We start from the raw sequence: 57,671 nt of genomic DNA, 5'->3' as shown, positions 1-57,671 counted from the left end.
CTGAGTAAATACCCGAAAGAGTTTGCCGGCAGCAAAGGCGAGGGCGCGATTGAAGGGGTCGCCGGCCCCGAAGCGGCCAACAATGCCAGCGCGACCGGTTCGTTGGTGCCGCTGCTGACCCTGGGCATCCCGACCTCCGCCACAGCGGCGATCCTGTTGGCCGCGTTCCAGAACTACAACCTGCAACCGGGCCCGATGTTGTTCCAGACCTCGGGCGACCTGGTCTGGACCCTTGTCGCCTCGCTGTACATCGGCAACGTCATCCTGCTGGTGCTGAACCTGCCGCTGGTGGGGCTATGGGTCAAGTTGCTGCAAATCCCCCGGCCCTATTTGAACGCCGGCATCCTGGTGTTTGCCACCATCGGCGTGTACGGGATGCGCCACTCTTCGTTTGATCTGTTGCTGATGCTTGGCATCGGTTGGGGCGGGGTGCTGATGCGCCGTTTCGACTTTCCCGTGGCGCCTGTGATCGTGGGCATGCTGCTGGGGCCGATGGCGGAGAAGCAGTTGCGCAACGCCTTGTCGATCAGTCAGGGCGACTGGACGACCTTCTTTACCCAACCCATCGCCGCGTCGTTCCTCGCATTGACGCTGCTGGTGCTGGTCGTTCCGCATGTGCTCCATGCCCGGGGCATCAAGCTACACGAGGACGATTGAGTCAACGCCCGCCCCCTGTAGCAGCTGCCGAAGGCTGCGTTCGGCGGCGCAGCCGTCGTAAAACCTGAATGCACGTCGTACCTGAAACACCGAGTCGTCGGGTCTGACGACGGCTGCACCGCCGAACGCAGGCTTCGCCAGCTGCTACAAAAACGTGCCAATGCTTTAGGCAGTTTTCTTCAATACGCAGGGTTGGGTGCTCGTTACCGTGGGCGCTGATTTCCCTGAATTGAAGAAGGTGTGCGATGAGTCTGATTATCTCCATGGCAACGTTTGCCCTGGTCGCGTCGATAACGCCGGGGCCGGTGAACATTGTGGCGTTGAGTTCGGGCGCGCAGTACGGCTTTCGCGCCAGTCAACGGCATGTCGCCGGGGCAACGCTGGGGTTCGTTTTGTTGCTGGTGCTGATGGGGCTGGGGTTGCATGAGGTCTTGCGGTTGTGGCCGGCGCTGACGCGGGTGGTGCAACTGGCGGGCGTGGCGTTTTTGTTGTTCATGGCCTGGAAACTGGCGGCGGACGATGGCCGGCTCGATGCCAACGTGACGGGCCGGGCGCCGTCGATGCTGTACGGCGCAGTCATGCAATGGCTCAACCCCAAGGCGTGGCTGGCGTGTGTGGCTGGGATGGGCGCCTTCGTCGCGGACGGTGAGGCGCGGTTGGTGTGGCAGTTTGCGGCGGTGTATCTGGTGATCTGTTATGTGTCGGTGGGTTGCTGGGTGTACGCCGGGACATTTCTGCGTGGCTACTTGAGCAACCCGGCGGGCATGCGCCTGTTCAATCGGACCATGGCGGTGCTGTTGGCCGTGTGTGCGGTGTATCTGTTACTGCCCTGATCAGCCGCGATACTGTCCCGGCGTCGCGGCCAGGTGCTGTTTGAATGCCCGCTGAAAATGCGCCTGATCAGCAAACCCCGCTTCCAGCGCGACATCGGCGATCAACTTGCCGTTACGCAATTGATCCCGGGCGAACTGGATACGCCGGTTGACCAGGAACGCGTGGGGCGTCATGCCGTAATGCTGTTTGAAGGCGCGGATCAAGTAGGACGGTGACAGCTGAGCCGCTTCGCAGATGTCTTCAAGCTTGAGCAGGTGCGTGCAGTTGTCGCGGATGTAGTCGGCGGCCCGTTCCAGCTTGAAATTGGGTTCGCGCAACGGGAGGTCGAGCGGTTCGAGTCGCTGTTGCACATCGGTAAAAAACTCCACCGCCGCACTGTGTTTTCGCAGCACATCCTGTTCGGGATCGACCAATATTTGGTAGAGCTTTTGCAGGCCGACAAACAGCTGTGGATCGCGGGTATGGGTGGTGGAAAACCGCCGGAACGCCGAGTCCTGGTTGAAGCCGAGCTGATGCTGCAAATCGGTCAGCCACGGCGTCTCGACATACAGCATCAGGTACGACCATGGCTGATCGTCGATTGGATTGCAGGCGTGCACGTCATGGGGATTCATCAGCACCACGGTACCGGCGCTGACCTGAAACGCTGATTGTTCATGGTGATAGGTGCTGCACCCGGCGGTAATCGCACCGATGGAAAAATGCTCGTGGGCGTGTCGGGTGTAGCAGACTTCGCGGCCGTCGGCGATCGCGCGGGCCTCGATGAAGGGCAGGGCTTCATCACGCCAGAAGCGCGGGGCTTTGTCGGCGTTTTTGGCAGCAGCGTGCTTCATCTTCGGCGTCCTCGACAGGTCAGCCCTGGAGTGTATTAGCTCTCGCCGTCAAAGGCTCGTTGCAGCTCGGCAATGTCGAGTTTTTTCATCTGCATCATGGCCTGCATGGCGCGCTGGGACTTGGTCGTGTCCGGATTATTCAGCATCTCCATGAACGGAATCGGCACGATTTGCCAGGACAGGCCGAATTTGTCCTTGAGCCAGCCACACTGCTGGGCCTGTGAGTCGCCGCCGTTGGAGAGCTCGCCCCAGTAATAGTCGATTTCCTCCTGGGTCTGGCAATTGACCTGGAAGGATACCGCTTCATTGAACTTGAAATGCGGGCCGCCATTGAGGCCGGTAAAAGGTTGCCCGTCGAGCTCGAAGCTGACCGTCAGCACCCACCCTTCGGGCATGCCGTGAACCTCCTGGCCGGCCTTGCCGTAATGGGTGGTGCCGGTGATTTTTGAATGATCGAAGATCGAACAGTAATACTTCGCCGCCTCTTCGGCCTGAGTGTCGAACCAGAGGCACGGAGTCAGTTTTTGCACGCGATGCATGGTGGCGCTCCTCTACGGGTTACTCATGCTGGACTATCAGCGTAGTCAGCCTGTCGCCAATCGGTTGGACCGTAGATCGATAATTGGGTGAAAAAATGAAGTCATATTGACTTGGGTCATGGTCATATCGACTAATTTGTGCTGTGGTCGATATGACTCGTCTATTTTCAAGTTATTGATTTTAAACGGGTCGCTGCCTGGCACGAGACTTGATAGTCCTACGTACAACTGATCTGATTCGGGAGTACGACAAAATGTTCGATTTTTTCAATAACCCGCTGAACGTTCTGCACCTGTCGAGCAAAGTGCTGGGTGCCGGCCTGACTATGCTGTTTGCCGGTATCTACGGCGCCTATCTGTACGCCGGTCCGATGTCGATTGTGCTGCTGGTGTCGATGCATGCCATGACCATCATCGGGCCTACGTTCCTCAAGATTGGCTACGTCATGCGCCTGCTGGCCCAATATCGGTTGAGTAAAGGCCTGACTCCTGCGGTGGTTTGAGGCCGGCTGGAAAGCCCGGAACTAGCGGTTGAGGAAGCGCTGGTCGGCGATCCACCGGGTGGCCAGATCGATGAAGGCGCGCAGTTTTGGCTGTGTCTGTGTACGGCTCGGAAAGTACAGGTACAAGGCCGTGCTCAGAGGGACAAACGGTTGCAGCACGCGCTCCAACTGACCCGTCGCCAATTCGTCGATGATCTCCAGATCGCAGGCATACGCCAATCCCTGGCCATTGCGGGCGGCAGAGATCAGCAGCCGGCGATCATTGACCGTCAACCCGCCCTCGACGCCTACCGTAAAATCTCGTTCGTTACGGCGAAACTCCCAGCGGTGAGCGCTGCCGGAGGTCGAGAAGCGAAAGCCGATGCATTCATGTCCGGTCAGGTCTTCGGGGCTGAGCGGTTTTCCAGCCTTGGCGAAGTAGGCCGGCGAGCCCACCACCGACCACTGCAAATCCGATGTCAGGCGCACGGCGATCATGTCTTTCTCTATGGACTCACCGAGCCGGATCCCGGCGTCGAAACCGCCGGTCATCAAGTCGACGGTGGCATCGTCCAGAGAGATATCGAGGCTGACTTGCGGATACGCCTGGCGAAACAGCGGAATCAGCGGCTCGATCAATAAAGCGCCGGACAACCGTGGCGCGGTGATGCGCAGCGTGCCCATCGGTTGATCGCGGAAACCGCCGAGCATCGCCAGCGCTTCATCGATCTCGCTGGCCGCCGGACGCAAGCGAGCAAACAGACTGGCACCGGCCTCGGTCAAGGCGACCCGGCGTGTGGTGCGCTGAAACAACAGCACACCGGTACGACGTTCCAACAGCTTGATCGCATGGCTGACTGCCGTAGGCGTCACCGCCAGGCGAGAGGCCGCGACGGTGAAGCTCTTGTGCTCGGCGACCGCCAGAAACTCGGTCAAACCGTCAAAAGGATCCTGGTTCATTGTCAGCGCCATTATGAAAGACAGTTTCATAGTGCTTGTAGCACGAGGCCATTTTTCAAACCAATCGGTCTGCGTACCTTGTGTTCACCCCCCAATGATCACGAGGATTCAACCATGACCACTTCCCACTCTTTCAAACGTGTCTGGCTTATCACGGGTGCTTCGCGCGGTATTGGCGCCAGGATCACGGCCGCCGCACTGGCCAATGGCGATGCGGTCGTTGCCACCGCCCGTGACGCGAAGACCGTCATTCAACGCTTCGGCGATCAACCCGGTTTACTGGCGGTTACCCTGGATGTCACCGATGAGGCGCAAGGCATTGCCGTCGCCAATACCGCCATTGAACACTTCGGGCGCATTGACGTGCTGGTCAACAACGCCGGTTACGGCTTGCTCGGAGCGGTCGAGGAAGCCAGTGCCGATGAAGTCCGGCGCCTGTACGAAACCAATGTGTTCGGCCTGTTGAATGTCACCCGTGCCGTTCTGCCCCACATGCGCGCCGCTCGCAACGGGCATGTGATCAATCTCTCGTCCGTGGGTGGCTACGCGTCGGGGCCGGGTTTCGGCGTGTATTGCTCGACCAAATTTGCCGTCGAAGGCTTGAGCGAGGCGTTGCATGCCGAGTTGGCGCCGCTGGGCATCAAAGTGACCGTGGTGGAGCCCGGCTACTTCCGTACTGAGTTCCTCGAAGGTAATTCATTGGTCGAATCCCCGTCCTCGATTGGCGACTACGACGGCACGGCGGGTCAGGTGCGCCAAATCGCCAAGGCTGTGACCCTCAATCAGCCGGGTGATCCAGACAAACTCGCGCAGACCATGATCACCTTGGTGGAATCACAAAATGCGCCGCTACGCCTGCCGCTGGGCAGTGATTGTGTGGCGGCGATTGAAGCCAAAAACACCTTTGTTGCTGCAGAGCTGCAGGCATGGCGTGAAGTGTCGGTGTCCACTGACTTCTAAACCCCCGTAGCAGCTGCCGAGCCCGCGAGGCTGCGTTCGGCGACGAAGTCGTCGTTAAATCAGCCGCTGCGGTGTGACAGTAAAGCCGCATTCGCGGTATTTACGACGACTGCGTCGCCGGACGCAACCTCGCGGGCTCGGCAGCTGCTACATAACCTATGGATGCAGTCTTGTTGGCGTGACCGGTGGTCGATGAACCGGTCTCGCCCGGCAATTTGCGCTTAGCTGAAGGGATAACCCAAAGGCGCGCGTAGACAGTCGACCGTCACAGCGACGCCCTTCAGGACACTGTGAGTCTGAGGAACTTCACCATGTTGACCCTCAACATCAATGGTCAGGATCAGGAACTGGATGTCCCCGCGGACATGCCGCTGCTCTGGGTCCTGCGTGATGTCGCGCACCTGACCGGCACCAAATTCGGCTGTGGAATGGCCCAGTGCGGCGCTTGTACCGTGCACGTCGATGGTGCGCCGTTGCGCTCCTGCATCACACCCGCCACCGCCGTGGCCCATGGGCAGAAAATCCTCACCATCGAAGGCCTGTCCACCGACGGTTCGCACCCGGTTCAGCAAGCGTGGGCCGAGCTTGATGTGGTCCAGTGCGGGTACTGCCAGTCCGGGCAGATCATGTCCGCCGCTGCATTGCTGGCGAAGATCCCCCAACCCACTGACAGCGACATCGATCAGGCGCTCTCCGGCAATATCTGCCGTTGCGGCACGTACCCAAGGATCCGCGCAGCAGTCAAGCGCGCCGCCGAGATAGGTTGATGCCAGGCTAGGGGAGTCCGAACAATGAACAGCATTCTGGTTAGTTCACGTCGCGGTTTTCTCAAGGGTAGTGCCCTGTTGGGCGGTGGTCTGGTGGTGGCGTTTGTCATCCCCGGTGCCCATCGTTTTGCCTTGGGTGCGGAGAATCAAGGCGATGTATTTGCGCCCAATGCCTTTTTGCGGATCGGCAACGACAACAGCGTCACGGTGCTGCTGGGTCACTCGGAAATGGGCCAGGGTATCTGGACCGGCCTGACCATGTTGATCGCCGAAGAACTGGACGCTGATTGGTCGAAAATCCGCGTCGAACACTCACCGGCCTCTGCGGCCGAGTACGGGATGCCCGCTTTCGGTGGCATGCAAATCACCGGCGGATCGACCTCGACGTGGATGGAGTTCGACCGCTATCGGCAGGCCGGCGCAGCAGCCCGCCTGATGCTGGTTGAAGCGGCGGCCAAGCGCTTCGACGTCGCGCCTCTCGCAAATCCGTACCGAGTCCGGTGTGGTCTTTGCCGGCGATCAGCAAGCAACCTACGGCGAACTGGCCGATGACGCCGGCAAGTTGCCAGTGCCGGACCCTGCCTCGATCAAGTTCAAGGAAGCCAAGGACTGGAAGGTCATCGGCAAACCCACCAAGCGCCTGGACACGCCGGAAAAAATCACCGGCCGCGCCAAGTTCGGCATGGACGTGCAGTTCGACGGCTTGATGACGGCCATGGTTGCGCGTTCGCCGTACTTCGGCGGGAGCGTCAAATCCTTTGAAGGCGCCGAAGCGCTGGCGGTGCCCGGCGTGCATAAAGTGGTGCAAGTGCCCACGGGCGTCGCGGTGATTGCCGATCACTACTGGGCTGCAAAGCTGGGGCGCGACGCACTGAAGATCGACTGGAACCCGGGGCCGAACACGGGGCTCGACAGCCAGAAGCTGCTGGAAAGCTTCCGTAAACTGGCGGCCACGCCCGGTATTTCAGCCAGCAAGGCCGGCGATGCCAACGCGGCATTGAGCAAAGCGGTCAAGTCTGTCGACGCCGAATACAGCGTGCCGTACCTGGCCCATGCGCCGATGGAACCGCTCAATTGCACGGTGAAAATAACCAAGGACAAATGCGAGATCTGGACCGGCACGCAGTTTCAGACGCTGGACCAAATGATCGCCGGCAAAATTACCGGGCTCAAACCCGAACAAGTTGAGATTCATACCGAGTTCCTCGGTGGCGGCTTCGGGCGTCGGGCCAATCCGACCTCGGATTTTGTCGCCGAAGCGGTGCAGGTCGCGAAAGCCGCAGGCGCACCGGTGAAAACCGTGTGGGCGCGCGAGGATGACATTCGCGGCGGTTACTACCGTTCGATGTTCCTGCATCAGGCAAAAATCGGGCTGGATGCCGACGGCATGCCGATCGCCTGGAAACACGCGATGGTCGGGCAATCGATCATGGCCGACACCCTGCTTGAAGCCACCATGGTCAAGGACGGCATCGACAAAACCTCGGTCGAAGGTGTCGCCGACAGCCCGTATATCGAAGACCTGGCCAATCATCAGGTTGATTTGCACTCGCCGAAAACCGGAATCAGCGTCTTGCGGCTACGGTCGGTCGGGCACACCCACACGGGGTTCGTCATGGAGTCATTGATCGATGAACTGGCCGACGCAGCGGGCAAGGACCCGGTGGAATACCGACGGACCTTGCTGAAAACCACCCGCGGCACTTGGGGGTGCTGAACCTGGCGGTCGAGAAAGCCAACTGGAAGGCGCCACTGCCGGACGGCCACGCACTGGGCGTGGCGGTGCATGAATCTTTCGGCAGTTACGTTGCACACGTCGCCGAGGTGTCTCAGGACAACCTGGCCATCCGGGTCCACCGCGTGGTGTGCGCGGTGGACTGCGGGATTGCCGTCAACCCGATGAGCATCGCGGCGCAAATGGAATCCTGCGTCACCTTCGGCCTGAGCTTCGCCTTGCACAGCAAACTCACGCTCAAGAACGGGCAAGTGGTGCAGTCCAATTTCCACGACTATCAGGTGCTGCGGCTCAACGAAATGCCGGTGGTCGAAGTGCATATCGTGCCGAGCACCTGAACGCTCTGGCGGCATCGGCGAGACCGGTGTTCCGCCCGTTGCACCGGCTGTGGCCAACGCGGTGTTTGCCCTGACCGGGCAGCGTCTGCGGGAATTGCCGTTGCAGTTGTCGGGGGTGTGAGATGAAACGACATCATTGGTTGCTTGGGACGGCGATCCTTATCTGTCTCGTAGCCTACGCATCGCACGTGTTCGCCGATGACCGCGAGGCCTTGCAGGCGTTCGATACCGTGCAAAAAGTCTTCCAGAGCCCCCGCTGCCAGAATTGTCATATCCCTGGGGATTCCCCATTGCAGTTCGATGCGGGTACGCCTCACGCGATGAATGTGGTGCGCGGGATGGATGGTAAAGGCGCTGCCGGGTTGCCCTGTGCGACCTGTCATGCCGAAACCAATGCGCCCGCCAGTTACGGGCCGCATACGCCACCGGGGGCGCCGCACTGGAGCCTGCCGCCCGCCGTGCACAAAATGGCCTGGATCGGGCTGCCGGCCGACAGGCTCTGCGCATTGATCAAGGATCGCGCGAGCAATGGCGACCGTGATTTTACGGCACTGATTAAACATGTCAGCGAAGACAAACTGGTGCTTTGGGGCTGGAATCCGGGAGTGGGGAGGCCGCCGGTGCCGGTGCCTCACGATATTTTCGTCACACAGTTCAAACTGTGGGCGGAGGCTGGAGGGCCGTGTCCGCTGGTGGGCAGTTGACCGGCGGTCCGTAACGGGGAGTCAATGCTGGTATGGCCGACTCTAAAGACCATACCCGCCAACGGAGTGAGTCATGCTAATTCCAGGCAAACCGGTCAAGCCAGGTGCTGGCGCCGTTCCCGTACGCCTCGCCGCAACAAGAACGCGAATGGCTGCGTGACCTGGCCCGCAAGGCCGAGCAAGAGCTGACGGGCGTGCAGATGGCGAGCATGGACGAGCTGACCTTGCTCCCCAATCGCCACGGGTTTACCGCGCTGGCCCAACAAGGGCTGGACGCTTGCCAACAACTGGAGAAACCGGCCACGTTGTTGCTGTTCAACCTTGATGACTTCAAACGCACCCACTACCTGTATGGCCGGGCCGCGAGCGATAAAGCGCTGAAAATCTTCGCTGATGTGCTGCGCATTGCCTTCCGCGAAAGCGATGTGATCGGTCGCCTCGGCAGCGATAAGTTTGCTGCGTTGCTCACCGGTTCAGGCGCGGTCGACAGGGAAGCGATCGAGGCCCGTCTTGAAGAAATCCTTGCCGAGCGCAATGCCGCGGCCCATCGCGCCAACGACATGCGTTTCAGTATCGGCCAGATCGAATACGACGCCCTGCGTCACGGCTCAATCGAAGGGCTGCTGGCCGAGGCGTGACGTATTCACTTGGCAAACAACTGACTCAGGTCCTTGAATGCCTTGAATTCCAGCGCATTGCCGCATGGGTCGAACAAAAACATCGTCGCTTGCTCGCCCACCAGGCCCTGAAAGCGAATGCCGGGTTCGATCACGAACTGCGTGTCCAACGCCGTCAAACGCTGCGCCAGCGCCTCCCATTCACCCATGCTCAACACCACGCCGAAATGCGGAACCGGCACGTTATGGCCGTCCACGGCGTTGGTGTGCGCCGCTTCCTGAGAGGCGTTTTTCGGCGCAAGGTGAATCACCAATTGATGGCCGAAAAAGTTGAAATCGACCCAATGATCGCTGGAGCGACCTTCTTCCAGACCAAACACTTCGCCGTAGAAAGAGCGCGCAGCGCTCAGGTCATACACTGGAATCGCCAAGTGAAAGGGGACAGTTGCATCGCACAGGCCTCAGATAGTCAGGAGTTGAGGCAGTTTAGCGCTGTGCTTTTTCATTGAAAGACGATAGTTTTTGCGTCGAGCTCAAATTATTTCGATCAATCGAGACTGCCATGCTGCGGGAATTGAAAACCTTTATTGCCGTCACGCGTTACGGCACTTTTGCGGCGGCCGGCATGCACATTGGCCTCACGCAATCAGCGGTCAGCGCGCAAATGCGCAATCTTGAGCAGGCGTTGGGTATCCGTTTGTTCGACCGTACCGGTCGTCAGGCGATTCTCAATGCCGCCGGGCAACGGGCATTGCCGATGGCTAAGGAGATGCTGGACACGTTCAACCGCATGGCGGTCAGTGATGATGTGAGCGAGTTTCGCGGTGAGTTGAAAATCGGTGCGGTGGCCACCGCCCAGACTGGATTGTTGCCCCAGGCACTGTTGCGATTGCGCCAGCAAGCGCCGCTTTTGGAGCCGAAACTGGTGCCGGGTGTGTCGTTGAATCTGTTGAGTCAGGTGGACACCGGTGAAGTGGATTTGGCCATTCTGATCAAGCCGCCGTTTGAGCTGCCCAAGGAACTGTCGGCGCAGGTCATTCGCCGGGAGCCGTTTGTGTTGATCGTGCCGACGGCGCTGGAGGGCGATGACCCGTTGCAGATCCTCGCGAACCATCCTCACGTGCGCTATGACCGTAACTCGTTCGGCGGTCGCCTGGTGACGCGGTTTTTGCGCGAACAGCAGATTGACGTGCAAGTGGCGCTGGAACTGGATGAGCTGGAAGCGATCGTGAAAATGGTCGAGTGCGGGCTGGGCGTATCGCTGCTGCCGGAGGCGGGGCTGTGGCTTGAGTATGGGGCGAAGGTCCGGATCATCCGGGTTGGGCGAACTGACGTTCTATCGGGAAATGGTGTTGTTGCAGCGTTACAGCCAGCGGATGCAGCCGATTCAGCAGTTGTTTGCCGATTGCCTCACTAACGACTAAACACATAACCCCTGTGGGAGCGGGCTTGCCCGCGATAGCAGTGTGTCAGTTGGCATCCATTTTGATCGTGAGTCCGCCTTCGCGGGCAAGCCCGCTCCCACAGGGGATTCATCAACCCTGAAATCCCAGGCATAAAAAAACCCGCCGGGGCAGGCGGGTTTTTTATCGGCTAGCCGAAGATTACTCTTCGAGGCTACCCATTGCAGTGGTGTTGAAGCCACCGTCAACGTACATGATCTCGCCGCTGATGCCGGACGCCAGGTCCGAGCACAGGAAGGCGCCGGCGTTGCCGACTTCGTCGATGGTGACGTTGCGACGCAGCGGGGTTTGCGCTTCGTTGGCGGCCAGCATCTTGCGGAAGTTCTTGATGCCGGAAGCGGCGAGGGTGCGGATCGGGCCAGCCGATACGCAGTTGACGCGGGTGCCGTCCGGGCCCAGGGAGCCGGCCAGGTAACGCACGCCAGCTTCCAGCGAAGCCTTGGCCATGCCCATTACGTTGTAGTTCGGCATGGTGCGCTCGGCGCCCAGGTACGACAGGGTCAGCAGGCTGCCATTGCGGCCCTTCATCATTTCGCGACCGGCCTTGGCCAGGGCCACGAAGCTGTAGGCACTGATGTCGTGAGCGATGCGGAAACCTTCGCGGGTGGTGGCTTCGGTGAAGTCGCCGTCCAGTTGGTCGCCCGGGGCGAAGCCAACGGAGTGCACGATGCAGTCCAGGCCGTCCCACTTCTTGCTCAGTGCTTCGAAGACCTTGGCGATTTCTTCATCGCTGGCCACGTCGCACGGGAAGCACAGTTCAGGGCTCGAGCCCCAGCCTTGTGCGAATTCTTCGACACGACCTTTCAGCTTGTCGTTCTGATAAGTGAAGGCAAGCTCAGCGCCCTCGCGATGCATGGCGGCAGCGATGCCGGATGCGATGGACAGCTTGCTGGCGACACCGACGATCAGTACGCGCTTACCGGCGAGAAAACCCATGTGTTGCTCCTCTTTCAGGTTATTGCGCAGTGGCTGGTGCCAAAAAAGCGGCTTCCAGCAACTGCTGTGTATACGGATGTTGGGGGGCGGCAAAGATACTTTGCGCGTCTCCTGTTCGACCACTTGGCCATGCTTGACCACCATCAGCTGGTGGCTCAGCGCTTTAACGACAGCCAGGTCATGGCTGATAAACAAATACGTCAGGTTGTACTTGGTTTGCAGTGAACGCAGCAGCTCCACCACTTGGCGTTGTACGGTGCGGTCGAGGGCCGAGGTCGGCTCGTCCAGCAAAATCAACGCCGGTTTTAACACTAATGCCCGGGCAATGGCGATTCTCTGCCGTTGCCCGCCGGAAAATTCGTGGGGGTAGCGGTGCCGGGTTTCCGGGTCCAGACCTACCTCCTTGAGCGCTTCAATAATCGCTTGTTCCTGTTGCGCCTCGGTGCCCATCTTGTGGATCCGCAGACCTTCGCCGACGATCTGGCTCACGCACATCCGTGGGCTCAGGCTACCAAACGGGTCCTGGAACACCACCTGCATCTCGCGGCGCAGCGGCCTGACCTGTTGCTGCGTCAGGCAGTCTAGCTGCTGGCCTTCAAAACGGATGGCGCCTTTGCTGCCGATCAGCCGCAAAATCGCCAGACCGAGCGTCGACTTGCCCGAACCGCTTTCACCGACAATCCCCAGGGTCTGCCCCTGCGGCAAGCTGAAATTGATCCCGTCCACTGCCTTGATGTGGTCGACGGTCTTTTTCAGCAAGCCTTTCTTGATCGGGAACCAGACTTTCAGGTCCTCGACTTGCAGCAATGGCGGCCCGATTATATTGGTCGCCGGCGTGCCGCTGGGCTCCGCTGCCAGCAGTAACCGAGTGTACGGATGCTGCGGCGCGCGGAACAATTCTTCGCACGATGCCTGTTCGACGATGCAACCGCGCTGCATGACACATACGCGATGCGCAATTCTTCGCACAAGGTTCAAATCATGGCTGATCAGCAGCAGCGCCATGCCCAATCGGGCCTGTAATTCCTTGAGCAATTCGAGGATTTTCAGCTGAACGGTCACGTCCAGTGCGGTGGTCGGCTCGTCGGCGATCAGCAGTTCCGGCTCGTTGGCCAGGGCCATGGCGATCATGATCCGCTGGCGCTGGCCGCCGGACAATTCGTGGGGCAGGGCCTTGAGGCGTTTATGCGGTTCGGGGATGCCGACCATCTCCAGCAGTTCCAGGGTGCGTTTGGTCGCCACTTTGCCAGTCAGGCCTTTGTGAATGCCCAGCACTTCATTGATCTGCTTTTCGATGGAGTGCAACGGGTTGAGCGAGGTCATCGGCTCCTGGAAGATCATCGCGATCCGGTTGCCACGGATATGGCGGATGGACTTTTCGCCCATGTTCAGCAGGTTTTTGCCAGCGTACTCGATGGTCCCGGATGGATGCCGGGCGAGCGGGTAGGGCAGCAGTCTCAGGATCGAGTGGGCGGTGACCGATTTACCGGAACCGCTTTCACCGACCAGCGCCAGGGTTTCGCCACGCTTGATATCAAAGCCAACGCCTTCGACCACGCGCTGTACCCGTTCGCCGATACCGAACTCGACGGCCAGGTCGCGCACTTCGATCAGATTGTCCTGATTCATTTCACTTCCTCGGGTCGAAGGCATCGCGAGCGGACTCGCCGATAAACACCAGCAAACTCAACATCAGCGCCAGCACCGCGAACGCGCTGATGCCCAGCCACGGCGCTTGCAGGTTGGATTTGCCCTGGGCCACCAGTTCGCCCAGTGACGGGCTGCCTGCCGGCAGGCCGAAACCGAGGAAATCGAGCGCCGTCAGGGTGCCGATGGCGCCGGTCAGGATGAACGGCATGAACGTCATGGTCGAGACCATGGCGTTGGGCAGGATATGGCGGAACATGATCGCACCGTTCTGCATGCCCAGCGCCCGCGCCGCGCGCACGTATTCAAGGTTGCGGCCACGCAGGAACTCGGCGCGCACCACGTCCACCAGGCTCATCCATGAAAACAGCAGCATGATCCCCAGCAGCCACCAGAAATTCGGCTGTACGAAGCTGGCGAGGATGATCAGCAGGTACAGCACCGGCAGCCCGGACCAGATCTCCAGGAAACGCTGCCCGGCCAGATCCACCCAGCCGCCGTAAAAGCCCTGCAAGGCCCCGGCGATCACGCCAATAATCGAGCTGAAAATGGTCAGGGTGAGGGCGAACAACACCGAAATCCGGAAGCCGTAAATCACCCGCGCCAGCACGTCCCGACCCTGGTCATCCGTGCCAAACAGGTTATCCGCCGACGGCGGTGCCGGGGCCGGGACCTTCAGGTCGTAGTTGATGCTTTGATAGCTGAACGGAATCGGCGCCCACAGCACCCAGGCGTCCTTGGCCTTGAGCAGTTCGCGGATGTACGGGCTCTTGTAGTTGGCTTCCAGCGGGAATTCGCCGCCGAACGTGGTTTCCGGGTAGCGCTTGAGCGCCGGGAAGTACCAACTGTTGTCGTAATGCACCGCCAGCGGTTTGTCGTTGGCAATCAGTTCGGCGCCAAGGCTCAGGCCAAACAGCAGCAGAAACAGCCACAGCGACCACCAGCCGCGCTTGTTGGCCTTGAACAGTTCGTAACGTCGTCGATTGAGCGGGGACAGGTTCATCTCAATGCTCCCGGCTTTCGAAGTCGATGCGCGGATCGACAAAGGTGTAGGTGAGGTCGCCGATGAGTTTCACCACCAGGCCCAGCAAGGTGAAGATAAACAGCGTGCCGAACACCACCGGGTAATCGCGGTTGATCGCGGCTTCAAAGCTCATCAAACCGAGGCCGTCGAGGGAGAAAATCACTTCCACCAGCAACGAGCCGGTAAAGAAGATGCCGATGAAGGCCGACGGGAACCCCGCGATCACCAGCAACATCGCATTGCGGAACACATGGCCGTAGAGCACGCGATGACGGGTCAGGCCTTTGGCTTTGGCGGTGACCACGTACTGCTTGTTGATTTCATCGAGAAAGCTGTTTTTGGTCAGCAGGGTCATGGTCGCGAAGTTGCCGATCACCAGCGCCGTGACGGGGAGCGCCAGGTGCCAGAAGTAATCGAGGACCTTGCCGCCCATGCTCAGCTCATCGAAATTGTTCGACGTCAGCCCGCGCAACGGGAACCAGTCAAAATAGCTGCCGCCGGCGAACACTACGATCAGCAGGATCGCAAACAGGAAGGCCGGGATTGCGTAGCCGACGATGATCGCCGAACTGGTCCAGACGTCGAAGTGGCTGCCATGCCGGGTGGCCTTGGCGATCCCCAGCGGGATCGACACCAGGTACATGATCAGCGTGCTCCATAAGCCGAGCGAGATCGACACCGGCATCTTTTCCTTGATCAGGTCGATGACCTTGGCGTCGCGAAAGAAGCTGTCGCCGAAATCCAGCGAGGCGTAGTTCTTGACCATGATCCACAAGCGTTCCGGCGCCGACTTGTCGAAGCCGTACATGTGCTCGATTTCCTTGACCAGCGCCGGGTCCAGGCCTTGGGCGCCGCGATAGGCGGAACCGGCCACCGACACTTCGGCACCGCCACCGGCGATGCGGCTGGTGGCGCCTTCGAAGCCTTCGAGCTTGGCGATCATCTGCTCTACCGGGCCGCCGGGCGCGGCCTGGATGATCACGAAGTTGATCAGCAAAATGCCGAACAAGGTCGGAATGATCAGCAGCAGTCGCCGAAAAATATACGCCAGCATCTGATTACTCCGTGCCCACAGGGTCGGCTTGCAGTTTGATTTCGACTTCTATTGCCGGTTTCGCATCCGGCTTGATCCACCAGGTGTTGATGCCGATGTCGTACTTGGGTGAAATTTTTGGATGACCGATGTGGTTCCAGTACGCCGCGCGCCACGTCTTGATATGCCAGTTGGGGATCACGTAATAACCCCATTGCAGGACGCGGTCCAGTGCGCGGGCATGGGCCACCAGGCTTTTGCGCGAATCGGCGTTGATCAGTTGCTCGACCAACTGGTCCACCACCGGGTCTTTGAGGCCCATCGAATTGCGACTGCCGGGTTTGTCGGCGGCGGCCGACATCCAGAATTCACGCTGTTCATTACCCGGAGAACCGGACTGCGGGAAGCTGCCGACGATCATGTCGAAGTCGCGTGAGCGCACGCGGTTGATGTATTGCGAGACGTCGACCCGGCGGATGACCAGGTCGATCCCCAGATCGCTCAAATTGCGCTTGAACGGCAGCAGCACACGCTCGAACTCGGTCTGGGCCAGCAGGAATTCGATTTTCACCGGTTTGCCCGTGGCATCGACCATTTTGTCATCGACGATCCGCCAACCGGCCTCTTGAAGCAGTTGATAGGCTTCGCGCTGGTGATCGCGAATCATGCCGCTGCCATCCGTCTTCGGGTTCTCAAAGGCTTCGTTGAACACTTTGTGCGGGGATCTGGCTGCGAAACGGATCGAGGATTGCCAGTTGGTCGGCATCCGGCAGGCCGGTGGCGGCCATTTCCGAGTTTTCGAAATAGCTGCGGGTGCGCGCATAGGCGCTGTTGAACAACTGCTTGTTGGTCCATTCAAAGTCCAGCAGCAGCGCCAGGGCCTTGCGCACGCGTACATCCTGGAACAGTGGGCGGCGCAGGTTGAACACAAAACCCTGCATGCCGGTGGGGTTGCCGTTGGGGATTTGTTCCTTGATCAGCCGGCCCTCGGTGACGGCCGGGACGTTGTAGGCGTTGGCCCAGTTCTTCGCGGTCATTTCCAGCCAGTAATCGAACTGCCCGGCCTTGAGCGCTTCGAGCGCGACGGTGTTGTCGCGGTAGTACTCGGTGAGCATCACGTCGAAGTTGTAGAACCCGCGATTGACCGGCAAGTCCTTGCCCCAGTAATCCTTGACCCGCTCATAGCGAATGGAGCGCCCGGCCTTCACCTCGCTGACTTTGTACGGGCCGCTGCCCAATGGCATTTCGAGGTTGCCCTTGTTGAAATCGCGGTCCGCCCACCAATGTTTCGGGAGCACCGGCAACTGGCCGAGAATCAAGGGCAGCTCGCGGTTGTTGGAGTGTTTGAACTTGAACAGCACAGTCAGCGGGTCTTCGGCGACCGCTTCCGCAACGTCGTTGTAGTAACCGCGATAGAGCGGCGCGCCGTCCTTGGTCAGCATCTGGAAGCTGAACACCACGTCTTCGGCGCGGATCGGGTGGCCGTCGTGGAAGCGCGCTTCGGGGCGCAGGTAGAAACGCACCCAGCTGTTATCCGGGGCTTTCTCGATCTTGCCGGCCACCAGTCCATATTCGGTGAACGGCTCGTCCAGCCCTTGTTTGGCGAGGGTGTCATAGATGATGCCGATGTCGTCGGCCGGAACGCCCTTGCTGATAAACGGGTTGAGACTGTCGAAGCCACCGAAACCGGCCTGACGGAAGATCCCGCCCTTGGGCGCATCCGGGTTCACGTAGTCGAAATATTTAAAGTCGGCCGGGTACTTCGGCGGCTCGTTGTAAAGGGTCACGGCATGTTGCGGTGCGGCGCAGGCCAGCCCGGCGAACAGCAGACCGCTGGCCTGCAACAGCAGGGCGCGTACGGGTTTCATTGATCTTTCTCCGAAGATTTCAGCCACCACGCGCTCAGGCCCAGGGTGTAGGGCGGCGTGGTCACGAAGGCCAGGCGATTACGGTAGGCCAGGCGGTGATAATTGAGGTACCAGTTGGGAATACTGTAGTGCTGCCACAGCAATACGCGGTCCAGCGCTTTGCCCACGGCCACTTGTTCGTCGCGGCTTTGAGCGGCGAGCAATTGTTCAAGCAAATGATCGACCACCGGGTTGGCGATACCGGCATAGTTTTTACTGCCCTTGATTCCGACCTGGCTGGAGTGGAAATACTGCCACTGCTCCAGACCCGGGCTGAGGGTCTGGTTGAGCGTCATCAGAATCATGTCGAAATCGAACTGATCGAGGCGCTGTTTGTACTGGGCGCGGTCGACGGTGCGAAGTCGCGCGTCGATACCCATGCTGGCGAGGTTCTCGACGTAGGGCTGGAGGATGCGCTCCAGGTTCGGGTTGACCAGCAGGATCTCGAATCGCAGCGGTTGGCCAGCGGCGTTCTGTATGCGCTGGCCATTGAGCTTCCAGCCGGCCTCAGCAAGCAGCCCAAGGGCTTTGCGCAGGGTTTCCCGGGGAATGCCGCGGCCGTCGGTGTGCGGCAGGCTGAACGGCTCGGTGAAGAGTTTGGCGGGCAACTGCTCGCGATACGGCTTGAGCATCAGCCATTCGTGACCAACGGGCAGCCCGGTCGCAGAAAACTCGCTGTTGGGGTAATAACTCAAGGCGCGCTTGTAGGCCCCGCTGAACAGCGTTCGGTTGGTCCACTCGAAGTCAAACATCAGGCCCAGCGCTTCCCGGACCTTGACTTCGGCCAAGGTCGGCCGTCGGGTATTCATGAACAGGCCTTGGCTCTGGGTCGGGATCTGATGCGGGATCTGCACCTTGATCACCTCGCCGCGACGCACCGCCGGGAAGTTGTAACCGTTGTCCCAGTTCTTCGCCTGATGCTCGATGTAAACGTCGAACTCGCCGGCCTTGAAGGCTTCGAAGGCGACATCGCTGTCACGGTAGAACTCGACCTCCATACGATCGAAATTGTACTTGCCGCGATTGACCGCCAGGTCTTTGCCCCAGTAATCCTTGACCCGCTCAAACACGATCTGCCGCCCGGGGGTTACCGAGGTGATGCGATACGGCCCGCTGCCCAGTGGCGGTTCGAAGGTAGTGGCCTTGAAGTCGCGACCTTTCCAGTAGTGCCGGGACATCACCGGCAATTCGCCCAGCCTCAGGATCAACAACGGATTGCCGGCGCGCTTGAAGACGAAACGAACGCGGTGCGGGTTGAGGATGTCGACGCGCAACACTTCCTGAAGGCTGGTGCGGTACAGCGGATGACCTTCCTTGAGCAGCATGCGGTAGGAGAACGCGACGTCGTACGCGGTGATTGGCGAACCATCGTGGAAGCGCGCTTCGGGGCGCAGGTTGAACACCACCCAACTGCGGTCCTCGGTGTATTCCAACGACTGGGCGATCAGGCCATAACTGGAAGTCGGCTCGTCGCCGGACGGTGCGTACTGGCCGGTGCCGACCATTAGCGGTTCATTCAGCTCATTGATCCCGTATTGCAGGAAATTCGGCGTGGTCACCGGGCTCGTGCCCTTGAAGGTGTAAGGATTGAGCGTATCGAAGGTGCCAAACGCCATCACCCGCAATGTACCGCCCTTGGGCGCTTGCGGGTTGACCCAGTCGAAGTGGGTAAATCGGGCCGGGTACTTGAGCGTGCCGAACTGCGCATAACCGTGGCTTTCGCTGATCGTCGCGCTTGCGGTGGAGCTCAAGGCCAGGCTGATCAGGAGCAGGAGGAGGGGACGCTTCAAGTCAGGGATCCGATCCAGGCGGCTTGGGCTTTGTGGGCCGTACAGTAACAGCTTGTATCGACAGGAAAAAGACAGAGGGTAATGCCGGGTTAATTGGACTTACGGGTCCCTTGTAACAGCTGGCGAAGCCTGCGTCCGACTGCGCAGCAATCGTAATCCGGCAATCACAGTCTTCCTGTCATACCGCGCCGTTTGAATTTACGACTGCTGCGCCCGAACGCGGACCGGCCGACGCAGGCTGCTACAAGAGATTGGTTCGTTTTTCGGGCAAAAAAAGCCCCTGATTTCAGGGGCTGTTTTTTAGCGTGGTGAAGACACCGTCAGCATCTGTCCAGGCTTCAACGCCTGGCCGACGCGCGGGTTCCAGCGCTTGAGATGCTGCATCTCGACATTGAAACGTTTGGCGACGATGTACAACGAGTCGCCTTGCTGAACCTTGTATTGGGTCTGCGGCTTCTTCTTGTCGGCTTTGCTGTTCGCGGCGATGACCGTGTTGACGCGGCCGCTATTGCGTTTGGTGGTGTCCTGCATCACCAGCGTCTGGCCTGTCTTGAGATTTTTACCGGAGAGTTTGTTCCAGCGCTGCAGGTCTTTGACGTCAACGTTGTTGGCCTTGGCAATGGAGCCCAGGCTATCGCCGCGTTTGACCCGGTAGGCGCGCTTGATGCTGGCGACTTGAGTATCGTCGGCGCCTTCGAAGACCGGTTTGAACGACTTCTTGCTGATCAACTCTTCCGGACGCATGGTCGACAGGCTGGTAGTCAGCAACTGCGCTTTGGACGTTGGCACCAGCAGATGCTGGGGGCCGTCGATCGTGGTGCGCTGCTTGAAGGCCGGGTTGAGCTGGAACAGTTCGTCTTCGTCGATGTTGGCCACCGCGGCAACCTTGGACAGGTCCATGCGCTGGTTGATTTCGACGACCTGGAAGTACGGTTCGTTGGCGATCGGGTTGAGGTTCACGCCGTAGGCTTCGGGAGCCAGCACCACTTGCGACAAGGCCAGCAGTTTTGGCACGTAGGCCTGGGTTTCCGACGGCAACGGCAGGTTCCAGTAATCGGTCGGCAGGCCGAGCCTTTCATTGCGCTCGATCGCCCGGCTGACCGTGCCTTCACCGGCATTGTAAGCGGCGAGGGCGAGCATCCAGTCACCGTTGAACATGTCGTGCAGACGGGTCAGGTAGTCCAGTGCCGCTGTGGTCGAGGCGGTGATGTCGCGACGGCCGTCGTAGAAACGGGTCTGGCGCAGGTTGTAGTAGCGCCCGGTAGACGGGATGAATTGCCAGAGACCCACTGCGTCGGACCGGGAGTAGGCCATCGGGTTGTAGGCGCTTTCAATCACCGGCAACAGCGCCAGTTCAAGCGGCATGTTGCGTTCTTCAAGGCGTTCGATGATGTAGTGAATGTAGAGACTGCCGCGTTCGCCGGCGTTTTCGAGGAAGGAAGGGTTACTGGCGAACCACAGGCGCTGTTGCTCGATGCGCGGGTTGACGCCCAGACCATCCTGCAACTGGAAGCCCTGGCGCATGCGCTCCCAGACATCCTGAGGGACTTGCGGCGAAGGTTTTTCGCTGAGCCAAATGGGTTTCTGTTTGGCTCGGGCGGCAATATTGGGGGTGTGTGACGCGTCAGTCTGCGGCACATGACTGGAACAACCCGCCAGAGTGGCGGACACAGCCACCGCTATGGCTTGAGCCAAGCGGGTCAATGCGTCTGAATTGATGGCTTTACGAATAGATGACGACATTGGCTGGAAGTAAGTTCCGGGCAAAAATGTCGAGAGATTCTAGAAAGGGTACCCCCTGCGGTCAACCATTCAGAATTTTCATTGCAATAGGATGACGGCTTAGAACGTATCCTTCCAAGCCCGCAAGGCCGCAAAAACCGCACTCGGAGCCCGGTTATTGGGGCCGATCCGTTCGTCCACTTTTTCTTTAACAGATGTTTCAGCGGACCGTAAAAAGGGTTGGTGAGCTTTTCCAGGGCCAGCGTCGAAGGCAGCGTGATGATCCCGGCTTCACGCTGTCGGGTGACTTTGGCCAGGCGTTCGGCGGTATCCGGATTGTCAGGTTCGACAGCTGCCGCAAATTTCAGGTTGCTCAGGGTGTATTCATGAGTGCAATAGACCAGCGTGTCTTCCGGCAATTCGGCCAGGCGTGACAGCGAGGCGTGCATCTGTTCGGGCGTGCCTTCGAACAACCGTCCACACCCGGCGGCAAACAGCGTATCACCGCAGAACAGCAGGCCATGATGGTAGTAGGCAATGTGCCCCAGGGTATGACCGGGCACGGCGAAAACATTGAAGTCCCAGCCCAGCACGCTGACCTTGTCGTTGTCCTTGAGCGCGACATCCCGGGCCGGGATGGATTCGCTGGCCGGACCGTAGACTGTCGCGTCTGTCGCCTTTTTCAGCGACTCGACGCCGCCGACGTGGTCATGATGGTGATGAGTGATCAGAATATCGCTCAAGACCCACCCCGGATGCGCTGCAAGCCAGGCCTGCACGGGCGCGGCATCGCCCGGATCGACCACGGCGCAGCGCTGGGTGCGGTGGTCTTGTAACAACCAGATGTAGTTGTCGGTGAAGGCGGGCAGGGCACTGATCTGTATCATCGTCGGATTCGCCAAGCGGAAAACAATGGCGCATCTTAGAACTTCCTGGCGCGTTGGAGAATGCAATGACCGATAAAGCGTTCGCTCAGGCTGATCCCGAGTGGCTGGCCTTGATCAGCGCGGCCCGTGAATGGCTGTCCGGCCCTATCGGGCAATTTTTGCTGGATGAAGAGCGGCGCATGCTCGAAGACGAGTTGGGGCGCTTCTTTGGCGGCTATCTGGTGCATTATGGTCCGTCGGCCCAGACCCCGCCGGCGGCACCCCAGGTGCAGCGCAACGTGCGGCTCGGGGCGCCGTTGCCCGGTGTCGAGATCGTGTGTGAAGAACAGGCCTGGCCCTTGAGCGAGCACGCCGCCGATGTGGTGGTGTTGCAGCATGGCCTGGATTTCTGTCTGTCACCCCACGGGTTACTGCGGGAAGCGGCGAGCAGTGTGCGGCCCGGCGGGCATTTGCTGATCATCGGGATCAATCCCTGGAGCACGTGGGGCTTGCGTCATGTGTTCGCCCATGACGCCATGCGCAAGGCGCGTTGCATCTCGCCTTCACGCGTTGCCGACTGGTTGAACCTGTTGGGTTTCGCGCTGGAGAAACGCCGCTTCGGGTGCTATCGTCCGCCGCTTGCGTCACCTGCCTGGCAGGCTCGTCTGGCCGGTTGGGAACGCAAGGCCGGTGATTGGCAACTGTCGGGTGGCGGTTTCTATTTGTTGGTGGCGCGCAAGATCGTGGTCGGCCTGCGTCCACTTCGTCAGGAGCGGCGCGAACCGATGGGCAAGCTGATTCCTTTGCCGATGGCCAAGGTCAATCGACGCCGTATCGACCCGTAATCCCCTTTTATATTCCCGGCCGGGTCAATCCCCGGCCTCGGGCATCGTCGGTCACTGATCGACGAGCCACCGCATTTTCTGGATAGATTGGCATGAGCGATAGCGTAGAACTCTTTACCGATGGCGCCTGCAAAGGCAACCCTGGTCCTGGTGGCTGGGGTGCACTGCTGGTGTGCAAAGGGGTTGAAAAGGAACTGTGGGGCGGCGAGGCCAACACCACCAACAACCGCATGGAGCTGATGGGGGCGATCCGTGGCCTTGAAGAACTCAAGCGATCCTGCGACGTGCTGCTGGTGACCGACTCCCAGTACGTGATGAAAGGCATCAACGAATGGATGGACAACTGGAAGAAACGCGGCTGGAAAACAGCAGCGAAGGAGCCGGTTAAAAACGCCGACCTGTGGAAGTTGCTGGATGAGCAGGTCAATCGCCACAACGTCACCTGGAAATGGGTGCGCGGGCACATCGGTCACCACGGTAACGAGCGGGCGGACCAGTTGGCCAACCGTGGCGTGGATGAAGTGCGCGGGTTCAAGCAGGCTTGATGATTCCATCGTTCACCTGTGGGAGCCGGGCTTGCCCGCGATGAACGATGACGCGGCTTTACTGAAAGTCCGCAGCGTCTGCATCGCGGGCAAGCCCGGCTCCCACAGGGCATCGCAGCATCAAGCTGGCGGTGCGCGCCTGATCCCGCGAGCGTGTTAATATCGCCGCTTTTGCACGATTGACCCGTTGAGAGCTGAACACTGATGGCCACCAGATCCGTTGTACTCGATACCGAAACCACCGGCATGCCGGTGACCGACGGCCACCGGATTATCGAAATCGGTTGTGTCGAGTTGATCGGTCGGCGCCTGACGGGCCGGCATTTCCACGTTTATCTGCAACCCGATCGCGAGAGTGACGAAGGCGCCATTGGCGTCCACGGCATCACCAACGAATTCCTGGTGGGCAAGCCGCGTTTCACTGAAGTGGCCGATGAGTTCTTCGAATTCATCAAGGGCGCCCAGCTGATCATCCATAACGCGGCGTTCGACGTTGGCTTCATCAACAACGAATTCGCCCTGATGGGCCAGCACGATCGCGCGGACATCACGCAACACTGCTCGATCCTGGACACCCTGATGATGGCCCGGGAACGTCACCCCGGGCAGCGCAACAGCCTCGACGCCTTGTGCAAACGTTATGGCGTCGATAACTCTGGCCGTGAACTGCACGGCGCCTTGCTCGACTCCGAGATTCTCGCTGACGTCTACCTGACCATGACCGGCGGCCAGACCAGCCTGTCACTGGCCGGTAATGCGTCCGACGGTAATGGTTCCGGTGAAGGTGCGGACAATTCCGCCACCGAAATCCGTCGCTTGCCGGCCGACCGCACCCCCGCCCGAATCATCCGCGCCAGCGAAGATGACCTGGCCCAGCATGTGGCACGACTGGAAGCCATCGCCAAAGCCGCCGGCGCGCCGTCGCTGTGGCAGCAACTGGCGGATGCCAAGGCCCAGGCCTGAGTCCGTAGCAGCTGCCGAGCACCGCGAGGCTGCGTTCGGACGGAGCCGTCGTAAAACCTGGACGCGAGGTTTTCCTGAAACAACGCACTATCCGATATCACGACGGCTCCGTCCGAACGCGGCCCGCACCGAACGCAGCCTCGCGGTGCTCGGCAGCTGCTACAGGTCGTGCATGTATCGACACTCGCCACATCCGCTTCAACCCTCTACCCTGAGGTTATTGGCAGACCATGGTCTGCCGCCTCAGGACACTGAGCCCCATGTATAAAGATTTGAAATTCCCGGTCCTGATCGTCCATCGCGACATCAAGGCCGACACCGTCGCCGGTGATCGCGTGCGGGGCATCGCCCGGGAGCTGGAGCAGGAAGGCTTCAGCATTGTTTCGGCGGTGGATTACACCGAAGGGCGGCTAGTTGCGTCGACCCATCACGGCCTCTCGTGCATGTTAATTGCCGCTGAAGACGCCAGCGCCCATTCCCATTTATTGCAGAACATGGCCGAACTGATTGGCCTGGCGCGAGTGCGTGCGCCGGATCTGCCGATCTTTGCCCTGGGTGAGCAGGTGACCCTGGAAAACGCCCCGGCTGATGCCATGGCCGAACTCAATCAGCTGCGCGGGATTCTTTACCTGTTCGAGGACACCGTGCCGTTCCTGGCCCGGCAAGTGGCGCGGGCTGCGCGCAAGTACCTGGACGGACTGTTGCCACCGTTTTTCAAGGCACTGGTGCAACACACCGCCGACTCCAATTATTCCTGGCACACGCCGGGCCACGGCGGTGGCGTGGCGTATCACAAGAGCCCCGTCGGGCAAGCGTTTCACCAGTTTTTCGGGGAAAATACCCTGCGTTCGGATTTATCCGTATCGGTTCCCGAATTGGGTTCCTTGCTCGATCACACCGGGCCGCTGGCCGAAGCAGAAGCACGAGCCGCGCGCAATTTCGGCGCCGATCACACCTTTTTCGTGATCAATGGCACCTCGACCGCCAACAAAATCGTCTGGCATTCGATGGTCGCGCGTGATGACCTGGTGCTGGTGGATCGCAACTGCCACAAGTCGGTATTGCATTCGATCATCATGACCGGCGCCATCCCGTTGTACCTGTGCCCTGAGCGCAATGAACTGGGAATCATCGGCCCGATTCCGTTGAGCGAGTTCAGCCGCGAGTCGATCCAGGCCAAGATCGACGCCAGCCCGCTGACCAAGGGGCGAGCGCCGAAGGTCAAATTGGCGGTGATCACCAACTCGACCTACGACGGCCTTTGCTACAACGCCGAATTGATCAAGCAAAACCTGGGCAACAGCGTCGAGGTGCTGCATTTCGACGAGGCTTGGTATGCCTACGCGGCGTTCCACGAGTTTTTCGCCGGGCGTTACGGCATGGGCACTTCGCGCAGCGAAGACAGCCCGCTGGTGTTTACCACGCACTCCACGCACAAGTTGCTGGCAGCGTTCAGCCAGGCGTCGATGATTCATGTCCAGGACGGTGGCGCGCGGCAACTGGATCGCGACCGGTTCAACGAAGCGTTCATGATGCACATCTCCACTTCGCCGCAGTACAGCATCATTGCATCGCTGGACGTGGCCTCGGCGATGATGGAAGGGCCGGCCGGGCGTTCGCTGTTGCAGGAAATGTTCGACGAAGCCCTGAGCTTTCGTCGCGCCCTGGCCAATCTGCGCCAACACATTGCGGCGGACGACTGGTGGTTTTCCATCTGGCAGCCGCCATCGGTGGAAGGCATTGATCGCGTGGTCACCGAGGATTGGCTGCTGCAACCCGACGCCGACTGGCATGGCTTTGGCGGTGTGACCGACGATTACGTGCTGCTCGACCCGATCAAAGTCACTCTGGTGATGCCAGGCTTGACGGCCGGTGGCGCGCTGAGTGAACGCGGGATTCCGGCGGCCGTGGTCAGTAAATTCCTCTGGGAGCGTGGGCTGGTGGTCGAGAAGACCGGGTTGTATTCGTTCCTCGTGCTGTTCTCGATGGGCATCACCAAAGGCAAGTGGAGCACGCTGTTGACCGAGTTGCTGGAGTTCAAGCGCAGCTACGATGCCAACGTCAGCCTGGCAGCCTGCCTGCCGTGCGTGGCGCAACAGAGCGGCGGGCGCTATCAAGGCATGGGTTTGCGCGACTTATGTGATCAATTGCACGCCTGTTATCGCAGCAATGCCACGGCCAAACACCTCAAGCGCATGTACACCGTGCTGCCGGAAGTCGTCATGAAGCCCGCTGACGCCTATGATCATTTAGTGAGAGGCGAGGTGGAGGCGGTGTCCATCGATGCGCTGGACGGACGAATCGCTGCGGTCATGCTGGTGCCGTATCCGCCAGGTATTCCGCTCATCATGCCTGGCGAGCGGTTCACCGAGGCGACCCGGTCAATCATTGACTACCTTTCATTTGCGCGTACTTTTGACAGTAGCTTCCCAGGATTTGTCGTCGATGTGCATGGCTTGCAACACGAAGACGAGGGCAATGGACGGCACTACACCGTCGATTGCATCAAGGAATGAGGACCTTTCCCAGCATGCAACCTGTGATCAATCCCAAGTTCCCGGGCCTGTCGGTGCGTGTCGCCGATGACGGCTTTGCGGCCTATATCTGGGGCAGTGACTTCAGTTTTGAAGTTGCCGCCTATGGTGCTGCCGAAATTGGCAAACCGGTCGAACAGTGGTCGGTGACGCCGATCATTCCGTATCGAAAGTGCTACGGCATTGACCCGGAGGAGTTCAGTAGTTTCCGTGATGCCGCTGACAGCGCGATTTTCATGGCGTATCTCGACGACGAGCCGGTCGGCCATCTGGTGGTCAGCACCAACTGGAACGGTTTTGCGCATATCGACGAGTTAGCGGTGCATGCCCCGGCGCGGCACCATGGCGTGGCCAAAGCGCTGCTGGATGTGGCCCAGTTCTGGAGCCGCAAGAAAAAACTGCCCGGCATCATGCTCGAAACCCAGAACAACAATCTGGGCGCCTGTCGGCTCTATGAGCGGTGCGGGTATGTGATTGGCGGGATCGATCATTTGCGTTATCGCGGGATCGACCCAAACACCGCCGAAGTGGCACTGTTTTGGTATCGCTTGTTCGATAACTCGCTGGAAGACTCGTTCAGTTCGCCAGCATCGCCGCGGCTTGTTCCGTAATGATGTCCAGCAGTGTCTGAACAGCGGCGTTGGGTTCGCCGTTTTTCAGGGTCAGGGCGTAGAGGCTGATCGGTACTGCCGGGGCCAGCGGACACACATCCAGTCCGCTGGATTTGGCGCCGAGGGCGGTAAACGGGTCGACAATTGCCAGACCTTCACCGGCCTCGACCATGCTGCGCATCATCTGATGCGTCTGGACCCGGATATGCACGACCGGGGCAGGGCGCAAGGCCTGCAGTTTGTTCTCCAGTGCCGGACTTAGCGGGTCATGACCTTCCAGGCCGACCATCGACTGACCTGCCAGATCTTGCAACGAAATGTATTTCTGCTTGGGTTGCAGCCAGCCGTGGGGCGCCAGAAGCTGGAGCTTGCCTTGGGCAATGACCTGGCAATGGATGTCGGCGTGATCGGGATCATGCAGGCTCAACCCCAGGTCGCTTTCGCGCAACAACAAGGTCTTGATGATCTCGCGGGTCGGTTGGCTCAGCAGGTTGCACGGCGCATCAGGCAAGCGTCGGCGCAGGGCAGCGATGCCTTGAGGCAGCAATTGTTGGGCCAGGGGCGGGGTGCAGATAATGCGAAGGGGGGCTGCCTGGTAATGCTTGAGGCTGGAGGCCAGCCGCTGGACGGGCTCAAGCGCTTCGTAAACGTGGGCAATTTCGACCTGGAGTTCCCGCGCTTCGCGGGTCGCCTGCAAGCGTCCACGCACGCTGGAAAACAGCATGAAACCCAACTGACCCTCGGCCTCACGCAAAAGGCGTTCAACCTCGGCCACCGGCAACTGCAGCCATTCGGCGGCGGTGCCCAGGTGGCCAGTCTGCACAAGCGCGTGGATCACTTCGATATGGCGTAAACGCATGCGTGAAGTCCATGTTCAGCAGGTGAGAGGATCAGTGACTGAATCCTAACTCAAGTGCGCGCATATGACTTCTGCTCATAACACGCGGTTATGAGGCGACGTTGACTTCTGGCAGGCTGCCGACATACGTGTCGGGTTCACGGACGATGGTCACGTCCGCTTGCACCAGCAGGAATTGGTTTTCATCGAGCTTCTTGACACGATCGCCAATGGCCAGTTTGTAGGTGGTGACAGGCTCCGTGCCGCCAAGGCCGTCCGCCGACAGGGTGGATTCCTGGAACTCATGCACTGAATAAACACGGCCTTCCGCATCTCTTGCATGGAACTGACCGACAAGTACTGCTGCCATCTGTTTAGAACCTCTGGAGATAAATCACTCAATTTTCGGTTCTGTAGACCGTGGTTGGGTGAAGTAAGTTTTCCTACAGGAAAAAAATAGTCAGGGGCGATGAAATTCAGGGCCCGCTGGGTAATTCGTCATCTATAACTACAAGTTCTTTCCATCGCACAGTCGAGACATCTTCCATGAGCAACGTCTACAAGATCGCCGTTGTGGTCGGCAGCTTGAGAAAGGCATCGATCAATCGCAAGGTGGCGCTGGCCCTGGCCGATCTCGCACCGGCCAATCTCAGGCTTGAAATCGTTGAAATCGGCGACCTGCCGCTCTACAACGAAGACATCGATGGTGCTTCACCGCCGGCAGCCTACAGCACTTTCCGCCAACAGGTGCGTTCATCCGACGCAGTGCTGTTCGTCACCCCGGAATATAACCGTTCGGTACCGGCGCCTTTGAAGAATGCCATCGATGTGGGTTCGCGGCCCTATGGCCAGAGCGCCTGGAGCGGCAAACCGGGTGCGGTAATCAGTGCTTCGCCGGGTGCTGTCGGCGGATTCGGCGCGAACCACCATTTGCGCCAGTCCATGGTGTTTCTGGATGTGCCATGCATGCAGCAACCGGAAGCCTACCTTGGAGGCGCCGGCGCGGCGTTCGACGAGGCGGGCAAGCTGTCCGAGTCGGTCAGGCCGTTCCTGCAGAGTTTTATCAACGCGTATGCAAAATGGGTCGAGCAACACAAAAAAGAGTGACAACACCGTCCCCCTGTAGGAGTGAGCCTGCTCGCGATAGCGGTATGTCAGTTGGCATTGATTTGCCTGACACACTGCTATCGCGAGCAGGCTCGCTCCTACAGGGTATTGGGGGTTAGGGGGTGTGCAGCAATCGGCCACGGATCATCGACTCGATCTCCGCCAGCCACGCAGCCGTTTGCGCTGCCGCCGGTTGTGCGGTAACGCAATAACGGCGGCCACCCCAGGCGGTGATCAGCCAGGCATCGATGGTTGTTTCTGATGGCTGCTCAGGTAAATCGCTACACGCCGCAAACGCTTCGCGCCACTTCTGCGACAGCTCCTGGAACACCCGCCGGTGGTGTTTGGGTTCGGCGATCTGGTGTTCATGGGTCATCAGCTCATAGTCGAACAACGGCTGATCAGCATCGGTCGGGTCGCAGGTCATACGGATCAAACGATTGATTCGCGCTTGCCAGTCCAGATGCGTGGGCCGTACCACCTGGTCATCGATGTGCTGCAACAGATTCTCCAGGCAATGGCGGACATAACCGGACAGCAGCGCTTCCTTGCTCGGGAAATAATCGTACAACGTACCGATGGCAACGCCGGCTTCCAGCGCCACCGCGCGCGTGGTCAGCCCCGACCAGCCATCACGTCGCCAAATCCGAACAAACGCCTCGTAAATCGCCTCCACGGTGAAGATCGCCCGAGACTGACTCGGCCGTTTCAGCGGTTTGGCGCGGGGATTGAGGGTGGGCGCAGTGCCCTTGGTGTTTCCGGAACCCGCTCTTCATCGGCTGCCACTACTCTGGTGCTACCCGCCACTCACTCGCAGCAGGAGTCTGAAAGATGCAAAGTCCGATCACGGTAACACGGCTGATCACCCGCAAAAACGCCCTCGACCAGAGTCGAATCGAGCAGGAGCAGCGCAGTCTGACTCCGTCCGAAGGGGAGGTGATTGTGAAAATCGACCGCTGTGCGCTGACCACCAACAACATCACTTATGCCGCGTATGGCGATTCGATGAATTACTGGGGTTTTTCCCTAGCGGGAACGCGGAAATGGGGCACATTCCGGCTTGGGGCTTCGCCGATGTGATCGCTTCGACGGTTGAAGGGGTTGCGGTGGGGGAGCGCTTCTACGGCTATTTTCCGATTGCCAGTCACCTGTGGATGCGCCCCGAGCGGGTCACCGAGCGAGGTTTCTATGATGGCGCCGAACACCGGCAGGCACTGACCTCGGCCTATAACCAGTACACCCGGTGCAGTTGGGATCCGTACTACAGCCATGACACCGAAAACCTGCAGATCTTGCTCAAACCGCTGTTTCTGACCTCATCAATGCTGGCGGATTTCCTGCAAGACAACCAATTCTTCGGTGCGACCCGGCTGGTGTTTTCCAGCGCTTCGAGCAAAACCGCCTATGGCGCCGCTGTGTGTCTGGAAAACTACCCCGACATCGAGCGGGTTGCGCTGACCTCGGCCGGTAACACGTCCTTCGTCGAAGCGCTCGGCTGTTATGAGCGAACAGTGTCTTACGAGGAGCTGCCGAGCCTGGCCAGTGACCGTCCTGTTCTGTACGTGGATTTTTCTGGCGACCTGGGTTTGCGTGATCGTGTGCATCAGCAATTCGCCGGACAACTGGTTTACAGCTGCTTCGCCGGTTCGGCACAAAGCACGGATGAAGCACAACTGAGCGCCATCGAGGGCCCGCAACCGGTGTTCTTTTGCGCCGATCCAGTTGCGCAAGCGCAATGCCGAGTGGGGGCCAGAGCGAGTCAGCCAACATATCGGCGATGGCTTGCAGCGGTTTTATGGGCAAGTGACCGCATCCGCCAACCCGCTGCTTGAGGTGGTGCAAAGCGACGGTTATGAGGCGGCGCAGACGGTGATTACGCGGTTGTTCAACGGCCAGGTCGCGCCAGTGCAAGGGCATGTCATCCGTTTGTAACCTGTGTAGCAGCTGACGAGCAGCGCGAGGCTGCGTCCGACTCGGTCCGCGCTCGGACGCAGCCTCGTGCTGCTCGACAGCTGCTACGGGATTCGTTGTGTAGAAAATGGGGGCTTTACTCTGTTCGTGTGTTGCGGCTGAATCGCGGTTTGTTTTTTGCGCACAAGGTTGCTTTGCATGCTGACTGCTTCACTGATTTTCCTGCTGACCATCACGCTGGTGATCTGGCAACCCAAAGGCCTGGGTGTCGGCTGGAGTGCGGTCTTCGGGGCGGTGCTGGCACTGATATTTGGTGTCGTGCAGCTAAGCGATATCCCCATTGTGTGGCAGATCATCTGGAACGCCACCGGCACCTTCGTCGCGCTGATCATCATCAGCCTGTTGCTGGACGAGGCGGGCTTTTTTGCCTGGGCTGCCTTGCATGTGGCCCGCTGGGGGCGGGGCAGTGGACGCAAGCTTTTTGCTTATATGGTGCTGCTTGGTGCGTTGGTGTCGGCATTGTTCGCCAATGATGGCGCGGCGTTGATTCTCACACCCATCGTGATCTCGATGCTGTTGGCATTGCGATTTTCTCCGGCGGCGACGCTGGCGTTCGTGATGGGCGCCGGTTTCATCGCCGACACGGCGAGCCTGCCGCTGGTGGTGTCGAACCTGGTGAACATTGTGTCCGCCGACTTCTTCCATATCACCTTCAATCGGTATGCGGCAGTGATGATCCCGGTCAACCTGGTGAGCGTCGCGGCAACGTTGGCGATGCTGATGTGGTTCTTTCGCAGAGACATTCCCAGGAATTACGACCCCGAGCAATTGGATCATCCCGCCACTGCGATCCATGACAAGGCGACGTTTTACGCCGGATGGGCGGTGTTGGTGATTCTGTTAGTGGGGTGTTTTGCCCTGGAACCGCTGGGCATTCCGATCAGCGCCATTTCTGCGGTGTGCGCCGCGCTGCTGCTGGCAATCGCTGCCCGTGGCCACAAAATTTCCACGCGCAAGGTGATGAAAGAAGCACCGTGGCAGATCGTGATTTTCTCGCTGGGCATGTACCTCGTGGTGTATGGCTTGCGAAATGCCGGGCTGACCGGGTATCTGGCGGGCTGGCTGGACGGGTTTGCACAGTACGGTGTCTGGGGCGCGGCCCTGGGCACGGGTGTGCTGACGGCAATTTTGTCGTCGATCATGAACAATTTGCCGACGGTACTGATCGGTTTGCTGTCGATCGATGCGAGCCAGGCCAGCGGCGTGGTGAAGGAGGCGATGATTTATGCCAACGTCATTGGTAGCGATCTGGGGCCGAAAATCACGCCGATTGGCAGTCTGGCGACGTTATTGTGGCTGCATGTGCTGGAGCGCAAGAGTATCCGGATCGGCTGGGGTTATTACTTCAAGGTCGGGATTGTTCTGACGGTGCCGGTGTTGTTGGTGACGTTGGCGGCGCTGGCGGTGCGGTTGACGATTTAAATCGAGTTGGCCTCATCGCGGGCAAGCCCTGCTCCTACAGGATCGGGTCGATCACGAATTTTGCGATTGACACACGACCCGTACGAGCAAGGCTTGCCCGCGATGGGGCCATATCTGCCACTACCAATCTCAACCACTGCCCGGCACATTCGGCCAAAGATCCGCCACCAGAAACAACCGTTCCGCTTCCTCCCAATCCCCTTCGGTATTTTCGGTCAGGCGCACCATCAACTGCGCCGGGGCCTGGGGTTGGAGGTCGCTCAGCCAGGCGCTCAGTTGTTCCGGGCTCCATGTCTGTTCTGCGGGATAATGCGCCGGCGCCAGCCAGGCATGGCGGGGCAGGGGTTGCCATCGGCCGTAAGGCCGTCGCACGACAAAGTCTGCCCAGTCTTTCTGATGCAGCCAGCTACCGCGCAAATGCTGCGGATGCGCACCGTCGGGTGGCTCGGCGTGTCCGGGCCACGGATACAACAGGTAACCGCCGAGCCACAAGTGCGCACTGAACTGCTGGATATCGAGGGCCGCGAGCACTTCGCGACTGTCTGTACGGGCAGAAATGGGCAGTTGATGCTGAGTCAGGTGTGCCAGTTTGCGGTCCAGCCGATCATGACAACCGGGGCCGAGCCACTGCGCGGTGTCTTGCCCGTTACCATTTTGCGGTCCGAGATAGAGCTTGATCGCCAGTTCCAGGTGATGCACACCGTCGCGGTCGCGCAGCAACATGTCCAGCTCGCCCAGCGTATGCCCTTCACGCCTGATCGGCAGGTTGGCGGCAATCAGCTCGATCCCCGGGGCGTGCCGCACCGCGTATTGCCATAACCGTTCGTAGTACAGGCCTAAACGCCGGGTTCGGGCCTGGGACAGCCAGTGCAACAAGTCATAACTGTCGCGGTCCAGTTGCCGCAACCAGCGCTCCAGGTGTTCCGGTTGTTGCACCCACTCGCTGCCGGCCAGCGGATGACGTTGCGGCCACGGCGTATCGAGGAGCATCGGCGGTGCGAGGATGACCCACGCCAGGTCGCGCACTTCGGGGTGGCGCAACTGATGAGGCAACGTGAGCAAATCGGGAAATAGGATCATCTTGCGAGCATAGCCCTAAACATGAGTACACCCTTGTGGCTGAAAGGATTTTGTCTATCCCGCGCTTTCGCCCATAATCGCCTTTTTCGCCGTCCTTGCAGGAACCCCATGGAGCAATTTCGTAATATCGGCATCATCGGTCGCCTGGGCAGTTCTCAGGTGCTGGATACCGTCCGCCGACTGAAACGGTTTCTGCTCGATCGTCACTTGCACGTGATCCTTGAGGACACCATCGCCGAAGTCCTTCCGGGGCATGGCCTGCAAACCTCGTCACGCAAGATGCTCGGCGAAGTCTGTGACATGGTGATTGTGGTCGGCGGTGACGGCAGCCTGCTGGGCGCCGCCCGGGCGCTGGCCAAGCACAATATCCCGGTGCTTGGCATCAACCGTGGCAGCCTCGGTTTCCTGACCGATATTCGCCCTGATGAACTGGAAGTCAAAGTCGCCGAAGTGCTCGACGGGCACTACCTGGTGGAAAACCGCTTCCTGCTGCAAGCCGAAGTCCGCCGTCACGCTGAAGCCATCGGCCAGGGTGATGCGCTGAACGACGTGGTGCTGCACCCCGGCAAATCGACGCGGATGATCGAGTTCGAGCTGTACATCGACGGCCAGTTCGTTTGCAGCCAGAAGGCCGACGGCCTGATCGTCGCGACGCCCACCGGTTCGACCGCCTACGCGCTGTCAGCGGGTGGACCGATCATGCATCCCAAGCTTGACGCTATTGTGATTGTGCCGATGTACCCCCATACCTTGTCGGGTAGGCCGATAGTGGTCGACGGCAACAGTGAGCTGAAAATCGTCGTGTCCAAAGATATGCAGATTTACCCGCAAGTCTCCTGTGACGGGCAGAACCACTTCACCTGCGCACCGGGTGACACCATCACCATCAGCAAAAAAGCGCAGAAGCTGCGGCTGATCCACCCCCTTGACCACAATTACTATGAAGTCTGCCGGACCAAGCTCGGTTGGGGCAGCCGATTGGGTGGTGGAGGCGACTGATGCTCGATCCCGCGCGTAGCTACGACCTGATCGGTGACGTGCACGGTTGCGCTCTGACCCTTGAGCACTTGCTCGACCGGCTCGGTTATCACAAACAAGGTGGCGTCTGGCGGCATCCATCGCGCATGGCCGTGTTCGTCGGCGACATCATCGACCGCGGCCCGCGCATTCGCGAGGCGCTGCACATCGTCCATGACATGGTCGAGGCCGGCCAGGCGCTGTGCATCATGGGCAACCATGAATTTAACGCGCTGGGCTGGAGCACCCCGGCGCCACCGGGCAGCGGCAAACAGTTTGTCCGTGAGCACACGCCGCGCCATGCCCGGTTACTGGGCGAAACCCTCAGCCAGTTCGAAGATCATCCCGGCGACTGGCATGACTTCCTGCAATGGTTCTACCAGTTGCCGTTGTTTATCGATGCCGGGCGCTTCCGGGTGGTGCATGCCTGCTGGGATTCGGGCCTGATCGAGCCGTTGCGCGGGCTGTTCCCCAATGGCTGCGTCGATGAGCATTTCCTTCAGGGCATCGGCCGTGCCCGGCAGTTTCGCCTGCACCGTGTTCGACCGGCTGCTGCGCGGCACCGACATGCGCTTGCCCCATGGCTTGACCATGACCAGCGGCGACGGTCTGGTGCGTTCGTTCTTTCGCACCAAGTTCTGGGAAGACGACCCGCAAACCTACGGAGACATCGTGTTCCAACCGGACGCATTGCCTGAGCCGGTGGCGCAGACGCCACTGTCTTCCACGGAAAAGAACACGTTGCTGCGCTATGGGATCGATGAGCCACTGTTGTTCGTTGGCCACTACTGGCGCAGCGGCAAACCGGCACCGATTCGCCCGAACCTGGCCTGTCTGGATTACAGCGCAGTGCTCTACGGCAAACTGGTCGCCTATCGCCTGGATCAGGAGACCCGTCTTGATCCGCACAAATTTGTCTGGGTCGATGTCGAACGGCCGGAGGTGCTGCAATGAGTGCTGTTGCCGTATTGCGTCTGCCACTGGCGGTGGACTTGAGCGGGTTCGTCAAATTGCTGCAGCGCATGCAGGTGCCGCATCGCGTCAGCGAAGAGTCGGGCGAGCAGGTGCTCTGGGTGCCGGCCAATATCAGCGAAGACGTGCGCTCGTTGTACGAACGCTTTCCGGCCGGTGATCCCGATCAGCAACTGGACATTCCGGTGGCGCAAACGACCCAACGCCCCGGTTTCGTCGAACAACTTCGCTATGCCAAGGCCACCGCGGCGGTTTTGCTGCTGAGCATCCTAGTCGGCGCGGTGACGTTGTTGGGCGAAAACCTCGACACGATGCGCTGGCTGACCTTCCTCGATTTCCGCGTGGTGGGCGAATACATCCATTTCGTCCCGTTGGCCGACAGCCTGGCGGCGGGGCAGTGGTGGCGCCTGATGACGCCGATGCTGATCCACTTCGGCATCTTGCACCTGGCCATGAACGGCATGTGGTACTGGGAACTGGGTCGGCGTATCGAATCGCGACAGGGCAGCATCAACCTGATCGGCCTGACGCTGCTGTTCAGCCTGGTGTCCAACTACGCGCAGTATTTTTTCAGCGGCCCGACCTTGTTCGGCGGCTTGTCCGGCGTACTGTACGGCCTGCTCGGGCATTGCTGGATCTTCCAGTTGTTGTCGCCGAACCCGGCTTATCGCCTGCCGCGTGGTGTGTTGGTGATGATGTTGGTGTGGCTGGTGCTGTGTATGTCCGGGCTGATCTCGATGATCGGTTTCGGTGAGATCGCCAATGCGGCCCACGTCAGCGGGTTGCTCGTCGGATGCCTGACCGGTTTGTTGGGTGGTTTGTACAACCGCCGTAAACTGGCCGTCTAAACAAGTTACGTATTCAATCGCGCGGAGACCCTGATGTCCTCTTTTAACGAAATGATCAAAAACATCACCCCCGATATCTACCAGAGCCTGAAACTGGCGGTGGAAATCGGCAAATGGTCCGACGGTGGCAAACTCACCGCCGAACAACGCGAGCTGTCGTTGCAAGCGATGATCGCCTGGGAAATCCAGAACCTGCCCGAAGAAGAGCGGACGGGCTTCATGGGGGTGCAGGAATGCGGCTCCAAATCGATTGAAATACCCAATATTCTGTTCAAATCGGATGCCGTCCATTGATCGAGATTGGCCGTGGTGCAATCAGTAAAATGTCGGCGCGTCTTGACGGGTCCGACGTGCAGTACGCATTGCGTCTGGGTGATGTCGAGGTGCCGGTCAATCCATTGATCGGCACTACCGTGCGCCTGGAATACCTGGGGGCGATTCATTGCACCCATTGCGGACGCAAGACCAAAACCAGTTTCAGCCAAGGGTATTGCTACCCGTGCATGACCAAACTGGCGCAGTGCGACCTCTGCATCATGAGCCCGGAGCGTTGCCATTACGACGCTGGTACTTGCCGTGAGCCGGCATGGGGCGAACAGTTCTGCATGACCGATCACATCGTGTACCTGTCCAATTCGTCGGGGGTGAAAGTCGGGATTACCCGCGCTACCCAACTGCCGACCCGCTGGATCGATCAGGGCGCCCGTCAGGCGTTGCCGATCATGCGCGTGTCGACCCGTCAGCAGTCGGGGTTCGTCGAAGACCTGTTCCGCAGTCAAGTGGCGGACAAAACCAACTGGCGTGCGTTGCTCAAGGGCGAGGCGGCGTCGGCGGACCTGGCCGAGGTTCGCGATCAACTGTTTGATAGCTGCGCCGAGGGCCTGAAAACATTGCAGGAACGATTTGGCCTGCAAGCGATCCAGACCATTGCCGACGTAGAAACGCTCGAGATCCGTTATCCGGTCGAGCAGTACCCGGCCAAGATCGTCAGCTTCAACCTGGACAAGAACCCGATTGCCGAAGGCACGCTGCTGGGGGTCAAGGGCCAATACCTGATCTTCGACACTGGCGTGATCAATATTCGTAAATACACGGCTTATCAGCTCGCCGTGCATCAGTAAGGACTCCAGCATGCGCACCGAACAACCGAAGATGATTTACCTGAAAGACTATCAGGCGCCCGAGTACCTGATCGACGAGACGCACCTGACCTTCGAGTTGTTCGAGGACCACAGCCTGGTCCATGCGCAACTGGTGATGCGCCGCAATCCCGAGCGCGGCCCGGGCCTGCCGCCGCTGGTACTGGACGGCCAGCAGCTGGAACTGCTGTCGGTGACCCTGGCTGATCGCGAGCTGAGCGAAAGCGACTATCAGTTGACGGAAAATCATCTGACCCTGCACCCGACCAGCACCACCTTCACGGTCGATACCAGCGTCAAGATCCACCCGGAAACCAACACCGCGCTTGAAGGTTTGTATAAATCCAGCGGCATGTTCTGCACCCAGTGCGAAGCCGAAGGTTTCCGCAAGATCACTTATTACCTCGACCGCCCGGACGTGATGAGCAAGTTCACCACCACGGTCGTCGCCGAGCAGCATAGCTATCCGGTGCTGCTGTCCAACGGCAACCCGATTGCCAGCGGTCCCGGCGAAGACGGCCGGCACTGGGCGACCTGGGAAGACCCGTTCATGAAACCGGCGTACCTGTTCGCGCTGGTCGCCGGTGATTTGTGGTGCGTCGAAGACACCTTCACCACCATGACCGAGCGTTCCGTGGCATTGCGTATCTACGTCGAGCCGGAAAACATCGACAAGTGCCAGCACGCCATGAACAGCCTGAAGAAGTCGATGCGCTGGGATGAAGAAGTGTACGGTCGCGAGTACGACCTGGACATCTTCATGATTGTCGCGGTCAACGACTTCAATATGGGCGCCATGGAGAACAAGGGCCTCAACATCTTCAACTCCAGCGCCGTGCTGGCCCGCGCCGAAACCGCAACCGACGCCGCGCACCAGCGCGTCGAAGCCATTGTCGCCCACGAATACTTCCACAACTGGTCGGGCAACCGCGTGACCTGCCGCGACTGGTTCCAGTTGTCGCTCAAAGAAGGCTTTACCGTGTTCCGCGATGCCGGGTTCTCCTCGGACATGAACTCGGCCACGGTCAAGCGCATCCAGGACGTGGCTTACCTGCGCACGCACCAGTTCGCCGAAGACGCAGGCCCCATGGCTCACGCCGTGCGCCCGGACAGCTTCATCGAAATTTCCAACTTCTACACCCTGACCGTGTACGAAAAGGGCTCGGAAGTGGTCGGCATGATCCACACCTTGCTCGGCGCCGAAGGTTTCCGTAAGGGCAGCGACCTGTATTTCGACCGCCACGACGGCCAGGCCGTGACCTGCGACGACTTCATCAAGGCGATGGAAGACGCCAACGGTGTCGACCTGACCCAGTTCAAGCGCTGGTACAGCCAGGCCGGTACCCCGCGTCTGGTCGTTAGCGAGTCGTACGATGCGGCGGCGAAAACCTACAGCCTGACGTTCCGTCAAAGCTGCCCGGCGACCCCGGACAAGGTTGAAAAACTGCCGTTCGTGATTCCTGTGGAATTGGGCCTGCTGGACGCCAAAGGTGCGGCGATTGCCTTGCGCCTGTCCGGCGAAGCCTGCGCTCAGGGCACGTCGCGGGTGATCTCGGTGATTGAAGCCGAGCAGACCTTCACCTTCGTCGACATCGCTGAACAGCCGTTGCCTTCATTGCTGCGTGGTTTCTCGGCGCCGGTCAAACTGAGCTTCCCGTACAACCGCGATCAACTGATGTTCCTGATGCAGCATGACAGCGACGGCTTCAACCGCTGGGATGCGGGCCAGCAATTGTCGGTGCAAGTGCTGCAAGAGCTGATCGCCCAACACCAGGCCGGCGAAGCCTTGGTGCTGGATCAGCGCCTGGTGTCGGCGTTGCGCACCGTGCTGTCCGACGAGACGCTGGACCAGGCCATGGTCGCGGAAATGCTTTCGTTGCCGGGTGAGGCGTACCTGACTGAAATCAGCGAAGTGGCTGATGTCGATGCGATTCACATTGCCCGTGAGTTTGCTCGCAAGCAATTGGCTGAAGGGTTGTTCGAGGCGTTGTGGCTGCGTTATCAGGCCAATCGCGAGCTGTCGAAGAAAACGCCGTACGTGGCCGAGGCCGAGCACTTCGCTCGTCGCGCGTTGCAGAACATTGCGCTGTCGTACCTGATGTTGAGCGCTAAACCGCACGTGTTGGCGGCGACGCTTGAGCAGTTCGAGGCGAGCGATAACATGACCGAGCGCCTGACGGCGTTGGCGGTGCTGGTCAATTCGTCGTTTGAAGCAGAGAAAGCCAAGGCGCTGGCGAGTTTTGCCGAGCACTTCAAGGACAATCCGCTGGTCATGGATCAGTGGTTCAGCGTTCAGGCGGGCAGTGCGTTGCCGGGTGGTCTGGAGCGGGTGCGTCAGTTGATGCAGCATCCGGCGTTCAACATGAAGAACCCGAACAAGGTGCGGGCGCTGGTCGGTGCGTTTGCCGGGCAGAACCTGATCAACTTCCATGCGGCTGATGGTTCCGGGTATCGCTTCCTGGCGGATCTGGTGATCGAGTTGAACGGGTTTAATCCGCAGATCGCTTCCCGCCAGTTGGCGCCGCTGACTCGCTGGCGCAAGTATGACGATGCGCGTCAGGCGTTGATGAAAGGTGAGCTGGAGCGCATTCGTGCTTCGGGTCAGCTGTCCAGCGATGTGTTTGAAGTGGTCAGCAAAAGCCTGGCTTGAGGCTGGCTTTGATCCCACGGGTTCACTCGGAACCTGTGGGGCTGGCTTTTCTGCCGTGGCGGCCTTTGGGCCGACCATGTTCTTGTTCGTTGTGTACATATCCGTTGCTGCGGTAACGGCCACTTAGGGTTTCGCCCTTACGGCGACTCACTTTTTTTTTCAAACGCCAAAAAAAAGTAAGCAAAAAAGGCTCGCCCCGAGCGTCCGGCCCCTCGCTGGGGCTCGGCGTTCCTTCGCTCCGGTATCCCTCCGGGGACACTGCCCTCCGGTCGGCTTCGCTTCGACCTACATGCAGCGTGTTCGACTGCGTCGAACGGCGCTACGCGCCACTCCCCGGATGAACACCTCCACTCAGCCTCCCGAAGGGGCGGGTGGATCAAGATCAAAAGCTGCAGGCGAGCTAACGCTCGGCCTGGTGAGTGGTGAGGGGCAAGAGCGGGTGTGGGGTGTTTTGCTTTTTGTGGGAGCGGGCTTGCCCGCGATGGCGGCCTGACAGCCGACCGATCTCTTGCCGGTGTACACATTCCCTGTGGGAGCCGGGCTTGCCCGCGATGGCGACCTGCCGGCAGACCAGTCTCTAACAGACGACCCCCGGTCCAATTGTAGGAGCGAGCCTGCCCGCGATGCTTTTGGCTTTTGGCTTTTGGCTTTTGGCTTTTGGCTTTTGGCTTTGGCTTTGGCTTTGGCTTTGGCTTTGGCTTTGGCTTTGGCTTTGGCTTTGGCTTTGGCTTTGGTTTTGGCTTTTGATCTTGATCTTGATCTGCTTTTGATCTTTCGCCCCTTCGGCAGGCCGAGCGTAGGTGTTCATCAGGGGGTTAGGCGCGTAGCGCCGGTGCGGCGAAGCCGCACACATCGAGAGGAGGTCGTCGCGAAGCAGACCGTAGGCGATGCCCCCTGATGGATACCGGAGCGAGGGAACACTGAGCTTTAGCGAAGTGCCGTACGCCGGGGCGAAGCCTTTGCTTACTTTTCGGCGTCTGGAAAAGTGAGTCGCTGTAAGAGCGAAACCGCCAGAAGCCGTTACCGCAGAAACGGATATGTACTCCGAGCACTAACCAAAGAAAGGCCAATCACCCCACCTAATAGCCAATCATTCAGCCAAACCACATGTATCTCAGGTTAACAAAACATAACGTGGCGTCGATTGTCAGACCTTTCCAAACCCCGATAGGATAAGCCAGCTTCCGAAGGGGCTCTAGATTGCGCGTTTCAGGACTCAACTCCAAAACAGCCAATCGCAACAAGCTCCCTTACGGCGCCCTGAAAGGTTGAATGACCTAACAATAATAATGGGGGAAGGTCTATGAGTGAGCCTGTCATGGGTGTGGGTATCTGCCGCCCGCCGGCATTACGCAAAATCGCGTTGCTGGCTACAGCGCTCTCGCTGTTGGGCTGTGCCGTGTTGTCGGCACCAGTGCTGGCCGCCGCAGCGCCAGCATCCGATACCGTATATGCCATCGAATCGGCCAAGGCTGCCAAAAGCCTGATGCTCGATGTCGTCCACGCCGGCAAGCGCCTGGTGGCGGTCGGGGATCGTGGGCATATTTTGTATTCCGATGACCAGGGCGCGACCTGGGCTCAAGCCAAGGTGCCGACCCGCGCACTGCTGACGTCGGTGTTTTTCGTCGATGACAAACACGGTTGGGCCGTCGGTCATGACGCACAGATCCTCGCCAGCGAGGACGGCGGCGTCACCTGGACCAAGCAATTCGAAGATTTGAAACGCGAAGCGCCGTTGCTCGACGTCTGGTTCAAGGACGTCAACAGCGGCTTTGCCGTGGGCGCGTATGGCGCACTGCTGGAAACCACCGACGGCGGCAAACACTGGGAAGACGCCAGTGACCGCCTGGATAACGAAGACCAGTACCACCTCAATGGCATCGCATCTGTAAAAGATGCCGGGCTGTTCATCGTAGGCGAACAGGGCAGCATGTTCCGCTCCGCCGATTGGGGCCAGACCTGGGAAAAACTTGAAGGCCCGTACCAAGGCTCGCTGTTCGGCGTGATCGGTACGGCGCAAGCCAATACGCTGCTGGCTTACGGCCTGCGCGGCAATCTCTACCGCTCCACGGATTTCGGCAGCACCTGGGAACAGGTTGAGCTGAAAGCCGCTCGCGGCGCGCTGGAGTTCGGGTTGTCCGGCGCAACGCTGCTCGACGACGGCTCCATCGTGATCGTCGGCAACGGCGGCTCGGTGATCCGCAGCAACGACAACGGCGAAACCTTCAGCGTGTTCAACCGTCCGGATCGCATTTCCGTTTCGGCAGTCACGGCGGCGGGCAACGGTAATCTGATTCTGGCAGGACAGGGCGGCGTTCGCGCTACTTCGCCAACCGGCTCAGAGCTGGGCAAATAATAAGAAGGGCGGAGCTATGACATCCATGACAAGTCATCACCAAGACAAGGCGACGTTTCTTGAGCGCCTGATTTTCAACAACCGCCCGGCAGTGATCACGATCTGCCTGTTGGTCAGCATTTTCCTGTTCTGGCAGGCGACGCTGATCCGGCCATCCACCAGTTTCGAAAAAATGATCCCGCTGGAGCATCCCTTCATTCAAAAGATGATGGAGCACCGCAACGATCTGGCGAACCTGGGCAACACGGTACGAATTTCCGTAGAAGCCACTGACGGCGATATCTTCTCCAAGGAGTACATGGAGACCCTGCGTCAGATCAACGACGAGGTGTTCTACATTTCCGGCGTCGACCGTTCCGGCCTCAAGTCGCTGTGGAGTCCGAGCGTGCGCTGGACCGAGGTGACAGAGGAGGGCTTCGCCGGTGGTGAAGTGATCCCGCAGAGCTATAACGGGTCGCAGCAAAGCCTTGATCTGCTGCGAAACAACGTCCTCAAGTCCGGACAAGTCGGGCGTCTGGTGGCCAACGACTTCAAATCGAGCATTGTCGATATCCCGCTGCTGGAGTCCTACCCGGACCCGCAGGACCAGGGCAAGTTGCTGGCACTGGACTACCGTCAGTTCTCCCACCAGCTGGAAGAAAAGATCCGCGACAAGTTTGAAAAGCAGAACCCTAACGTGCAGGTCCACATCGTCGGTTTCGCCAAGAAAGTCGGCGATCTGATCGATGGCCTGGTCATGGTGGTGATGTTCTTTGGCGTTGCCTTCATCATCACGCTGATCCTGCTCTACTGGTTCACCAACTGCATGCGCAGCACCGTGGCGGTACTCAGTACCACGCTGGTGGCGGTGGTCTGGCAGCTTGGGTTGATGCACTTCTTCGGCTTCGGGCTTGACCCGTATTCGATGTTGGTGCCGTTCCTGATCTTCGCCATCGGTATTTCCCACGGCGTACAGAAGATCAACGGTATCGCCTTGCAATCCAGCGAGGCCGACAACGCGTTGACCGCTGCACGACGTACTTTCCGTCAACTGTTCCTGCCGGGGATGATCGCGATTCTTGCGGATGCGGTGGGTTTCATCACGCTGCTGATTATCGATATTGGCGTGATTCGTGAGCTGGCCATCGGTGCGTCGATCGGCGTGGCGGTGATCGTGTTTACCAACCTGATCCTGCTGCCGGTGGCGATTTCCTATGTCGGCATCAGCAAGCGCGCCGTTGAACGTAGCAAGAAAGACGCCCACCGCGAGCATCCGTTCTGGCGCCTGCTGTCGAACTTTGCCAGCCCGAAAGTTGCGCCGGTGTCCATCGTGCTGGCCTTGCTGGCCTTTGGTGGCGGCCTCTGGTACAGCCAGAACCTGAAAATCGGTGACCTCGATCAGGGCGCACCTGAACTGCGTCCGGATTCGCGCTACAACAAGGACAACAACTTCATCATCAGCAACTACTCCACCAGTTCCGACGTGTTGGTGGTGATGGTCAAGACCAAGGCTGAAGGCTGCTCACGCTACGAAGCCATGAGGCCCATCGACGAGCTGATGTGGAAGATGCAGAACACCGAGGGCGTGCAGTCGGCGATCTCTCTGGTGACCGTGTCCAAGCAGATGATCAAGGGCATGAACGAGGGCAACCTGAAATGGGAAACCCTGTCGCGTAACCCGGACGTGTTGAACAACTCCATCGCCCGTGCCGATGGTCTGTACAACAACAGCTGCTCCCTGGCACCGGTGCTGGTGTTCCTCAACGATCACAAGGCGGCCACCCTTGATCGCGCCGTCCATGCAGTGCAGGACTTCGCCAAGGAGAACAACAAGGACGGCCTGGAATTCATCCTCGCCGCCGGTAACGCAGGGATCGAAGCGGCCACCAACGAGGTGATCAAGGAGTCCGAGCTGACCATCCTGATCCTCGTCTACATCTGCGTTGCGACCATGTGCATGATCACCTTCCGCTCGTGGGCGGCGACCTTGTGCATCGTCTTGCCTCTGGTGTTGACGTCGGTACTCGGCAACGCCCTGATGGCCTTCATGGGCATCGGCGTGAAAGTCGCGACCCTGCCGGTGGTGGCGCTGGGTGTGGGGATTGGCGTGGACTACGGCATCTACATCTACAGCCGCCTGGAAAGTTTCCTGCGTGCTGGCCTGCCGTTGCAGGAAGCCTATTACCAGACGCTCAAGTCCACCGGTAAAGCTGTGCTGTTCACCGGTTTGTGCCTGGCCATCGGTGTGTGCACCTGGATCTTCTCGGCCATCAAGTTCCAGGCTGACATGGGCCTGATGCTGACCTTCATGCTGCTCTGGAACATGTTCGGTGCGCTGTGGCTGCTACCTGCGCTGGCCCGTTTCCTGATCAAACCGGAGAAACTGGCCGGGCAGAAGGGCAACTCGCTGTTCGCTCACTGATCCTTGCCTGAAATAAAAAAGCCGCAACCTTGGTTGCGGCTTTTTTCATCCCGAATTCAACACTAAACCCTGTAGGAGCAGAGCTTGCTCGCGATGGCGGTAGAACATTCAACATCTATGTTGACTGACACTCCGACATCGCGAGCAAGCTCTGCTCCTACAGGGATTTCTCCAACAGTTGGAATGTGTTGGGTCAGTTGGGATCGCTACCCAAGACCACATTCAACGCACTACGCGCATCATCGAGCTGCACCAGCGTCGCGTGCCGTGCGCCGAGCGCATCGCGATTCTCGATGGCGGTGAGGATTGCCTTGTGCCGGGGCAGCGCCAGTTCATGCAGGTTCGGCCGCTGGTTGGAATGCTTCAACGCTTCGGCAATCGCCACTGACAGCATGTTGCACAGGTTGGCCAACAGATCGTTGTGGGTGGCGTCGGCGATTCGGCTGTGGAAATCCAGATCGGGTTGCAGCAGTGCTTCCGGAGTCGGGGCGGCTTCCATGCGTTGGTAGGCTTCACCGATGGAGGCGATGTCCGCATCGGTCGCGAACTGCGCGGCGAGGGCAGCTGCAGCGGGTTCGATGATGGCGCGAACACTGGTCAGCAGGTCGAAAAATTGATTCTGCGGGCTGCTCTGCATCAGCCAATGCAGCACGTCGGGGTCGAGCATGTGCCAGTCTTTGCGCGGCTTGACCACAGTGCCGACGCGTGGACGCGAATACACCAGGCCTTTGGCGACCAATACCCGGGTGGCCTCTCGCAGTACCGGGCGGCTGACCGCGTACTCCTCACACAGCAGGGCTTCGGCGGGCAGTTTGTCGTCCGGTTTGAAGCGCCCGGAAACGATCTGCATGCCCAGCTCCTGGACAATGCGCGAGTGCATGCTTTTACGGTCGGAGGGTTTGCGGTAATCCATGGGGAACGGCGCGATCCTGTGCGATGGAGGTGTCGCGCATGATAACAGGCACCACGGGCATTCATCAGATCAGAAGTCAGCGAATGCCTTGTTCATGATCGTTCCAACGCTCCGCGTGGGAATGCCGCTCGTGACGCTCTGCGTCACTTGTTTCAGGGGGACGCGGAGCGTCCCTTGAGGCGTTCCCACGCAGAGCGCGGGAACGATCGGTCGGGTGGGTCAGTGAGAATGGCGCGGCACTTCAGCCCGCGGCAGCCCACCAGGAAGTCAAAGTCGCAACCCTGATCCGCCTGCAGCACATGGTCGATGTACAACTGACGATATCCGCCAAGGATCATCTGTTGCGGTGGTTGCAGGTCGGCCATGCGCGCCGCCAGTTCGGCGTCCGGAATGTCCAGGTGCAGACGGCCGCTGGCGCAGTCCAGTTCGATCCAGTCGCCTTCTTTCACCGCGGCCAATGGTCCGCCAGCGGCCGCTTCTGGCGCGACGTGCAGCACCACGGTGCCATACGCGGTGCCACTCATGCGCGCATCGGAAATACGCACCATGTCCGTCACGCCCTGGGCCAGTAACTTGGCCGGCAAGCCCATGTTGCCGACTTCGGCCATGCCCGGATAACCCTTGGGTCCGCAGTTTTTCATGACCAGAATCGAGTTGGCGTCGACGTCGAGTTCCGGATCGTTGATCCGTGCCTTGTACATGTCGAAGTTTTCAAACACCACTGCGCGCCCACGATGTTGCATCAATTGCGGCGTGGCGGCGGACGGCTTGAGCACTGCGCCCAGGGGGGCCAGGTTGCCGCGCAAGACACAGATGCCGCCGTCGGCGCGGATCGGGTTGTCGAGGGTGCGGATCACTTCATCCTGACCATAAATAGGCGCGTCCTTGGTGTTCTCGCCGAGGGTCTTGCCGTTGACGGTCAAGGCGTTCGGGTTGGGAATCAGGTTCGCTTCGCTCAGGCGACGCAGCACGGCGGGCAAGCCACCGGCGTAGTAGAACTCTTCCATCAGGAAGCGCCCGGACGGTTGCAGGTCGACAATGGTCGGCATGCCACGACCGATGCGGGTCCAGTCATCCAGGTCCAGTTGCACGCCAATACGGCCGGCAATGGCTTTCAAATGGATCACCGCGTTGGTGGAACCACCGATTGCCGCGTTGACACGGATGGCGTTTTCGAAGGCTTCCTTGGTGAGGATTTTCGACAGCTTCAAGTCTTCGCGGACCATCTCCACCGCGCGCATGCCGGACATGTGCGCCAGTACATAGCGGCGTGAGTCGACCGCCGGAATGGCTGCGTTGTGGGGCAGGGACGTGCCCAGTGCTTCGGCCATGCACGCCATGGTGGAGGCCGTGCCCATGGTGTTGCAGGTGCCGGCCGATCGGGACATGCCGCCCTCGGCCGCGAGGAAATCGTCGAGGGTGATGGTGCCGGCCTTGACCTGCTCGCTGAGCTGCCAGACCACAGTGCCCGAGCCGATGTCCTGACCCTTGTGCTTGCCATTGAGCATCGGTCCGCCAGTGACGACGATGGCTGGCACGTCGCAACTGGCTGCGCCCATCAGCAGGGCCGGGGTGGTTTTGTCGCAACCGGTCAGCAGCACCACGCCATCAATCGGGTTGCCGCGAATGGCTTCTTCGACGTCCATGCTCGTGAGGTTACGGGTGAACATGGCGGTAGGGCGCAGGTTGGATTCGCCGTTGGAGAACACCGGGAATTCCACTGGAAAGCCCCCGGCTTCGATCACCCCGCGTTTGACGTGCTCCGCAATCTGACGGAAGTGCGCGTTGCACGGGGTCAGTTCCGACCAGGTGTTGCAGATGCCGATAATCGGCTTACCTTGGAATTGGTGGTCGGCGATGCCCTGATTCTTCATCCAGCTGCGGTACATGAAGCCGTTCTTGTCGGCGGTGCCAAACCATTGGGCGGAGCGCAGGGTGGGTTTCTTATCAGGCATGATCGATTCTCTTATTGTATGACTATATGGTTCTGGGTGAGGCGTAACATAAGCTCTAATTCGTCGATTTGGAAGTGTTGTTGGGTAATTAGTATTACTATATAGTCGTTTTCAACGGAGGGATGGTCCTGGCGATTTTTGGCGAGAGGCGTCCCGCGAGGTTCTATAACAACAACAATCGGAGACCGATCTCATGAGCCAGGAACTGCGGCTTATCCGCCGCATCACGCTGAAACTGATTCCCTTCCTGATCCTGCTGTACCTGATCGCCTATGTGGATCGCTCCGCAGTGGGGTTTGCCAAGTTGCACATGGGCGCCGACATTGGCCTCGGTGATGCCGCTTACGGTCTGGGTGCCGGGTTGTTTTTCATCGGCTACTTCCTGCTGGAAATTCCCAGCAACCTGATGCTCGACCGTTTCGGCGCGCGACGCTGGTTTGCGCGGATCATGGTCACCTGGGGCGCCATCACCATCGGCATGGCGTTCGTCCAGGGGCCGAACAGCTTCTATGTGATGCGCTTTCTGCTCGGTGCGGCGGAAGCCGGGTTCTTTCCGGGTGTTCTGTACTACATCACTCAGTGGTTCCCGATTCGCCATCGCGGCAAAATCCTCGGCCTGTTCATCCTTTCCCAACCGATCGCAATGATGGTCACCGGCCCGGTGTCCGGCGGTTTGCTGGGCATGGACGGCACGCTCGGTTTGCACGGCTGGCAGTGGTTGTTCATCGTCATTGGCACGCCGGCGATCCTGCTGACCTGGCCGGTGCTGCGTTACCTGCCTGATGGCCCGCAGCAAGTGAAATGGATGGACCAGGCCGAGAAGGACTGGCTCGCCGGCGAGCTGAAAAAAGACCTTGAGGAATACGGCCAGACCCGCCACGGCAACCCGTTGCATGCGCTCAAAGACAAGCGAGTCTTGCTGCTGGCGCTGTTTTATCTGCCGGTGACGTTGAGCATCTATGGCCTGGGCCTGTGGTTGCCGACCTTGATCAAGCAGTTTGGCGGCAGCGACCTGGTCACCGGTTTCGTTTCGGCGGTGCCGTACATCTTCGGGATCGTCGGCCTGCTGATCATTCCGCGCAGTTCCGACCGTTTGAATGATCGCTACGGACATCTGGCCGTCTTGTGTGTGCTGGGTGCCATCGGCCTGTTCCTCAGCGCCTGGCTGACCGTGCCGGTGCTGCAACTGGCGGCCCTGTGCCTGGTGGCGTTTGCGCTGTTTTCCTGCACGGCGGTGTTCTGGACCTTGCTCTGGGCGTTTCTTTGCCGGCGCCAGCGCGGCGGCCGGTATCGCCCTGATCAACTCGGTGGGCAACCTCGGCGGTTACATCGGTCCGTTCGTGATCGGTGCGCTCAAGGAGTACACCGGCAACCTCGCGTCGGGGCTGTATTTCCTGTCCTGCGTGATGGTGTTCGGGTTGGTGCTGACCGGCGTGGTCTATCGGTTGCTGGAGCGCAAGCATGTGCTGCCGGCTGATCAGTTTGCCGCCAGTGCGCGCGGCGCAACCCGTTCCTGACACAAAACCTGTAGGAGCAGAGCTTGCTCGCGATGGCGGCAGAACATTCAGCATCGATGTCATCTGTCAGGCCCCAATCGCGAGCAAGCTTTGCTCCTACAGGGGGTTAGCGGTGTTTTGAAGAATTGTTTACAGGAGAAAACCATGCGTTTGGTTCAGTTCGAATTGAGTAACGGCGAGCGTCGCGTCGGCGTCGTCGAGGGCGGTCTGGTGCGTGAAGTGCAGGATGCGCACACAGTCCGCGACCTGGCGTTGGCAGCAATTGAGGCGGGCACTGATCTGGCGCAACAGGTGAAAGTCCTCGGCCTGGGCATCAGCCACGACTACGCCGAGTTGCTGGCCACGTTGCGTATCCTGCCGCCACTGGATCACCCGGACGCGGCACACATGCTGGTCAGCGGTACGGGCCTGACCCACTTGGGCAGCGCTTCGGCCCGGGACAAGATGCATCAACACGCCGGTGACGAAGCGGCCATGACCGACACCATGCGCATCTTCAAATGGGGCGTGGAAGGCGGAAAACCGCAAGCAGGGCAGGCCGGTGTGCAACCTGAATGGTTCTACAAGGGCGACGGCAGCATCGTCGTTCGGCCGGGCAAGCCGTTCCCGCTGCCGCCCTTCGCCGAAGACGCGGGCGAAGAGCCGGAACTCGCCGGCCTCTACGTCATCGGCCACGATGGCAAGCCTTATCGCCTTGGGTTTGCGGTCGGTAACGAGTTCTCCGATCACGTTATGGAGCGAAAAAATTACCTGTACCTGGCGCACTCCAAATTGCGCAGTTGCAGTTATGGTCCGGAACTTCGCGTCGGTGATTTGCCGCCACACTTGGCCGGCACCAGCCGCATCCTGCGTGACGGTGAAGTGCTGTGGCAGAACGAGTTTCTCAGCGGCGAAGCCAACATGTGCCATAGCCTGGAAAACCTTGAGTACCACCATTTCAAATACAGCCAGTTCCTGCGCCCGGGGGACGTGCACATTCATTTCTTCGGCACCGCGACGCTGTCGTTTGCCGATGGCATCCGCACCCGACCGGGTGATGTATTCGAAATCAGCCAGGCCGAATTCGGCGCACCGCTGATCAACGGCATTGCGCCGGTTGAAGCGGCATTTGAACCCGGCACCGTTGGCAGCCTTTAAGGAGATCCGTATGACCCAGATCCTTGGTCACAACTACATCGGCGGTCTGCGCAGTGCGACGGGCACCGTCAAACTCCAGAGCGTCGACGCCACCACGGGCGAGGCCTTGCCTCATGAGTTTTATCAGGCCACCGAGCAAGAAGTTGACGCCGCCGCCACGGCTGCCGGCGCCGCGTATCCGGTCTTTCGCAGCTTGAGTGCCGAGCGACGGGCGCAGTTTCTTGACGCCATCGCCGATGAACTCGATGCCCTCGGCGATGACTTTGTCGCCGTGGTCTGTCGCGAAACCGCGTTGCCCGCCGGACGAATCCAGGGTGAACGCGGTCGCACCAGTGGCCAGATGCGTTTGTTCGCCAAGGTGCTGCGCCGTGGTGATTTTTACGCTGCGCGAATCGACAAGGCGTTGCCCGAGCGCACACCGTTGCCTCGCCCGGACCTGCGCCAATACCGCATCGGCGTCGGCCCGGTCGCGGTGTTTGGTGCCAGCAACTTTCCCCTGGCGTTTTCGACGGCCGGCGGCGACACCGCCTCGGCCCTGGCGGCGGGTTGCCCGGTGGTGTTCAAGGCGCATGGCGGTCACATGGCCACCGCCGAATGGGTGGCTGACGCGATCCTGCGCGCCGCGGAAAAAACCGGCATGCCGGCCGGTGTGTTCAACATGATCTACGGGGGCGGGGTCGGCGCAGCGCTGGTCAAGCATCCGGTGATTCAAGCGGTGGGCTTTACCGGCTCGCTGAAGGGCGGTCGCGCCTTGTGCGACATGGCCGCCGCGCGTGCGCAACCCATCCCGGTATTCGCCGAGATGTCGAGCATCAACCCGGTGATCGTTTTGCCACAGGCGCTGGAAGCCCGGGCGCAAACCATCGCCCGTGACCTGACGGCATCGGTGGTTCAAGGCTGTGGTCAGTTCTGTACCAATCCGGGGCTGGTGATCGGCATTCGTTCGCCGCAGTTCAGTGCGTTCGTGCAGCAAGTTGCCTGGATGATCAACGATCAGCCGGCGCAAACCATGCTCAATGCCGGAACCTTGAGCAGCTATGGCCAGGGTCTGGAAAAACTTAACGCTCACCCCGGTATCACCCATCTGGCGGGCAGCTCGCAACAGGGCAAGCAAGCTCAGCCACAACTGTTCAAGGCTGACGCCAGCCTGTTGATCAGCGGCGACGAAGTCTTGCAGGAAGAAGTGTTCGGCCCGACCACGGTGGTGGTGGAAGTGGCTGATCAGGCGCAACTCAACACAGCGCTGAAGGGGCTCCATGGGCAACTGACGGCGACGATCATTGGCGACCCGGCGGACTTTGAACAGTTCGGCGAGTTGACGGCGCTGCTGGAGCAAAAGGTCGGACGGATTCTGCTCAACGGTTATCCGACCGGTGTGGAAGTCTGCGATGCGATGGTCCACGGCGGGCCGTACCCGGCAACGTCGGATGCGCGCGGCACGTCGGTGGGCACCTTGGCGATCGACCGTTTTCTGCGCCCGGTGTGCTTCCAGAACTACCCGGACAGCCTGTTGCCGGAGCCGCTGAAGAATGGCAATCCGCTGCGTATCCAGCGGTTGGTGGATGGGCAACCGTCCCGGGAAGCGCTGTAGCTGATCGTTCCCCCTGTGGGAGCGGGCTTGCCCGCGATGGCGGACTGACAGCCAGCATTGATGTTGAATGTTAAATCGTAATCGCGGGCAAGCCCGCTCCCACATTTGTTCTGTGTTGAGCCGGCGTTTTGCGGTCGGCACTGGGCTGCCCGCGCTTTGAGCTATCATTGCGTTTTTCCCATTTAAAGATTGATTGCCATGACTGCCGTAACCGACACCTTGCTTGAAACCCTCGAACACTGCGACATGGTGGAAATCGACGGGTTGCACGCATTCGAATTTGCCCTCTATGAAGACGACAACCTGCACATCGAATGCATGGACGGCCGAGCGGCCAAGCATTGGGAGTTCACTCCGGCGCAGGTTCAGGCGGCAACCTTCGATCCGACCCTGCAAAGCTGGGTGATCACTGGCGATTCCGGCGAGCACCGCCTGGTGTGCTTGACCGCTATTGGTGGTCATGACGACGATGATGAGCTGGAGGATGCGTAATCTCTGGCCCCTGTTGATGGCCGGCAGTATCGGCGCAATGGGCGTTCAGGTTGCGTCGGCCGACAACCTTCAGTTGCTGGTCGGTTCCTACACGGCCGGGCAGAGCCAGGGGATTTATCGCCTGAACTTCGACAGCTCGACCGGGCAGATCAACGCCCGGCCACTGCAAGTGGTCAACAGCGAAAACCCTTCGTGGCTGACCCTGGCCAAGGATCAGCGTCACCTGTTCGTGGTCAACGAAAACGGCCCGGGGCAGAAAGACCCGGTCGGGCGCGTCAGCAGTTTTGTGATCGATCCCAAGACCCATGCGCTGAGCCTGATCAATCAGGTGCAAAGCCTGGGCAATGAGCCGACGCATTCAAGCCTCAGCGGTGATGCCAGTCATTTGTTTGTCAGCAACTACTCGGTAGCTGAAGATCCAGGCGGCACGCTCGCGGTGTTGCCGGTGGGCGCTGATGGCACGCTGAAACCGGTGGTGCAGATGAGCAGTCATCCCGCGAGTCGGGTCAATCCCGAGCGGCAGCTGTCGGCGCACGTGCATTCGACCGTCTCCTCGCCGGACGGCCATTACGTGTTCTCCAATGACCTGGGGGCAGACAAGGTCTTTGTTTACCGCTTCGACCCCAAAGCCAATCCGGACCTGCCATTAACGCCTGCAACGCCTGCGTTCGTGCCGTTGCCGCCGGGCAGTGGGCCGCGTCATTTGCTGTTCAGTGCCGATGGCAAGCACGCTTGGCTGACCATGGAGATGAGTGCGCAGGTGGCCGTGTTTGATTACAAGGACGGCACACTTGAGCAAACACAAATGATCGACCTGGCGGCCGGCCAGCCTGTGTCCGATAAAGCAGCCGCGGCGCTGCATGCTTCGGCGGATGGCAAATTCCTCTATGTCAGCAACCGTGGCACCGCCAATCAGCTGCTGGTATTCGCCATCGACCCTGCGACCGGCCACCTGAAGGAACTGCAACGTCGCTCAGTGGAAGGTGATCATCCGCGTGAGTTCAGCCTCGATCCCAGTGGCCATTTCGTGTTGATTGCCAATCAGAAGAGCAACCAGATTGTCGTCGTCGAACGCGATGCCAAGACCGGTTTGCTGGGTAAAACCGTGCAGAAATTGCCGATGGACGCACCCAGCGATCTCAAGTTCCTGCTGCGTCAATAGGCCGCAGGCCCCGGTTCAAGGGGCCTGCATCCTTCTATTAATGCTGCTGATATCTGCTAATGCTACAAAGCATTTCAAGATGCCGAGCCTCGAAGGTTAAGTTTGCTTCACGGCCCCACCGGGCAAGCAAGCCAACTGAACACGAGGAATACCGCCATGAACTTCAATCTCTTCTCCGTTATCGCCGCTTCTGCCATCTCTGCCTCCGTTGCGCTGCCAGCCAGTGCCAACGTTGAAATCAGCGACAAAAAATCCCACGCCCAGAGCTACACCCAGAAATACCTCCAACAGAGCGCCAACTTCTACGCCGCCCTGGATCACAAAACCCAACACTGAAATTTCAGCCCTGCACCTTTTATGCAGGAGCGAAGTCACTGACGTCGATCAAGCTGAACAGCTTCGAGAAACTTGAGTGATGTCGCTCCTGCATAGCGCGTTTACGACAGCATCACATTGCCATTAACGTGCGCCTTGATATCACATGGCCATGTGTTTAGATTGGACGCTGCCTTTTTCAGTCCAATTCTAAAAACAAGGGATCGATAGCATGGCGATGCGTCTGGCAGTGGTTCTTCTTTTCCTCTATTCCGCCCCCATTTCTTCGACTGCCCAGCCCGTTCCAGACGAGCCGGATGCGGCCCGTGAGCGCTTGATGAGTTTTATCGAAGACTGAAATAGACGGGCTTAATGATCAACGAAGCTGATGGTCACTATGGATAACCCTGAGTGGTTGCTACGGCTTTTTTGATTGATTCTGTGCGCATCGACACATGCCCACGGAGATCACCATGGCCCGTTCAATCCTCACTTCTGCCAAACACGGCGCCTACCTGGCCATCGGTCTTTACGTGGCGATGGTGTTGGTCTTCAGCCTCTCGGCTCAATCGCACTACACCACCGACGCGCCGATTCAGGTCGCTTATCCCGCTATCCAGTTCGAACACCGTGCGCAAAACGCAGGGGTTGAACACGCAGAGCTGGCTGGAGTGGTCGGGGCATGAAAGGGCGCAATCTCTGGGTGATTGCCTTCCTGGCCTTCATCACCAATGGATTTTCGTTACTGGGAATAGGGCAGGGCTCAGTAGGTTCCGTGGCACGCTCGATCGAGGCCAAACACGACCTCTCTCGCAACATCGAAACGCAAAAGGCCATGGGGCTGCTGGCCGGCAATCCGCCGATCAAACGCCAGGTCGATTTCTTCGGGCCGTTCCAGGTGGACTGCTCGGTGTTGCAGATGTGTGAAGTGTTCGCCTGAATCCCCCAGACAACGCGATCCTGTAGCAGCTGGCGCAGCCTGCGTCCGGCTGCGCAGCAGTCGTAAAATCAGCACTTGCGGTGTATCAGACAAACCGAGCAAGCCGGATTTACGACTGCTACGCAGCCGGACGCAGGCTTCGCCAGCTGCTACAGGGGGTTACTTGTGCATCACGCCGGTAAACAGGTCTGACTCCAGAAACCGCTGCAACCAGGCCTGCAGCCGCACGTATGGCGTCTGCGCGAACCACTCGCGATCGACGTGGGCGAATTGGCGCACGAACGGCATCAAGGCGACATCTGCCAGGCTTGGATGGTCCGCCAGCAAGTAATCGCGACCCTCCAGCAATGCGTCAAGCGTGCGCAAAAACGCCTCACCTTCGGCCCGATAAACCGCCATCGGTTGCTCGGGGTAGCGTTCGGCGTATTTGTAGCGATTCAGATGCACCTTGAACGCCTGATCGTTCGTCTCGATCAGGGCGGCGATGCGCGCTTGTCCGGCGGCATCCTCGTTGAGCAACCAGTCTTGCGGATCGTTCTGCGCCAACGCCCAATGCATGATCGCCAGGCTTTCATCGATGACCCGGCCATCCGCGTCCAGCACCGGCACCGTGCCTTTGCTCGACAGGGCGAGCATCTCGGCGGGTTTGGCCTTGAGGCTGACTTCGACAATGTTCACCGCGACCCCCGCGTAGCGCAGCGCCATGCGGGCGCGCATGGCGTAGGGGCAGCGGCGGAAGGAATACAGCGTATTCATTTCACCTCCAGGGTGCTCAAGCCATTGCCCTGGCGATGGACCTGAATCTGCACCGGAATCCGTTCGTGCATTTCCTGAACGTGGGAAATCACCGCCACCTTGCGGCCCTGGGCTCGCAAGCCGTCGAGCGCGTCCATGGCCAATTGCAGGGACTCCGGATCGAGGCTGCCGAAGCCTTCGTCGATGAACAGCGACTCGATTTTCAGCGTGCTCGACGCCATCGACGCCAGACCCAGGGCCAGCGCCAGCGACACCAGGAATGTCTCGCCGCCGGACAGCGAATGCACCGAGCGCAGTTCATCGCCCATCTCGGTGTCCATCACCAGCAACCCCAGCATGCTACCGCCGCGCTTCAACCGATAACGGCGCACCAGTTGGCGCAACTGCACGTTGGCGTGATGCACCAGCAGATCAAGGTTGTAGGCCTGGGCGATTTTGCGGAAGGTATCGCCGGTGGCCGAACCGATCAACGCATTCAGGCGTGCCCAGCGCTGGAACTCGGTGTAAGCATCGGCGATCTGCTGGGCCAGGGCCTGATTGGCGTTCTGCCGGCGCTGATCCTCGGCCTGTTCGGCGCGCAGTTCGGCGCAGCGGTGTTCGCTGGCGGCAAACAGGTTTTGCAGGTCGGTGAGGGCCGTGGCCAATTGCTCGGCGTCGAGGTTGCCATTGTGTTGCGCCTGATGATTGAGCAGGCGCTGATCGCGTTCCTGCACGCGCACCTTGGCCTGCTCAATGGCTTTTTCACTGTGCTGCAAGTGTTTGCGCAGTTCACTGACCTGCTGATCGTCGACGCTCAGCAGGGTTTCCAGGCCGGCGTCGTCCAGTTCCGGGTGCTGGGCGCGCCAGTCGGCAATCTTGCCCGCCAACTCACGGTTTTCGGCTTCCAACGCCAGTGAGCGATCTTGCTGTGCCTTGAGCTCGGCGGCCAATTGCACCAGGCGCGTGAGCACACTTTGCAGTTCCTGAGAGGCCGAGGTTTGGGCATGACGGGCCTGTTCGACGGCCTTGTCCAATTGCTCCAGCCAGTGCTCGGCGCTGCGGTGCTCGCCCAACAATTGCGATAGTTTGCGCTGGCAAGCCTGTTGCTGCTCGGCGAGCGCGTTGAACTGCTGCTGAGTCGCGTCCAGTTGCTGGACGCGTGTCAGTTGGCGGTCCTGTTCTTTCTCCAGCGTCTGCTGGCGTTGCTGCTGCTCGCTCAGCTCGTCGCGCTGCTGGTCGAGTTGCTCCAGGCGTTGGGCGATCTGCCGGTCGAGTTGCATGAACGTCGCGGCAGGTTCGTTGCGCAAGGCTTGCAGGGTGTCTGCCGGCAGCAAGGTGCTGAACGCAGTCAGTTCCTCATCCAGACGCTGGCGATCACTGCTCAACTCGCGTTGCTGGTTGACCAGGTGTTGAGTGGCCTGCTGGCTGGCCGACTCCGCGTTGCGCAGTTGCTGCTGTAGGCGCGCGGCGTCCTGTTGCAGGGTGAGCAGGGCGGCTTGGCGTTGTTCGTCTTGCGTGATGCTTTGGTTCAACTGGCTGTTTTGCTGGGCCAGCCATGCGTCACGCTTGACGGCGTCCTGGGCCAGCAGTTGGGCTGACAGCGGGTGCGCTTCGAGGCTTGGTGTCAGGCCCTGCTGTTGTGTCACGAGCTGTTCTTGCTGTTGCAGCAGCTCTTTTTTGCTGAGCAATCAAACCACCCACTTCGCCGCGCAAGTCGGTGAGTTTTTCCTTCAACAGATCGACGGCTTTCTGCGCGTTGGCCTGTTCGCTTTCATCATGCCGACCGAGGCTTTGCAACAGC

At 59.7% G+C, this 57,671-nt stretch carries 46 protein-coding genes and 10 pseudogenes (2 of these 56 cut by a window edge); 36 read left to right on the top strand and 20 right to left on the bottom strand.

Going from position 1 to position 57,671, the window contains the following annotated elements:
* Positions 1-657 carry the end of a tripartite tricarboxylate transporter permease gene (locus AB4N76_RS00525; RefSeq protein ID WP_046032095.1) on the top strand. Its footprint begins 852 nt before the window's first position, so the window shows 657 of its 1,509 coding nt (coding positions 853-1,509); its start codon lies off the left edge, out of view; it ends in the stop codon at positions 655-657.
* Between the two features lie 245 nt (positions 658-902).
* The gene (locus tag AB4N76_RS00520; protein ID WP_046032096.1) at positions 903-1,490 is read left to right on the top strand and encodes a LysE family translocator; all 588 of its coding nucleotides are present in this window, start codon (positions 903-905) and stop codon (positions 1,488-1,490) included.
* Here AB4N76_RS00520 and AB4N76_RS00515 read toward each other — a convergent pair whose 3' ends face one another.
* Together AB4N76_RS00515 and AB4N76_RS00510 are read right to left on the bottom strand one after the other, a co-directional pair.
* Positions 1,491-2,324, bottom strand: a complete 834-nt coding sequence (locus AB4N76_RS00515) for an AraC family transcriptional regulator (RefSeq protein WP_046032097.1) — start codon at positions 2,322-2,324, stop codon at positions 1,491-1,493.
* 35 nt (positions 2,325-2,359) lie between these two features.
* On the bottom strand, positions 2,360-2,863 hold the full coding sequence (locus tag AB4N76_RS00510; protein ID WP_223523579.1) for a VOC family protein: 504 nt from the start codon (positions 2,861-2,863) through the stop codon (positions 2,360-2,362).
* A gap of 254 nt (positions 2,864-3,117) precedes the next feature.
* Here AB4N76_RS00510 and AB4N76_RS00505 point away from each other — a divergent pair, with 254 nt between their 5' ends.
* Positions 3,118-3,366: a hypothetical protein gene (locus tag AB4N76_RS00505; protein WP_046032099.1), complete on the top strand. Its 249-nt coding sequence runs from the start codon at positions 3,118-3,120 to the stop codon at positions 3,364-3,366.
* 21 nt (positions 3,367-3,387) lie between these two features.
* On the opposite strand, the gene AB4N76_RS00500 is transcribed toward AB4N76_RS00505, so the two are convergent.
* Positions 3,388-4,305 (bottom strand): LysR family transcriptional regulator, encoded by a 918-nt coding sequence (locus AB4N76_RS00500; RefSeq protein WP_046032100.1) that lies wholly within the window; start codon positions 4,303-4,305, stop codon positions 3,388-3,390.
* 114 nt (positions 4,306-4,419) lie between these two features.
* Here AB4N76_RS00500 and AB4N76_RS00495 point away from each other — a divergent pair, with 114 nt between their 5' ends.
* From AB4N76_RS00495 to AB4N76_RS00475, 5 genes and pseudogenes are all read left to right on the top strand, one after another.
* A complete protein-coding gene (locus AB4N76_RS00495; RefSeq protein WP_077432062.1) occupies positions 4,420-5,265 on the top strand; it encodes an oxidoreductase in 846 nt (281 codons plus the stop codon).
* Positions 5,266-5,576: 311 nt separating this feature from the next.
* Positions 5,577-6,032, top strand: coding sequence for a (2Fe-2S)-binding protein (locus AB4N76_RS00490; RefSeq protein WP_046032102.1), 456 nt, complete (start codon positions 5,577-5,579; stop codon positions 6,030-6,032).
* 24 nt (positions 6,033-6,056) lie between these two features.
* Positions 6,057-8,226 (top strand): annotated as a pseudogene (locus tag AB4N76_RS00485) (xanthine dehydrogenase family protein molybdopterin-binding subunit).
* 1 nt (position 8,227) lies between these two features.
* Positions 8,228-8,809, top strand: coding sequence for a hypothetical protein (locus tag AB4N76_RS00480; RefSeq protein WP_046032104.1), 582 nt, complete (start codon positions 8,228-8,230; stop codon positions 8,807-8,809).
* A 73-nt stretch (positions 8,810-8,882) separates the two neighbouring features.
* Positions 8,883-9,447: pseudogene (locus tag AB4N76_RS00475) on the top strand (GGDEF domain-containing protein).
* Between the two features lie 5 nt (positions 9,448-9,452).
* Here the strand turns inward: AB4N76_RS00475 and AB4N76_RS00470 are convergent.
* Complete coding sequence (locus tag AB4N76_RS00470; RefSeq protein WP_460164657.1) at positions 9,453-9,884, bottom strand: VOC family protein; 432 nt, start codon at positions 9,882-9,884, stop codon at positions 9,453-9,455.
* A 104-nt stretch (positions 9,885-9,988) separates the two neighbouring features.
* Here AB4N76_RS00470 and AB4N76_RS00465 point away from each other — a divergent pair.
* A pseudogene (locus AB4N76_RS00465) lies at positions 9,989-10,850 on the top strand (LysR family transcriptional regulator).
* A gap of 180 nt (positions 10,851-11,030) precedes the next feature.
* On the opposite strand, the gene fabI reads toward AB4N76_RS00465, so the two are convergent.
* The 8 genes and pseudogenes from fabI to gloB form a co-directional block, all read right to left on the bottom strand.
* Complete coding sequence (gene fabI / locus AB4N76_RS00460; protein WP_046032108.1) at positions 11,031-11,825, bottom strand: enoyl-ACP reductase FabI; 795 nt, start codon at positions 11,823-11,825, stop codon at positions 11,031-11,033.
* A 19-nt stretch (positions 11,826-11,844) separates the two neighbouring features.
* Positions 11,845-13,454: pseudogene (locus AB4N76_RS00455) on the bottom strand (ABC transporter ATP-binding protein).
* A gap of 1 nt (position 13,455) precedes the next feature.
* Complete coding sequence (locus tag AB4N76_RS00450) at positions 13,456-14,475, bottom strand: ABC transporter permease (RefSeq protein WP_046032110.1); 1,020 nt, start codon at positions 14,473-14,475, stop codon at positions 13,456-13,458.
* 1 nt (position 14,476) lies between these two features.
* A complete protein-coding gene (locus AB4N76_RS00445; protein WP_046032111.1) occupies positions 14,477-15,550 on the bottom strand; it encodes a microcin C ABC transporter permease YejB in 1,074 nt (357 codons plus the stop codon).
* A gap of 4 nt (positions 15,551-15,554) precedes the next feature.
* Positions 15,555-17,397: pseudogene (locus tag AB4N76_RS00440) on the bottom strand (extracellular solute-binding protein).
* Positions 17,394-19,208 carry an extracellular solute-binding protein gene (locus AB4N76_RS00435; protein WP_371916740.1) on the bottom strand — a complete coding sequence of 605 codons (1,815 nt, stop codon included), beginning with the start codon at positions 19,206-19,208 and terminating at the stop codon, positions 17,394-17,396. The pseudogene AB4N76_RS00440 and the gene AB4N76_RS00435 overlap by 4 nt, the downstream one beginning before the upstream one ends.
* Positions 19,209-19,526: 318 nt before the next feature.
* Complete coding sequence (locus tag AB4N76_RS00430) at positions 19,527-20,969, bottom strand: transglycosylase SLT domain-containing protein (RefSeq protein ID WP_077432067.1); 1,443 nt, start codon at positions 20,967-20,969, stop codon at positions 19,527-19,529.
* A gap of 99 nt (positions 20,970-21,068) precedes the next feature.
* Positions 21,069-21,835, bottom strand: a pseudogene (gloB, locus tag AB4N76_RS00425) (hydroxyacylglutathione hydrolase).
* 65 nt (positions 21,836-21,900) lie between these two features.
* On the opposite strand from gloB, the gene AB4N76_RS00420 reads away from it, so the two are divergent.
* The 5 genes from AB4N76_RS00420 (at position 21,901) to AB4N76_RS00400 (ending at position 27,312) form a co-directional block, all read left to right on the top strand.
* Positions 21,901-22,659, top strand: coding sequence for a methyltransferase domain-containing protein (locus AB4N76_RS00420; protein ID WP_046032116.1), 759 nt, complete (start codon positions 21,901-21,903; stop codon positions 22,657-22,659).
* A gap of 92 nt (positions 22,660-22,751) precedes the next feature.
* Positions 22,752-23,204, top strand: a complete 453-nt coding sequence (gene rnhA, locus AB4N76_RS00415) for a ribonuclease HI (protein WP_007944583.1) — start codon at positions 22,752-22,754, stop codon at positions 23,202-23,204.
* Between the two features lie 204 nt (positions 23,205-23,408).
* A complete protein-coding gene (dnaQ, locus tag AB4N76_RS00410) occupies positions 23,409-24,167 on the top strand; it encodes a DNA polymerase III subunit epsilon (RefSeq protein WP_046032117.1) in 759 nt (252 codons plus the stop codon).
* 260 nt (positions 24,168-24,427) lie between these two features.
* Positions 24,428-26,683, top strand: coding sequence for an Orn/Lys/Arg family decarboxylase (locus tag AB4N76_RS00405; RefSeq protein ID WP_460163966.1), 2,256 nt, complete (start codon positions 24,428-24,430; stop codon positions 26,681-26,683).
* Between the two features lie 14 nt (positions 26,684-26,697).
* On the top strand, positions 26,698-27,312 hold the full coding sequence (locus AB4N76_RS00400; protein ID WP_046032119.1) for a GNAT family N-acetyltransferase: 615 nt from the start codon (positions 26,698-26,700) through the stop codon (positions 27,310-27,312).
* Here AB4N76_RS00400 and AB4N76_RS00395 read toward each other — a convergent pair.
* A complete protein-coding gene (locus AB4N76_RS00395) occupies positions 27,278-28,171 on the bottom strand; it encodes a LysR family transcriptional regulator (RefSeq protein WP_046032120.1) in 894 nt (297 codons plus the stop codon). The genes AB4N76_RS00400 and AB4N76_RS00395 overlap by 35 nt on opposite strands.
* An 88-nt stretch (positions 28,172-28,259) precedes the next feature.
* Positions 28,260-28,520 carry a hypothetical protein gene (locus tag AB4N76_RS00390; RefSeq protein WP_046032121.1) on the bottom strand — a complete coding sequence of 87 codons (261 nt, stop codon included), beginning with the start codon at positions 28,518-28,520 and terminating at the stop codon, positions 28,260-28,262.
* A gap of 176 nt (positions 28,521-28,696) precedes the next feature.
* Here AB4N76_RS00390 and AB4N76_RS00385 point away from each other — a divergent pair, with 176 nt between their 5' ends.
* Positions 28,697-29,257 (top strand): NADPH-dependent FMN reductase, encoded by a 561-nt coding sequence (locus tag AB4N76_RS00385; protein ID WP_046032122.1) that lies wholly within the window; start codon positions 28,697-28,699, stop codon positions 29,255-29,257.
* Between the two features lie 115 nt (positions 29,258-29,372).
* Here the strand turns inward: AB4N76_RS00385 and AB4N76_RS00380 are convergent, their stop codons facing one another.
* Positions 29,373-29,933 carry a TetR/AcrR family transcriptional regulator gene (locus AB4N76_RS00380; protein WP_460163965.1) on the bottom strand — a complete coding sequence of 187 codons (561 nt, stop codon included), beginning with the start codon at positions 29,931-29,933 and terminating at the stop codon, positions 29,373-29,375.
* Between the two features lie 155 nt (positions 29,934-30,088).
* On the opposite strand from AB4N76_RS00380, the gene AB4N76_RS00375 reads away from it, so the two are divergent.
* From AB4N76_RS00375 to AB4N76_RS00360, 4 genes are all read left to right on the top strand, one after another.
* Positions 30,089-30,337 (top strand): hypothetical protein, encoded by a 249-nt coding sequence (locus AB4N76_RS00375; protein ID WP_460163964.1) that lies wholly within the window; start codon positions 30,089-30,091, stop codon positions 30,335-30,337.
* Positions 30,301-31,089, top strand: coding sequence for a DUF2855 family protein (locus AB4N76_RS00370; RefSeq protein ID WP_460163963.1), 789 nt, complete (start codon positions 30,301-30,303; stop codon positions 31,087-31,089). Before AB4N76_RS00375 ends, AB4N76_RS00370 begins: the two co-directional genes overlap by 37 nt.
* A complete protein-coding gene (locus AB4N76_RS00365) occupies positions 31,061-31,189 on the top strand; it encodes a hypothetical protein (protein ID WP_460163962.1) in 129 nt (42 codons plus the stop codon). The genes AB4N76_RS00370 and AB4N76_RS00365 overlap by 29 nt, the downstream gene beginning before the upstream one ends.
* A gap of 177 nt (positions 31,190-31,366) precedes the next feature.
* Positions 31,367-32,650 (top strand): arsenic transporter, encoded by a 1,284-nt coding sequence (locus tag AB4N76_RS00360; protein WP_046032125.1) that lies wholly within the window; start codon positions 31,367-31,369, stop codon positions 32,648-32,650.
* Between the two features lie 129 nt (positions 32,651-32,779).
* On the opposite strand, the gene AB4N76_RS00355 is transcribed toward AB4N76_RS00360, so the two are convergent.
* Positions 32,780-33,730 carry a DUF1853 family protein gene (locus AB4N76_RS00355; protein WP_046032126.1) on the bottom strand — a complete coding sequence of 317 codons (951 nt, stop codon included), beginning with the start codon at positions 33,728-33,730 and terminating at the stop codon, positions 32,780-32,782.
* A 108-nt stretch (positions 33,731-33,838) separates the two neighbouring features.
* On the opposite strand from AB4N76_RS00355, the gene AB4N76_RS00350 reads away from it, so the two are divergent.
* From AB4N76_RS00350 to AB4N76_RS00315, 8 genes and pseudogenes are all read left to right on the top strand, one after another.
* A complete protein-coding gene (locus AB4N76_RS00350; protein WP_027923400.1) occupies positions 33,839-34,729 on the top strand; it encodes an NAD(+) kinase in 891 nt (296 codons plus the stop codon).
* Positions 34,726-35,701, top strand: a pseudogene (locus AB4N76_RS00345) (metallophosphoesterase). The gene AB4N76_RS00350 and the pseudogene AB4N76_RS00345 overlap by 4 nt, the downstream one beginning before the upstream one ends.
* Positions 35,698-36,567: a rhomboid family intramembrane serine protease gene (locus AB4N76_RS00340; RefSeq protein ID WP_046032128.1), complete on the top strand. Its 870-nt coding sequence runs from the start codon at positions 35,698-35,700 to the stop codon at positions 36,565-36,567. The pseudogene AB4N76_RS00345 and the gene AB4N76_RS00340 overlap by 4 nt, the downstream one beginning before the upstream one ends.
* Positions 36,568-36,600: 33 nt before the next feature.
* A complete protein-coding gene (locus AB4N76_RS00335) occupies positions 36,601-36,861 on the top strand; it encodes a YeaC family protein (protein WP_046032129.1) in 261 nt (86 codons plus the stop codon).
* Positions 36,858-37,688 (top strand): DUF2797 domain-containing protein, encoded by an 831-nt coding sequence (locus AB4N76_RS00330; RefSeq protein WP_046032130.1) that lies wholly within the window; start codon positions 36,858-36,860, stop codon positions 37,686-37,688. Before AB4N76_RS00335 ends, AB4N76_RS00330 begins: the two co-directional genes overlap by 4 nt.
* A 10-nt stretch (positions 37,689-37,698) precedes the next feature.
* Positions 37,699-40,356, top strand: a complete 2,658-nt coding sequence (pepN, locus tag AB4N76_RS00325; RefSeq protein WP_046032131.1) for an aminopeptidase N — start codon at positions 37,699-37,701, stop codon at positions 40,354-40,356.
* A gap of 1,303 nt (positions 40,357-41,659) precedes the next feature.
* Entirely contained in the window at positions 41,660-42,712 is a 1,053-nt protein-coding gene (locus AB4N76_RS00320; protein WP_046032133.1) for a WD40/YVTN/BNR-like repeat-containing protein, read from the top strand.
* 25 nt (positions 42,713-42,737) lie between these two features.
* Positions 42,738-45,113, top strand: a complete 2,376-nt coding sequence (locus tag AB4N76_RS00315) for an efflux RND transporter permease subunit (protein WP_046032134.1) — start codon at positions 42,738-42,740, stop codon at positions 45,111-45,113.
* 193 nt (positions 45,114-45,306) lie between these two features.
* Here the strand turns inward: AB4N76_RS00315 and AB4N76_RS00310 are convergent, their stop codons facing one another.
* Both AB4N76_RS00310 and AB4N76_RS00305 read right to left on the bottom strand, forming a co-directional pair.
* A complete protein-coding gene (locus tag AB4N76_RS00310) occupies positions 45,307-46,026 on the bottom strand; it encodes a FadR/GntR family transcriptional regulator (protein WP_109786535.1) in 720 nt (239 codons plus the stop codon).
* 219 nt (positions 46,027-46,245) lie between these two features.
* A pseudogene (locus AB4N76_RS00305) lies at positions 46,246-47,981 on the bottom strand (IlvD/Edd family dehydratase).
* A 193-nt stretch (positions 47,982-48,174) separates the two neighbouring features.
* On the opposite strand from AB4N76_RS00305, the pseudogene AB4N76_RS00300 reads away from it, so the two are divergent.
* The 9 genes and pseudogenes from AB4N76_RS00300 (at position 48,175) to AB4N76_RS00260 (ending at position 55,135) form a co-directional block, all read left to right on the top strand.
* A pseudogene (locus AB4N76_RS00300) lies at positions 48,175-49,498 on the top strand (MFS transporter).
* 144 nt (positions 49,499-49,642) lie between these two features.
* Positions 49,643-50,635 (top strand): AraD1 family protein, encoded by a 993-nt coding sequence (gene araD1, locus AB4N76_RS00295; RefSeq protein WP_046032138.1) that lies wholly within the window; start codon positions 49,643-49,645, stop codon positions 50,633-50,635.
* 10 nt (positions 50,636-50,645) lie between these two features.
* Complete coding sequence (locus AB4N76_RS00290; RefSeq protein WP_460163961.1) at positions 50,646-52,226, top strand: aldehyde dehydrogenase (NADP(+)); 1,581 nt, start codon at positions 50,646-50,648, stop codon at positions 52,224-52,226.
* 198 nt (positions 52,227-52,424) lie between these two features.
* Positions 52,425-52,718, top strand: coding sequence for a DUF5629 family protein (locus AB4N76_RS00285; protein ID WP_460163960.1), 294 nt, complete (start codon positions 52,425-52,427; stop codon positions 52,716-52,718).
* Positions 52,711-53,880: a lactonase family protein gene (locus AB4N76_RS00280; RefSeq protein WP_109786529.1), complete on the top strand. Its 1,170-nt coding sequence runs from the start codon at positions 52,711-52,713 to the stop codon at positions 53,878-53,880. The genes AB4N76_RS00285 and AB4N76_RS00280 overlap by 8 nt, the downstream gene beginning before the upstream one ends.
* A 156-nt stretch (positions 53,881-54,036) precedes the next feature.
* Complete coding sequence (locus tag AB4N76_RS00275) at positions 54,037-54,216, top strand: hypothetical protein (protein WP_046032142.1); 180 nt, start codon at positions 54,037-54,039, stop codon at positions 54,214-54,216.
* Between the two features lie 211 nt (positions 54,217-54,427).
* A complete protein-coding gene (locus AB4N76_RS00270; RefSeq protein ID WP_256577230.1) occupies positions 54,428-54,553 on the top strand; it encodes a hypothetical protein in 126 nt (41 codons plus the stop codon).
* Positions 54,554-54,668: 115 nt separating this feature from the next.
* A complete protein-coding gene (locus tag AB4N76_RS00265) occupies positions 54,669-54,881 on the top strand; it encodes a hypothetical protein (protein WP_077432078.1) in 213 nt (70 codons plus the stop codon).
* Positions 54,878-55,135 carry a hypothetical protein gene (locus tag AB4N76_RS00260; protein ID WP_046032144.1) on the top strand — a complete coding sequence of 86 codons (258 nt, stop codon included), beginning with the start codon at positions 54,878-54,880 and terminating at the stop codon, positions 55,133-55,135. The genes AB4N76_RS00265 and AB4N76_RS00260 overlap by 4 nt, the downstream gene beginning before the upstream one ends.
* Before the next feature lie 159 nt (positions 55,136-55,294).
* Here the strand turns inward: AB4N76_RS00260 and AB4N76_RS00255 are convergent, their stop codons facing one another.
* Both AB4N76_RS00255 and AB4N76_RS00250 read right to left on the bottom strand, forming a co-directional pair.
* Positions 55,295-55,891 carry a glutathione S-transferase gene (locus AB4N76_RS00255; RefSeq protein WP_046032145.1) on the bottom strand — a complete coding sequence of 199 codons (597 nt, stop codon included), beginning with the start codon at positions 55,889-55,891 and terminating at the stop codon, positions 55,295-55,297.
* Positions 55,888-57,671: pseudogene (locus tag AB4N76_RS00250) on the bottom strand (AAA family ATPase) (it continues 1,861 nt past the right edge of the window). The gene AB4N76_RS00255 and the pseudogene AB4N76_RS00250 overlap by 4 nt, the downstream one beginning before the upstream one ends.

It is taken from the genome of Pseudomonas sp. S2_F03 (genome assembly GCF_054668335.1).
This window is presented reverse-complemented; position numbering and strand designations above follow the sequence as displayed.

Bases quoted from the DNA above. Each gene is read 5' to 3' on its own strand.
- AB4N76_RS00520 (WP_046032096.1), top strand. From the start codon at position 903: ATGAGTCTGATTATCTCCATGGCAACGTTTGCCCTGGTCGCGTCGATA.
- AB4N76_RS00515 (WP_046032097.1), bottom strand. From the start codon at position 2,324: ATGAAGCACGCTGCTGCCAAAAACGCCGACAAAGCCCCGCGCTTCTGG.
- AB4N76_RS00510 (WP_223523579.1), bottom strand. From the start codon at position 2,863: ATGCATCGCGTGCAAAAACTGACTCCGTGCCTCTGGTTCGACACTCAG.
- AB4N76_RS00505 (WP_046032099.1), top strand. From the start codon at position 3,118: ATGTTCGATTTTTTCAATAACCCGCTGAACGTTCTGCACCTGTCGAGC.
- AB4N76_RS00500 (WP_046032100.1), bottom strand. From the start codon at position 4,305: ATGAACCAGGATCCTTTTGACGGTTTGACCGAGTTTCTGGCGGTCGCC.
- AB4N76_RS00495 (WP_077432062.1), top strand. From the start codon at position 4,420: ATGACCACTTCCCACTCTTTCAAACGTGTCTGGCTTATCACGGGTGCT.
- AB4N76_RS00490 (WP_046032102.1), top strand. From the start codon at position 5,577: ATGTTGACCCTCAACATCAATGGTCAGGATCAGGAACTGGATGTCCCC.
- AB4N76_RS00480 (WP_046032104.1), top strand. From the start codon at position 8,228: ATGAAACGACATCATTGGTTGCTTGGGACGGCGATCCTTATCTGTCTC.
- fabI (WP_046032108.1), bottom strand. From the start codon at position 11,825: ATGGGTTTTCTCGCCGGTAAGCGCGTACTGATCGTCGGTGTCGCCAGC.
- AB4N76_RS00450 (WP_046032110.1), bottom strand. From the start codon at position 14,475: ATGAACCTGTCCCCGCTCAATCGACGACGTTACGAACTGTTCAAGGCC.
- AB4N76_RS00445 (WP_046032111.1), bottom strand. From the start codon at position 15,550: ATGCTGGCGTATATTTTTCGGCGACTGCTGCTGATCATTCCGACCTTG.
- AB4N76_RS00430 (WP_077432067.1), bottom strand. From the start codon at position 20,969: ATGTCGTCATCTATTCGTAAAGCCATCAATTCAGACGCATTGACCCGC.
- AB4N76_RS00420 (WP_046032116.1), top strand. From the start codon at position 21,901: ATGACCGATAAAGCGTTCGCTCAGGCTGATCCCGAGTGGCTGGCCTTG.
- rnhA (WP_007944583.1), top strand. From the start codon at position 22,752: ATGAGCGATAGCGTAGAACTCTTTACCGATGGCGCCTGCAAAGGCAAC.
- dnaQ (WP_046032117.1), top strand. From the start codon at position 23,409: ATGGCCACCAGATCCGTTGTACTCGATACCGAAACCACCGGCATGCCG.
- AB4N76_RS00405 (WP_460163966.1), top strand. From the start codon at position 24,428: ATGTATAAAGATTTGAAATTCCCGGTCCTGATCGTCCATCGCGACATC.
- AB4N76_RS00400 (WP_046032119.1), top strand. From the start codon at position 26,698: ATGCAACCTGTGATCAATCCCAAGTTCCCGGGCCTGTCGGTGCGTGTC.
- AB4N76_RS00395 (WP_046032120.1), bottom strand. From the start codon at position 28,171: ATGCGTTTACGCCATATCGAAGTGATCCACGCGCTTGTGCAGACTGGC.
- AB4N76_RS00390 (WP_046032121.1), bottom strand. From the start codon at position 28,520: ATGGCAGCAGTACTTGTCGGTCAGTTCCATGCAAGAGATGCGGAAGGC.
- AB4N76_RS00385 (WP_046032122.1), top strand. From the start codon at position 28,697: ATGAGCAACGTCTACAAGATCGCCGTTGTGGTCGGCAGCTTGAGAAAG.
- AB4N76_RS00375 (WP_460163964.1), top strand. From the start codon at position 30,089: ATGCAAAGTCCGATCACGGTAACACGGCTGATCACCCGCAAAAACGCC.
- AB4N76_RS00370 (WP_460163963.1), top strand. From the start codon at position 30,301: ATGGGGCACATTCCGGCTTGGGGCTTCGCCGATGTGATCGCTTCGACG.
- AB4N76_RS00360 (WP_046032125.1), top strand. From the start codon at position 31,367: ATGCTGACTGCTTCACTGATTTTCCTGCTGACCATCACGCTGGTGATC.
- AB4N76_RS00355 (WP_046032126.1), bottom strand. From the start codon at position 33,730: ATGATCCTATTTCCCGATTTGCTCACGTTGCCTCATCAGTTGCGCCAC.
- AB4N76_RS00350 (WP_027923400.1), top strand. From the start codon at position 33,839: ATGGAGCAATTTCGTAATATCGGCATCATCGGTCGCCTGGGCAGTTCT.
- AB4N76_RS00340 (WP_046032128.1), top strand. From the start codon at position 35,698: ATGAGTGCTGTTGCCGTATTGCGTCTGCCACTGGCGGTGGACTTGAGC.
- AB4N76_RS00335 (WP_046032129.1), top strand. From the start codon at position 36,601: ATGTCCTCTTTTAACGAAATGATCAAAAACATCACCCCCGATATCTAC.
- pepN (WP_046032131.1), top strand. From the start codon at position 37,699: ATGCGCACCGAACAACCGAAGATGATTTACCTGAAAGACTATCAGGCG.
- AB4N76_RS00320 (WP_046032133.1), top strand. From the start codon at position 41,660: ATGAGTGAGCCTGTCATGGGTGTGGGTATCTGCCGCCCGCCGGCATTA.
- AB4N76_RS00315 (WP_046032134.1), top strand. From the start codon at position 42,738: ATGACAAGTCATCACCAAGACAAGGCGACGTTTCTTGAGCGCCTGATT.
- AB4N76_RS00310 (WP_109786535.1), bottom strand. From the start codon at position 46,026: ATGGATTACCGCAAACCCTCCGACCGTAAAAGCATGCACTCGCGCATT.
- araD1 (WP_046032138.1), top strand. From the start codon at position 49,643: ATGCGTTTGGTTCAGTTCGAATTGAGTAACGGCGAGCGTCGCGTCGGC.
- AB4N76_RS00290 (WP_460163961.1), top strand. From the start codon at position 50,646: ATGACCCAGATCCTTGGTCACAACTACATCGGCGGTCTGCGCAGTGCG.
- AB4N76_RS00285 (WP_460163960.1), top strand. From the start codon at position 52,425: ATGACTGCCGTAACCGACACCTTGCTTGAAACCCTCGAACACTGCGAC.
- AB4N76_RS00280 (WP_109786529.1), top strand. From the start codon at position 52,711: ATGCGTAATCTCTGGCCCCTGTTGATGGCCGGCAGTATCGGCGCAATG.
- AB4N76_RS00275 (WP_046032142.1), top strand. From the start codon at position 54,037: ATGAACTTCAATCTCTTCTCCGTTATCGCCGCTTCTGCCATCTCTGCC.
- AB4N76_RS00270 (WP_256577230.1), top strand. From the start codon at position 54,428: ATGGCGATGCGTCTGGCAGTGGTTCTTCTTTTCCTCTATTCCGCCCCC.
- AB4N76_RS00265 (WP_077432078.1), top strand. From the start codon at position 54,669: ATGGCCCGTTCAATCCTCACTTCTGCCAAACACGGCGCCTACCTGGCC.
- AB4N76_RS00260 (WP_046032144.1), top strand. From the start codon at position 54,878: ATGAAAGGGCGCAATCTCTGGGTGATTGCCTTCCTGGCCTTCATCACC.
- AB4N76_RS00255 (WP_046032145.1), bottom strand. From the start codon at position 55,891: ATGAATACGCTGTATTCCTTCCGCCGCTGCCCCTACGCCATGCGCGCC.